This is a genomic window from Micromonospora sp. NPDC005324 (assembly GCF_040607155.1).
GTDB classification, from domain to species: domain Bacteria; phylum Actinomycetota; class Actinomycetes; order Mycobacteriales; family Micromonosporaceae; genus Micromonospora; species Micromonospora trifolii.
Genome location: NZ_JBEXGE010000010.1, coordinates 1 through 56924, shown reverse-complemented (window position 1 = coordinate 56924; position 56924 = coordinate 1). Strand labels below are relative to the sequence as shown.

At 71.4% G+C, this 56924-nt stretch carries 53 protein-coding genes (1 of these 53 running past the window's edge); 26 read left to right on the top strand and 27 right to left on the bottom strand.

Features of this window, described 5'->3' with window-relative positions:
* Positions 1-165: the 3' portion of a phospholipase D-like domain-containing protein gene (locus tag ABZS40_RS13070; RefSeq protein ID WP_354943633.1), read on the top strand. Its footprint begins 1425 nt before the window's first position; 165 of the gene's 1590 nt are visible here — the last part of the coding sequence; its start codon lies off the left edge, out of view; the stop codon is at positions 163-165.
* On the opposite strand, the gene ABZS40_RS13065 is transcribed toward ABZS40_RS13070, so the two are convergent.
* Positions 114-863 carry a hypothetical protein gene (locus ABZS40_RS13065; RefSeq protein WP_354943498.1) on the bottom strand — a complete coding sequence of 250 codons (750 nt, stop codon included), beginning with the start codon at positions 861-863 and terminating at the stop codon, positions 114-116. The two genes, ABZS40_RS13070 and ABZS40_RS13065, sit on opposite strands and share 52 nt — an antisense overlap.
* 376 nt (positions 864-1239) lie before the next feature.
* Between ABZS40_RS13065 and ABZS40_RS13060 the strand changes: the two genes are divergently transcribed.
* The gene (locus ABZS40_RS13060; protein ID WP_238669901.1) at positions 1240-2064 is read left to right on the top strand and encodes a SigB/SigF/SigG family RNA polymerase sigma factor; all 825 of its coding nucleotides are present in this window, start codon (positions 1240-1242) and stop codon (positions 2062-2064) included.
* A 106-nt stretch (positions 2065-2170) separates the two neighbouring features.
* Here ABZS40_RS13060 and ABZS40_RS13055 read toward each other — a convergent pair whose 3' ends face one another.
* From ABZS40_RS13055 to ABZS40_RS13045, 3 genes are read right to left on the bottom strand one after another with little or no spacing between them, the layout of a single operon-like run.
* Positions 2171-2761 (bottom strand): GNAT family N-acetyltransferase, encoded by a 591-nt coding sequence (locus ABZS40_RS13055; RefSeq protein ID WP_354943497.1) that lies wholly within the window; start codon positions 2759-2761, stop codon positions 2171-2173.
* Positions 2758-4269, bottom strand: coding sequence for an APC family permease (locus ABZS40_RS13050; RefSeq protein WP_354943496.1), 1512 nt, complete (start codon positions 4267-4269; stop codon positions 2758-2760). The genes ABZS40_RS13055 and ABZS40_RS13050 overlap by 4 nt, the downstream gene beginning before the upstream one ends.
* Positions 4270-4316: 47 nt before the next feature.
* Positions 4317-4943 carry a GPP34 family phosphoprotein gene (locus tag ABZS40_RS13045; RefSeq protein ID WP_354943495.1) on the bottom strand — a complete coding sequence of 209 codons (627 nt, stop codon included), beginning with the start codon at positions 4941-4943 and terminating at the stop codon, positions 4317-4319.
* Between the two features lie 183 nt (positions 4944-5126).
* Between ABZS40_RS13045 and ABZS40_RS13040 the strand changes: the two genes are divergently transcribed.
* From ABZS40_RS13040 to hrpB, 3 genes are read left to right on the top strand one after another with little or no spacing between them, the layout of a single operon-like run.
* Positions 5127-5951, top strand: coding sequence for a helix-turn-helix transcriptional regulator (locus ABZS40_RS13040; RefSeq protein WP_308193130.1), 825 nt, complete (start codon positions 5127-5129; stop codon positions 5949-5951).
* A gap of 41 nt (positions 5952-5992) precedes the next feature.
* Complete coding sequence (locus tag ABZS40_RS13035) at positions 5993-6193, top strand: DUF397 domain-containing protein (RefSeq protein WP_354943494.1); 201 nt, start codon at positions 5993-5995, stop codon at positions 6191-6193.
* Between the two features lie 28 nt (positions 6194-6221).
* A complete protein-coding gene (gene hrpB / locus ABZS40_RS13030; protein ID WP_354943493.1) occupies positions 6222-8762 on the top strand; it encodes an ATP-dependent helicase HrpB in 2541 nt (846 codons plus the stop codon).
* A gap of 8 nt (positions 8763-8770) precedes the next feature.
* Here hrpB and ABZS40_RS13025 read toward each other — a convergent pair whose 3' ends face one another.
* Entirely contained in the window at positions 8771-9496 is a 726-nt protein-coding gene (locus tag ABZS40_RS13025; RefSeq protein WP_354943492.1) for a protein phosphatase 2C domain-containing protein, read from the bottom strand.
* Between the two features lie 275 nt (positions 9497-9771).
* On the opposite strand from ABZS40_RS13025, the gene ABZS40_RS13020 reads away from it, so the two are divergent.
* Positions 9772-12381 carry a glycoside hydrolase family 9 protein gene (locus tag ABZS40_RS13020; protein ID WP_354943491.1) on the top strand — a complete coding sequence of 870 codons (2610 nt, stop codon included), beginning with the start codon at positions 9772-9774 and terminating at the stop codon, positions 12379-12381.
* 65 nt (positions 12382-12446) lie between these two features.
* On the opposite strand, the gene ABZS40_RS13015 is transcribed toward ABZS40_RS13020, so the two are convergent.
* The gene (locus ABZS40_RS13015; RefSeq protein ID WP_354943490.1) at positions 12447-13103 is read right to left on the bottom strand and encodes an HAD family hydrolase; all 657 of its coding nucleotides are present in this window, start codon (positions 13101-13103) and stop codon (positions 12447-12449) included.
* A gap of 252 nt (positions 13104-13355) precedes the next feature.
* The gene (locus ABZS40_RS13010; RefSeq protein ID WP_354943489.1) at positions 13356-13622 is read right to left on the bottom strand and encodes a hypothetical protein; all 267 of its coding nucleotides are present in this window, start codon (positions 13620-13622) and stop codon (positions 13356-13358) included.
* A 9-nt stretch (positions 13623-13631) separates the two neighbouring features.
* Between ABZS40_RS13010 and ABZS40_RS13005 the strand changes: the two genes are divergently transcribed.
* The 4 genes from ABZS40_RS13005 (at position 13632) to ABZS40_RS12990 (ending at position 17489) form a co-directional block, all read left to right on the top strand.
* The gene (locus ABZS40_RS13005; protein WP_354943488.1) at positions 13632-14546 is read left to right on the top strand and encodes a hypothetical protein; all 915 of its coding nucleotides are present in this window, start codon (positions 13632-13634) and stop codon (positions 14544-14546) included.
* Positions 14547-14719: 173 nt separating this feature from the next.
* Complete coding sequence (locus ABZS40_RS13000; RefSeq protein ID WP_354943487.1) at positions 14720-15970, top strand: DUF222 domain-containing protein; 1251 nt, start codon at positions 14720-14722, stop codon at positions 15968-15970.
* Positions 15967-16161, top strand: coding sequence for a hypothetical protein (locus ABZS40_RS12995; RefSeq protein WP_354943486.1), 195 nt, complete (start codon positions 15967-15969; stop codon positions 16159-16161). The genes ABZS40_RS13000 and ABZS40_RS12995 overlap by 4 nt, the downstream gene beginning before the upstream one ends.
* A 56-nt stretch (positions 16162-16217) precedes the next feature.
* Positions 16218-17489: an MFS transporter gene (locus tag ABZS40_RS12990; RefSeq protein WP_354943485.1), complete on the top strand. Its 1272-nt coding sequence runs from the start codon at positions 16218-16220 to the stop codon at positions 17487-17489.
* Between the two features lie 3 nt (positions 17490-17492).
* Here ABZS40_RS12990 and ABZS40_RS12985 read toward each other — a convergent pair whose 3' ends face one another.
* From ABZS40_RS12985 to ABZS40_RS12965, 5 genes are read right to left on the bottom strand one after another with little or no spacing between them, the layout of a single operon-like run.
* Positions 17493-17750, bottom strand: coding sequence for a UBP-type zinc finger domain-containing protein (locus ABZS40_RS12985; RefSeq protein WP_354943484.1), 258 nt, complete (start codon positions 17748-17750; stop codon positions 17493-17495).
* Positions 17747-19318 carry a Na+/H+ antiporter gene (locus ABZS40_RS12980; RefSeq protein WP_354943483.1) on the bottom strand — a complete coding sequence of 524 codons (1572 nt, stop codon included), beginning with the start codon at positions 19316-19318 and terminating at the stop codon, positions 17747-17749. The genes ABZS40_RS12985 and ABZS40_RS12980 overlap by 4 nt, the downstream gene beginning before the upstream one ends.
* A 37-nt stretch (positions 19319-19355) precedes the next feature.
* Positions 19356-20321 carry a TIGR03885 family FMN-dependent LLM class oxidoreductase gene (locus ABZS40_RS12975; RefSeq protein WP_354943482.1) on the bottom strand — a complete coding sequence of 322 codons (966 nt, stop codon included), beginning with the start codon at positions 20319-20321 and terminating at the stop codon, positions 19356-19358.
* Positions 20322-20373: 52 nt separating this feature from the next.
* Complete coding sequence (locus ABZS40_RS12970; protein WP_354943481.1) at positions 20374-21789, bottom strand: NADP-dependent succinic semialdehyde dehydrogenase; 1416 nt, start codon at positions 21787-21789, stop codon at positions 20374-20376.
* A 12-nt stretch (positions 21790-21801) separates the two neighbouring features.
* The gene (locus tag ABZS40_RS12965; protein WP_354943480.1) at positions 21802-22065 is read right to left on the bottom strand and encodes a DUF6343 family protein; all 264 of its coding nucleotides are present in this window, start codon (positions 22063-22065) and stop codon (positions 21802-21804) included.
* Between the two features lie 122 nt (positions 22066-22187).
* Here ABZS40_RS12965 and ABZS40_RS12960 point away from each other — a divergent pair, with 122 nt between their 5' ends.
* Both ABZS40_RS12960 and ABZS40_RS12955 read left to right on the top strand, forming a co-directional pair.
* Entirely contained in the window at positions 22188-22781 is a 594-nt protein-coding gene (locus tag ABZS40_RS12960) for an antibiotic biosynthesis monooxygenase (protein WP_354943479.1), read from the top strand.
* Between the two features lie 120 nt (positions 22782-22901).
* Complete coding sequence (locus ABZS40_RS12955; RefSeq protein WP_354943478.1) at positions 22902-23753, top strand: GDSL-type esterase/lipase family protein; 852 nt, start codon at positions 22902-22904, stop codon at positions 23751-23753.
* Positions 23754-23771: 18 nt separating this feature from the next.
* Here ABZS40_RS12955 and ABZS40_RS12950 read toward each other — a convergent pair whose 3' ends face one another.
* The 3 genes from ABZS40_RS12950 to ABZS40_RS12940 form a co-directional block, all read right to left on the bottom strand.
* Positions 23772-24527: an EcsC family protein gene (locus ABZS40_RS12950; protein ID WP_354943477.1), complete on the bottom strand. Its 756-nt coding sequence runs from the start codon at positions 24525-24527 to the stop codon at positions 23772-23774.
* Between the two features lie 49 nt (positions 24528-24576).
* Positions 24577-24723, bottom strand: coding sequence for a hypothetical protein (locus tag ABZS40_RS12945; protein WP_167457721.1), 147 nt, complete (start codon positions 24721-24723; stop codon positions 24577-24579).
* 106 nt (positions 24724-24829) lie between these two features.
* Positions 24830-25690 (bottom strand): peptidase M23, encoded by an 861-nt coding sequence (locus ABZS40_RS12940; protein WP_354943476.1) that lies wholly within the window; start codon positions 25688-25690, stop codon positions 24830-24832.
* A gap of 420 nt (positions 25691-26110) precedes the next feature.
* Between ABZS40_RS12940 and ABZS40_RS12935 the strand changes: the two genes are divergently transcribed.
* From ABZS40_RS12935 to ABZS40_RS12925, 3 genes are read left to right on the top strand one after another with little or no spacing between them, the layout of a single operon-like run.
* The gene (locus tag ABZS40_RS12935; RefSeq protein ID WP_354943475.1) at positions 26111-27031 is read left to right on the top strand and encodes a PAC2 family protein; all 921 of its coding nucleotides are present in this window, start codon (positions 26111-26113) and stop codon (positions 27029-27031) included.
* A gap of 37 nt (positions 27032-27068) precedes the next feature.
* Positions 27069-27866: an exodeoxyribonuclease III gene (locus ABZS40_RS12930; RefSeq protein ID WP_354943474.1), complete on the top strand. Its 798-nt coding sequence runs from the start codon at positions 27069-27071 to the stop codon at positions 27864-27866.
* 17 nt (positions 27867-27883) lie between these two features.
* Complete coding sequence (locus tag ABZS40_RS12925) at positions 27884-28201, top strand: antibiotic biosynthesis monooxygenase (protein ID WP_354943473.1); 318 nt, start codon at positions 27884-27886, stop codon at positions 28199-28201.
* A 46-nt stretch (positions 28202-28247) separates the two neighbouring features.
* Here the strand turns inward: ABZS40_RS12925 and ABZS40_RS12920 are convergent, their stop codons facing one another.
* Entirely contained in the window at positions 28248-29216 is a 969-nt protein-coding gene (locus ABZS40_RS12920) for a zinc-binding dehydrogenase (RefSeq protein ID WP_354943472.1), read from the bottom strand.
* Between the two features lie 317 nt (positions 29217-29533).
* Here ABZS40_RS12920 and ABZS40_RS12915 point away from each other — a divergent pair, with 317 nt between their 5' ends.
* Positions 29534-30409: an alpha/beta hydrolase gene (locus ABZS40_RS12915; RefSeq protein ID WP_354943471.1), complete on the top strand. Its 876-nt coding sequence runs from the start codon at positions 29534-29536 to the stop codon at positions 30407-30409.
* 145 nt (positions 30410-30554) lie between these two features.
* Here the strand turns inward: ABZS40_RS12915 and ABZS40_RS12910 are convergent, their stop codons facing one another.
* Positions 30555-31220, bottom strand: coding sequence for a class F sortase (locus ABZS40_RS12910; protein WP_238658867.1), 666 nt, complete (start codon positions 31218-31220; stop codon positions 30555-30557).
* 217 nt (positions 31221-31437) lie between these two features.
* Positions 31438-32205 (bottom strand): hypothetical protein, encoded by a 768-nt coding sequence (locus ABZS40_RS12905; RefSeq protein ID WP_354943632.1) that lies wholly within the window; start codon positions 32203-32205, stop codon positions 31438-31440.
* A gap of 208 nt (positions 32206-32413) precedes the next feature.
* On the opposite strand from ABZS40_RS12905, the gene trmB reads away from it, so the two are divergent.
* The 4 genes from trmB (at position 32414) to ABZS40_RS12885 (ending at position 37739) form a co-directional block, all read left to right on the top strand.
* Positions 32414-33043: a tRNA (guanosine(46)-N7)-methyltransferase TrmB gene (gene trmB, locus ABZS40_RS12900; RefSeq protein WP_354943631.1), complete on the top strand. Its 630-nt coding sequence runs from the start codon at positions 32414-32416 to the stop codon at positions 33041-33043.
* A 112-nt stretch (positions 33044-33155) separates the two neighbouring features.
* Positions 33156-35669, top strand: coding sequence for a DUF3516 domain-containing protein (locus tag ABZS40_RS12895; protein WP_354943470.1), 2514 nt, complete (start codon positions 33156-33158; stop codon positions 35667-35669).
* 448 nt (positions 35670-36117) lie between these two features.
* A complete protein-coding gene (locus ABZS40_RS12890; protein ID WP_354943469.1) occupies positions 36118-37314 on the top strand; it encodes an amidase domain-containing protein in 1197 nt (398 codons plus the stop codon).
* Positions 37315-37448: 134 nt separating this feature from the next.
* Entirely contained in the window at positions 37449-37739 is a 291-nt protein-coding gene (locus ABZS40_RS12885; RefSeq protein WP_354943468.1) for a hypothetical protein, read from the top strand.
* Positions 37740-37982: 243 nt separating this feature from the next.
* Here ABZS40_RS12885 and ABZS40_RS12880 read toward each other — a convergent pair whose 3' ends face one another.
* Together ABZS40_RS12880 and ABZS40_RS12875 are read right to left on the bottom strand one after the other, a co-directional pair.
* Positions 37983-39071 carry an acyltransferase gene (locus tag ABZS40_RS12880; RefSeq protein ID WP_354943467.1) on the bottom strand — a complete coding sequence of 363 codons (1089 nt, stop codon included), beginning with the start codon at positions 39069-39071 and terminating at the stop codon, positions 37983-37985.
* Positions 39072-39248: 177 nt separating this feature from the next.
* On the bottom strand, positions 39249-39743 hold the full coding sequence (locus ABZS40_RS12875; RefSeq protein WP_354943466.1) for a hypothetical protein: 495 nt from the start codon (positions 39741-39743) through the stop codon (positions 39249-39251).
* Between the two features lie 371 nt (positions 39744-40114).
* Here ABZS40_RS12875 and ABZS40_RS12870 point away from each other — a divergent pair, with 371 nt between their 5' ends.
* The gene (locus ABZS40_RS12870) at positions 40115-40759 is read left to right on the top strand and encodes a hypothetical protein (RefSeq protein ID WP_354943465.1); all 645 of its coding nucleotides are present in this window, start codon (positions 40115-40117) and stop codon (positions 40757-40759) included.
* 410 nt (positions 40760-41169) lie between these two features.
* Here ABZS40_RS12870 and ABZS40_RS12865 read toward each other — a convergent pair whose 3' ends face one another.
* Genes ABZS40_RS12865 through ABZS40_RS12845 form a run of 5 tightly spaced genes read right to left on the bottom strand, consistent with a single transcriptional unit; the run spans position 41170 to position 47219 of the window.
* Entirely contained in the window at positions 41170-42117 is a 948-nt protein-coding gene (locus ABZS40_RS12865) for an iron-siderophore ABC transporter substrate-binding protein (protein ID WP_354943464.1), read from the bottom strand.
* Positions 42117-43073: an ABC transporter ATP-binding protein gene (locus ABZS40_RS12860; protein WP_354943463.1), complete on the bottom strand. Its 957-nt coding sequence runs from the start codon at positions 43071-43073 to the stop codon at positions 42117-42119. Before ABZS40_RS12860 ends, ABZS40_RS12865 begins: the two co-directional genes overlap by 1 nt.
* A 19-nt stretch (positions 43074-43092) precedes the next feature.
* A complete protein-coding gene (locus tag ABZS40_RS12855) occupies positions 43093-44166 on the bottom strand; it encodes an iron ABC transporter permease (protein ID WP_354943462.1) in 1074 nt (357 codons plus the stop codon).
* Positions 44163-45203, bottom strand: a complete 1041-nt coding sequence (locus ABZS40_RS12850) for an iron ABC transporter permease (RefSeq protein WP_354943461.1) — start codon at positions 45201-45203, stop codon at positions 44163-44165. The genes ABZS40_RS12855 and ABZS40_RS12850 overlap by 4 nt, the downstream gene beginning before the upstream one ends.
* A 60-nt stretch (positions 45204-45263) precedes the next feature.
* Positions 45264-47219: a multicopper oxidase domain-containing protein gene (locus ABZS40_RS12845; RefSeq protein WP_354943460.1), complete on the bottom strand. Its 1956-nt coding sequence runs from the start codon at positions 47217-47219 to the stop codon at positions 45264-45266.
* A 118-nt stretch (positions 47220-47337) separates the two neighbouring features.
* On the opposite strand from ABZS40_RS12845, the gene ABZS40_RS12840 reads away from it, so the two are divergent.
* Positions 47338-47697 carry a YciI family protein gene (locus tag ABZS40_RS12840; protein WP_354943459.1) on the top strand — a complete coding sequence of 120 codons (360 nt, stop codon included), beginning with the start codon at positions 47338-47340 and terminating at the stop codon, positions 47695-47697.
* Positions 47698-47709: 12 nt separating this feature from the next.
* On the opposite strand, the gene ABZS40_RS12835 is transcribed toward ABZS40_RS12840, so the two are convergent.
* Positions 47710-48096, bottom strand: coding sequence for a cytidine deaminase (locus tag ABZS40_RS12835; RefSeq protein WP_354943458.1), 387 nt, complete (start codon positions 48094-48096; stop codon positions 47710-47712).
* Positions 48097-48245: 149 nt separating this feature from the next.
* Here ABZS40_RS12835 and hrpA point away from each other — a divergent pair, with 149 nt between their 5' ends.
* On the top strand, positions 48246-52304 hold the full coding sequence (hrpA, locus tag ABZS40_RS12830; RefSeq protein WP_354943457.1) for an ATP-dependent RNA helicase HrpA: 4059 nt from the start codon (positions 48246-48248) through the stop codon (positions 52302-52304).
* Between the two features lie 50 nt (positions 52305-52354).
* Here hrpA and ABZS40_RS12825 read toward each other — a convergent pair whose 3' ends face one another.
* A complete protein-coding gene (locus ABZS40_RS12825; protein WP_354943456.1) occupies positions 52355-53287 on the bottom strand; it encodes a LysR family transcriptional regulator in 933 nt (310 codons plus the stop codon).
* 83 nt (positions 53288-53370) lie between these two features.
* On the opposite strand from ABZS40_RS12825, the gene ABZS40_RS12820 reads away from it, so the two are divergent.
* Genes ABZS40_RS12820 through ABZS40_RS12810 form a run of 3 tightly spaced genes read left to right on the top strand, consistent with a single transcriptional unit; the run spans position 53371 to position 56754 of the window.
* Positions 53371-54054 (top strand): succinate dehydrogenase cytochrome b subunit, encoded by a 684-nt coding sequence (locus tag ABZS40_RS12820; RefSeq protein ID WP_354943630.1) that lies wholly within the window; start codon positions 53371-53373, stop codon positions 54052-54054.
* 1 nt (position 54055) lies between these two features.
* The gene (locus tag ABZS40_RS12815) at positions 54056-55993 is read left to right on the top strand and encodes a fumarate reductase/succinate dehydrogenase flavoprotein subunit (protein ID WP_354943455.1); all 1938 of its coding nucleotides are present in this window, start codon (positions 54056-54058) and stop codon (positions 55991-55993) included.
* Complete coding sequence (locus ABZS40_RS12810) at positions 55990-56754, top strand: succinate dehydrogenase/fumarate reductase iron-sulfur subunit (protein ID WP_354943454.1); 765 nt, start codon at positions 55990-55992, stop codon at positions 56752-56754. Before ABZS40_RS12815 ends, ABZS40_RS12810 begins: the two co-directional genes overlap by 4 nt.
* Positions 56755-56924: the final 170 nt, after the last annotated feature.

The following is a 56924-nucleotide window of genomic DNA, read 5'->3' as shown; positions in this document are numbered from 1 at the left end:
TGGTACGACGACGGCCAGGTGGGAGAACGGCCGCCCGGGCGGCTGCGCCCGCACCGCCCCGAGCGGTTGCCGTGGTACACCCGGGCCTGGGCGCTGCCGGTGTACCGGCTGGTCTACGACCCGGACGGGAGGCCGCTGCGCGCGAGGCTGGCCGGCACCTGGTGAAGCGGTCGGGCCGGCTCCGGCGCGGCGACCGCGTGCACGTTCAGCCCGCCGGGGTAGGCGAACGACGAGCGCGGTGAGTAGTAGCCGAAGCCGATGGTCAGCGGGTTGGCCGGGCGCAGCGCGTACATCGGGTGGCCAGGCTGAAGGAACTCCACCGACTCGATCTCGAACGGAGCGACCGGCTCGGCGACGAACGGGTACGCCGAGCTGAGCAACTGGCCGTCGCGCCGGGTGAAGTAGCGGTGGTGCCCACTGCTGATCACGTGCCCGGTCTCCCCCACCCGACACCGAGCCCGGACCAGCGGCGTGCCGTCGATCTCCGTCTCCGAGACCAGGTCCTCGCCGTTCACGTCGATCCGGGTGCGCCCGGCGAGCACCGGGGCGCCGCGAGCGACGGCGTACTCACGGACCCGCCGGCTGGAGGCCACGTAGTGGGTCCACCAGCCACCGGCGTTGAGGCCGCCGGGCGCGTCGACGCCCAGGAGCGAGACGCCGAGGTAGGTCAGCGAGTACGCGCCGAAGCCGGAGGTCTGGGTCTCGTCGTCGACGATGTACTGGTTGAGGAAGACCTGCCGGTCGGGACGGGGGCAGAGCCCCGGTGGGACCAGCGCGGCGACCGCGTCGGGATCTGCCGGCAGCCAGCTGAAGTAGAGGGTGCGACTGTTCACGACAAGCTGGGGAGCGGCTGGATCGAGCACGGTGCCTCCGAACCGGGTGTGTACACGCGACGCTACGGCCGGTCCCACCAGCGGGACAAGGACGGATAGTCGACACTCCTGGCGACTTGTCGGATTTCCTGTTGACCAGTCGACGCGACCCGTGGGCCGATCGGCCGAACCGGTCGCCCGACCGGGCAGCGTTCCACAGCCGGATCAGTGGGTAAGGACTCTCACAGTCATCCCAACTTCTGCGCAATATGCCCGTTTTGTCACTGGACACACCTTAAGTGCATCAACCTTTCGGCTAGATTTCTGGGAGACGATCAGGTTAAGGTGACTCCCGAACGGCCAATTGGAAGCTAAACCAAAGCGTCACACCTTTTCGTCAGCGGACGAGGTGCAGGGAGGACCACCCATGACCGCGCCAACGATCACCGAGCAGCCGAGCGCCCCCGTCAAGGCCACCACCAAGCTCGACCCACGCGCTCTCACCGACAGCGCCGCCGACCTGCTCAACGCGATGGCGGCGCTGCCCGCCAACCACCCGTCGCGCGCCGCGCTGCGGGACCGGGCGATCGAGGCGTGGCTGCCGCTCGCCAACCACCTGGCCCACCGCTACAGCGGGCGTGGCGAGCCGAACGACGACCTGGCGCAGACCGCCGCGATCGGCCTGATCAAGGCCATCGACAAGTTCGACCCCGAGCGCGGTGTCGACTTCGCCGGTTACGCGATCCCCACCATCATCGGTGAGCTCAAGCGGCACTTCCGGGACCGCACCTGGGACATCCGGGTGCCCCGCCGGCTCCAGGAGCTGCGGCTGGCCATCTCCGACGCCAACAGCTCGCTGCTGCAGACCCTCGGCCGCTCGCCGACGGTCGCCGACATCGCCGCGCACCTCAAGCTCACCGAGGAAGAGGTGCTGGAGGGCCTGGAAGGCGCCCGCGCGTACAACGCGGTGTCGCTGTCCACCCCGACCGGCGACGGCGAGCGCGCCACCGAGCTGGGCGACATGCTCGGCGGCGAGGACAGCGAGTTCGAGCTGGCTGAGCTGCGGGTCGCCCTCGGCCCGGCGCTGGCCACCCTCGACGAGCGCGAGCAGAAGATCCTCACGCTCCGGTTCTACGGCAACCTGACCCAGTCGCAGATCGCCGACCAGATCGGTGTCTCGCAGATGCACGTCTCGCGGCTGCTGACCCGGGCGCTGACCAAGCTGCGCGGCCAGCTCGACGGCACGTACTGATCAGTTAACGAGCGGAGGGCCGGGTCCATGGACCCGGCCCTCCGTGCTGTCACGTGAGCGTTACAGTGCAATCACAGTACGTGCTGGTCGCGTCGACCTGACCAGCTCAGTGCCCGACCGGCTCCCGCCACATCGGCCAGAACGGCGTGCCGTCGGGCACCCGGAACGGCTCGCCGGCCAGGTAGCCGTGCTTCGCGTACAGGTCCCGGCTGCGCGGGCTGCTCGCCTCCAGGTACGCCGGCATCCCGTTGACGTCCAGCCAGGCGTGGTGGTGCCGCATCAACGCGCTCCCCAAGCCCTGCCCCTGCCGGTCGGGCCGGGTCGCCAGGAACGCGAGGTGGTGGTGGTCCGGGTGCGGGTGGTTCGCCGCGAACAGCTCGTCGAGGTGCTGGAACCGGTCGGTCCACTCGCCGCAGGCGGCGGCCAGTCGGGCGTCGTAGTCCGCCGGCGGCGGCGCCGGCTCGCCGACCGACGGAAACCAGACCGCTACCGAGGCCCGGTCCGCTGTGGCGTGGACGATGCCGTGCCGCATCGCGTGCCCGACCAGGATCTCGAAGTCGCCGGCCAGTACCGCCTCCCGCTTGCTCGGGTCGGGGACCAGCCAGTACGTCACCTCCAGGACGGTGAACGCCTCGGCGATCCGACCCGCCACGAGGGTGGTCTCCTCCGGCCCGAGTTGCTCGATGACCACGCTCATCGGGTCACCTTCACGGCGGCCGGCGCTTCCGGCTCGACGGCGGCCGCGGCGCTCGCCGCTCCCCGGCCGATCCGGGCGTACGTGTCCGGGCGGTTGCTCCGCAGCAGCAGGGCCCAGGCGATGCCCAGCAGGGCTGCCACCGGGTACGCGGCGGGTAGCGCCCAGCGCAGCGTGGAGTCCGGCGCGACGCCGAGCAGGTTGGCGAAGTTCGACACGGCCAACCAGATGATCACAAAGAGCGCGATGGTGGCCAGGCCGGGCGCGATGGCCCGTCGCCAGAGGTTCTCGCCGCCAGCCGAGCGGGCGAAGTAGGCGATCACCGCCACCGAGGTGGTGGCGATCAGCAGCAGGACGCCGAAGCCGCCGGTGGTGCCGACCCAGAAGAACAGCTGGACCACCGGATCCCAGTCGTTGATCGCGTACAGCAGGATGACCAGCAGTCCGAGGACGCTCTGCGCCACCGAGGCGGCCCGCGGCGCCCCGGTACGGGCCGAGGTCTGCCCGAACACCGCCGGCAGCACCCGCTCCCGACCGAGCGCGAACGTGTAGCGGGCAGTGGTGTTGTGGAACGAGATCATCGCGGCGAGCACCGAGGTCAGGAAGAGCACCTGCCCGATGGTGACCGCCGTGTCGCCGAGCTGCGCGGCGGCCAGGTTGAAGATCAGCCCGACGCTCTGCTCGCCGGCCTCGGCGACGATCTGGTCCTGCCCGACGGCGACCGTCATGGTCCAGGACGACAGCGCGTACAGCCCGGCGATGATCGCCACCGAGAGGTAGGTGGCCAGCGGGACCGTCCGCTTCGGGTCCTTGCTCTCCTCACTGAAGACCACCGCCGACTCGAAGCCGACGAAGCCGAGGACGGCGAGCACCAGCACCGCGCCGACGCCCGGCACGAAGAGGTTGTCCGGCGAGAACGGGGCGAAGCTGACCTCACCGTTGGCCGGGTTGCCGAGCTGCCCCAGGTCGAAGACGAGGACCACCACGATCTCGGCGACCAGCAGCGCGGCCAGGACCATGCCGTTGAGGTCGACCCGGAGCAGGCCGAGCAGGCCGACCAACGCCCACGCCACCAGGGCCACGACGGCCCAGTGCGGGTGCCCGCCGAAGATCCGGTCGAGCACCGGCTCGGCCGCCACACCGATGGTGCCGTACAGCCCGACCTGCAACGCGTTGTACGCGATCAGCGCGATCCAGGCGGCGCCCACGCCGGCCGGTCGGCCGAGCCCTCGGGAGATGTAGGCGTAGAAGGCGCCGGCGTTCTCCACCCGGCGGGACATCGCCACGTAACCCACCGAGAAGAGCGCGAGCACCGCGGCGATCAGCAGGAAGGCCAGCGGGATTCCGGTCACCCCGATGACGCCGTAGCCGGTGGTGACGACGCCGGCCACCACTGTCAGCGGCGCGGCGGCGGAGAGGACGAAGAAGATGACCGACGGGATGCCGAGGCGGCCTCGGGCCAGGGCTTCGGAGACGTTGCTGGGTCGGTCGACTGTCGATGTCGGGGGCATGCGACTACTCCGATTGTCGAGGGGAGGGTTGGGGGTTACCGGGGGGGTCAGGGGATGCCACGCAGCACGGCGGCGCCGACGGCGGCCTCGGTGTGCCCGACGAGTTCCTTGAGGGGGGCCGGCAGCGCGGGGATGAGGACGTTCAACCGGTGGTGCGCGCGAGGGCCGGCGCTCCACAGCACCTCGCGGGTCAGCCCGGCGGCCACGACCAGGCCGAGCAGCAGGGCGTCCGGCACGCCCGGCGGGTCCGGCCGGTCCAGCAGGGCCCGCAGCCGGGTGGCCGGCCAGGCCACCGCGTTGAGGTCGATCGGCAGGTAGCTGACCGAGGTACGCAGCAGCCGGCGACTCTCCTGGCGGCGCAGCACCCCGGCGCGGGCCAGTCGTTCTCCCACCGAGGCCGTCGCGCTCTGCGCCAGGAAACTCAGCCAGGTGCGCAGCTCCCGGTGCTGGGCCTCGCCGACCAACTGGTCCAGCACCGTGTGCGCCAGAGCGTCGGCCGGCGGACGTCGGTCGATGACGGTGACCTGCCCCGCCATGACGGTGATGTGTCCATAGAGGATGAGCTCACCGAGGAGCCCGCCGGCCAGCCCGAGCCCGGTCGCCGCCGGGTGGAGTTTGGCCTTGCCACGACTGTCGTTGTGTGCGATCAGGAAGAACTCGTCGGCGATGAGCAACGGTCCTCCCGCACAGGTATGTCCACAGTGATCGCGACCGGGAAAGGATGCACCGACAGCTACTGCAACGCAACTCCCAGATTTGAAAGTTGCACTCCGTGCATCTGCGACCTGCGGATCTTGTCGTGGCAGACTCGGACGGTGATCGCCACTCCCACCATCCGACCCGCCGCCAGCCCGACCGTGCGGCGCCGCCGCATCGCGCGGGAACTCCGCCAACTCCGGGAACGCGCGGGCATGACCCTCGATGTGGCCGCCCGTCAGCTCGACATGTCGAAGAGCAACCTCTCCCGGATCGAGACGGCGCAGATCGGCATCAAACCTCGCGACGTGCGGGCCGCCCTCGCCCTGTACGAGGTGACCGGTTCGGATGCCGAAGCGCTGATCGAGATCGCCCGAGGGGCACAGCAGCGCGGCTGGTGGCAGAACTACAGCGACGTGCTCCCCGAGTGGTTCGAGTTCTACGTCGGGCTGGAGGCGGAGGCGGCGGCGCTGCGCACGTACGAGGCCGAGTCGGTGCCCGGGCTGTTGCAGACCGAGGCGTACGCCCGGGAGATCTTCCGGCGCACCGCCGGCGAGGACGGTCTGGAGCGCAAGATCGCCGCCCGACTCCGCCGGCAGGAGGTGCTGCGCCGCGAGGACCCGGTCGACCTGTCGGTGATCCTCAACGAGGCGGTGCTCCTGCGCCCGGTCGGCGGCGCCGCGGTGATGGCCGAACAACTGGTCCACATGAGCCGGATCGCGCAGCTACCCAACGTGACAATTCAGGTACTACCCTTCACGGCCGGCGGGCATCCCGCGATGAGCACCCCGTACGTGATCCTCAACTTCGCCGATGCCGCCGACGCGTCAGTGGTTTACCTGGATAACCTCACGATGGGGCTGGCTCTGGAGGAAGCCGATCATGTGCTCGGGTATAGCCTTCTGCACGAGGAGCTGTGCCGGATGGCGCTCGATCCGACGGCGTCGTTGACCCGTCTTGAGCATGCTTCTCGTAACTTTGCGTGACCGCTTCTGCGGCACGCCGACGCAGACGAGAGGTACCGCGGATGACGGCGTACGACCTGACCCGAGCGGACTGGCGCACCAGCACGCGCAGCAGCGGCAACGGCAACTGCGTGGAGGTCGCGACAGTCGACGGTCAGGCCGCCGTCCGGGACAGCAAGGACCGCTCCGGCCCGGTGCTCGCCTTCGGTGCGACGGCCTGGCGGGCCTTCGTGCTCGGCGTCGGCGAGGTCCGTCGCTCCTGACGCACCCGTCCCGGTGCGAGACTGGGCCGTGCTCTCCGACGTAACACTTGACCTGCCGGTCCGTCCGGTGCTGCCGGCGCTGGTCGCGGCACTCGACGCGGCCGGCGCCGGTGTGCTGGTGGCCCCGCCGGGCACCGGCAAGACCACCCTCGCGCCGCTGGCCGTGGCCGACCGGGTGACCGGTCGGGTGGTGATCGCCCAACCCCGCCGGGTGGCGGCCCGTGCCGCTGCCCGGCGCATGGCCGAGCTGCTCGGCGAGCGGGTCGGTGAGCGGGTCGGCTACGCGGTGCGCGGCGAGCGGCGGGTCGGCCCGGCCACCCGGATCGAGGTGGTCACCACCGGTCTGCTGGTCCGCCGGCTGCACCACGACCCGGAGCTGCCCGGCACGGGTGCCGTGCTGCTCGACGAGTGCCACGAACGCCAACTCGACGCCGACCTCGCGCTGGCCTTCACAGTGGAGGCGCGCGCCACCCTCCGGCCGGACCTGTGGCTGCTGGCCATGTCGGCGACCCCGGACACCGACCGGTTCGCCGCGCTGCTGGGCGGGCCCACCCCGGCCCCGGTGGTACGGGCCGACTCGGCGTTGCATCCGGTGCAGCGGATCTGGGTGCCCCCGGCGCGCCCGATCGCCCCGCCCGGGGCCGGGCCGGTGGATCGGGCCCTGCTCGACCACGTGGCCGCCACCGTCCGGCGGGCGCTGCGCGAGCACGACGGCGACGTGCTCGTCTTCCTGCCCGGGGCCGGCGAGATCGCGGCGGTCACCGGCCGGCTGGCCGACCTGCGCGACGCGGTCGCGCTGCTGCCGCTGCACGGCCGTCAACGCGGCGCCGAGCAGGACGCCGCGCTGCGTCGCGCGGACCGGCGGCGGGTGGTGCTCGCCACCGCGCTGGCCGAGACCAGCCTGACCGTCCCGGGTGTGCGGATCGTGGTGGACGCCGGGCTGTCCCGGGTGCCCCGGATCGACCTGGCCCGTGGGCTGGGCGCGCTGGTCACCGTGCCGGTCTCCCGCGCCGCCGCCACCCAGCGGGCTGGCCGGGCCGGCCGGGAGGCCCCCGGGTACGTCTACCGCTGCTGGTCGGCGGCGACCCACGAGCGGCTGCCCGCCCGCGCCGAGCCGGAGATCGCCACCGCCGACCTGACCGGCTTCGCGTTGGAGCTGGCCGCCTGGGGCCGACCGGACGGCGTCGGGCTCGCGTTGCCCGACGCGCCGCCGGTCGCCGCGATGACGGTGGCCCGGGACACCCTGGAGACCCTGGGCGCGGTCGACACCGACGGTCGGATCACGGCGCGGGGACGCTCGATCGCCACCGCCGGGGCGCACCCACGGTTGGCCCGGGCGCTGCTCGACGGCGCCGCCCGGGTCGGCGCCGACCGGGCCGCCGAGGTGGTCGCCCTCCTCGCCGAGGACAGTGCGGCCGGCCCCGGCGACGATCTGGTCGCCGGCTGGCGTCGGCTGCGCGCCGGCGTGGACGCGGGCGCGACAGCCCGGTGGCGCACCGAGGTACGCCGGCTGCGGGCCGCGCTGCCGGCCGGCGCCCCGCCGAAGGGCCGCGCCGACGCCACCGGCCGCACCGGCTCGGGTGGGCTGAGCGACGATCTCGCCGCCGGCCTGCTCGTCGGTCTGGCGTACCCGGAACGGTTGGCCCGGGTGCGGCGACCGGGCGGCTCGGCGTACCTGATGACCGGCGGGACCGCCGCGGAGCTGGCGGCCGGCTCGGGGCTGACCGGGTCCGACTGGCTGGCGGTGGCGGTCGCGGACCGCACCCCCGGCGCGCCGTCGGCCCGGATCCGCCGGGCCTCCCCGGTGGACGAGGCGACGGCCCGGGAGGCGGCCGGTCCGTTGCTGCGCACCGGCCGCGAGGTCGGCTGGTCCGACGGGGACGTGGTGGCCCGGGAGGTGACCCGGCTGGGCGCTATCGAGCTGGTCCAGCGGCGACTGGACCGGCCGGACCGGGCGGAGGTGGCCGCCGCGTTGCTGACCGGCCTGCGCCAGGACGGGCTGGGCCTGTTGCAGTGGAGTCCGGCGGCGCGGGCGCTGCGCGAGCGGCTCGCGTTCCTGCGGCACCACCTGGGCGAGCCGTGGCCGGAGGTCGGCGACGACTCGTTGCTCGACGCCGCGCCGAGTTGGCTGGGCCCGGAGCTGGCCGCCGCGCGACGCCGGGCCGACCTGGCGCGAGTGGACGTGTCGTCGGCGCTGCGTCGGTTGCTGCCGTGGGCGCAGGCCGCCCGCCTCGACGAGCTGGCCCCGGAGCGGATCGAAGTGCCGAGTGGTTCTCGGATCCGGCTGGACTACGGCGACCCGGGCGCGCCGGTGCTCGCCGTGAAGCTCCAGGAGACGTTCGGTTGGCCGGCGGCCCCCCGCATCGCCGACGGTCGGGTGCCGGTGCTGCTGCACCTGCTCTCCCCCGCCGGCCGCCCGGTGGCGGTCACCGCCGACCTGGCGTCCTTCTGGCGTACCGGCTATCCGCAGGTCCGCTCCGAGCTGCGCGGGCGCTATCCCCGGCACCCGTGGCCGGAGGATCCGGGAACGGCGACACCCACCCGGCACGCCACGCCGCGCCGGCGCTGAGCGTCGGTCTACTCCTCGACGACGTCGGCCACCACGACTGTGACGTTGTCCGGCGCGCCGGCGTGCAGGGCCAGGTCGATCAGCTTGGCGGCGCAGGCGTCCCGGTCCGGATAGCCGCTGAGCACCTCGGTGAGGGTGTCCGGGCGGACCACGTTGGAGAGGCCGTCGCTGCACAGCAGCCACCGGTCGCCGGCCCGGGGCACCATTGTCGCGTACGACGGGGAGACCTCTTCGCCCTGCAACGCCTGGGTGACCACGGCCCGGCGCGGGTGGCTGCTGGCCTGGTCCGCTGTGATCACGCCCTGATCCACCAGCATCTGGACGAACGTGTCGTCCCGGGTGACCTGCTTGAGCACGCCCTCGCGGTACAGGTAGGCCCGGGAGTCGCCGACGTGTGCGAGTGCCAGGCAACTGCCGGTACGGGCGAAGAGCAGGGCGGTCAGTGTGGTGCCCATGCCCTGGCGCTCGGGGTCCTGGGCGACCGCCTGTCGGATCCGGGAGGTGGCCAGAGCGATGCCACCTTCGAGCGCGGCCACCAGGGCGTCCTCGGGTGTCTCCACGTCCAGCGGGGCGACCGCGTCGATGGTGAGGGCGCTGGCCAGGTCGCCGGCGGCCATTCCGCCCATGCCGTCGGCGACGGCGACGAGCCAGGTGCCGGCGTGCAGGGCGTCCTGGTTTCCGCTGCGGATCAGCCCACGGTCGCTCGTTCCCACGGAACGCAGCTTCAGGGTCATGGGAGGCAGCCTGCCAGGCGAAGGGCGCAGTTGTCTCTAGGAGATCAGGACGACGGCGCGTGGCGCGGCCAATCTCACGTCCGGGTGGCGACGCGTCGGGGGATGCCAGTCGGGCTGACCGCCCTCGTCGGATGCGGAAACCCATCCAACCAGATCAATTGACATGGCGTACCGGCACTGGAAACATCGAGCCGATACCTGGGAGCGCTCCCAGCTTTTCTCAGCACCACAGTGCCACCGCCACCGTCCCACTTTCCGTCCCGGAAGGACTCCCCGTGACGCCATCCCGACGCCGCCTGCTGTTGGCTGCGGCGACCACTCTGGCCCTCACCGGCGCTGGCGCCGGCGCGGCCCACGCCGACCCACCGCCGGACGCCCCCGAGCAGATCGACAACGGCGACTTCAGCGCCGGTGTGAGCCCCTGGTTCTCCTTCGGCACCGGCGCGCTGGCGGTCACCGACGGCCAGCTCTGCACCACCGTCGCGGGCGGGCTGGCCAACCCGTGGGACGCCGGCATCGGCCAGGACGGGGTACCACTGATCGCCGGCGCCGAATACACCCTCGGCTTCGCGGTCTCCGCCACCCCCGGCGCCGCGGTCAAGGCCGTGTTGCAGCTCGGCAGCGCCCCGTACACCACGTACGCGGCAGTGGACGCCACAGCGACCGGCACCCTCCAGCGGGTCGAGCAGACCTTCACCGTCCCGGACGACAACCCCAGCGCCCAACTGATCTTCCAGGTCGGCGGTTCCGCCCAGGCGCAGACCATCTGCCTGGACGACGTGTCGCTGCGCGGCGGCGAGCCGCCCGAGCCGTACGAGCCGGACACCGGGCCACGGGTGCGCGTCAACCAGGTCGGCTACCTTCCCGGCGGCCCGAAGAACGCCACTGTCGTCACCGAGGCCACCGGAGCGCTGCCCTGGCAGCTACGCAGCGCCGCCGGTGCCGTCGTGGCCAGTGGCACCACCACCGCTCGCGGTGTCGACGCCGCCTCCGGGCAGAACGTGCAGACCGTCGACTTCTCCAGCTACCGCACCCCCGGCACCGGGCTCACGCTCACCGTGGACGGCGAGACCAGCCACCCGTTCGACATCTCCGGCGCCCTCTACGACCAGCTGCGCTCCGACTCGTTGCAGTTCTTCTACGCCCAACGCAGCGGCATCGCCATCGACGGTGACCTGATCGGCGACGAATACGCCCGACCCGCCGGCCACCTAGGCGTCGCACCCAACCAGGGCGACACCAGCGTGCCCTGCCAGCCGGGTGTCTGCGACTACTCCCTGGACGTGCGCGGTGGTTGGTACGACGCCGGCGACCACGGCAAGTACGTGGTCAACGGCGGCATCGCCACCTACCAGCTGCTGAACACCTTCGAGCGGACCAGGACGGCGGCCACCGCCAACGGCGGCGCCGAACTCGCCGACGGCACGCTGCGGGTGCCCGAGCGCGACAACGGGGTGCCGGACATCCTCGACGAGGCCCGCTGGGAGCTGGAATTCCTGCTGCGCATGCAGGTGCCCGCCGGCAAGCCGCTCGCCGGCATGGTCCACCACAAGATCCACGACCAGAACTGGACCGGGCTGCCCCTCGCCCCGCACGACGACCCGCAGCCGCGCGAGCTGCACCCGCCGTCGACCGCGGCCACCCTCAACCTGGCCGCCACCGCCGCCCAGTGCGCCCGGCTCTTCGCCCCCTACGACGCGGCGTTCGCGACCCGCTGCGGCACTGCCGCGAAGACCGCCTACGCCGCGGCCAAGGCCCACCCGGCGGTGTACGCCAGCCCGACCGACGGCACCGGCGGCGGCGCGTACGACGACAGCACCGTCACCGATGAGTTCTACTGGGCGGCGGCCGAGCTGTACCTGACCACCGGGGCGCAGAACTACCTGGCCGACGTGACCGCCTCACCGCACCACACCGGAAACGTGTTCGACGCACGGGGCTTCGGCTGGCAGAGCGTGGCCGCGCTGGGCCGCCTCGACCTGGCCACCGTGCCGAACGGGCTACCCGCCGCCGATCTGGCCCGGGTCCGCGCCTCGGTCACCGCCGCCGCCGACACGTACCTGGCCGAGCTGCGCCAGCAGGCGTACGGGCTGCCGATGCCCGGTGACGCCAACAGCTACTTCTGGGGCGGCAACAGCAACGTCATCAACAACGCCGTGGTGCTGGCCACCGCGTTCGACCTGACCCGCAACCCCGTCTACCGCGACGGCGCCGTACAGGCCATGGACTACATCCTCGGTCGCAACGCCCTGAACATCTCCTACGTCACCGGGTGGGGAGAGCACGCCGCGCAGAACCAGCACAGCCGGATCTTCGGCCACCAGCTCGACCCGAACCTGCCCCGACCGCCCGCCGGCTCCCTCGCCGGTGGCCCGAACGCCGCCCTCCAGGACCCGTTCGTGGCGCAACTGCTCGCCGGCTGCAAGCCGATGTTCTGCTACGTCGACGACATCAACTCGTACTCGACCAACGAGGTGGCGATCAACTGGAACTCGGCGCTGGCGTGGATCTCCTCGTTCCTGGCCGACCAGGGTGACGCCGGCGCCGTGCCGGCCACCACCTGCACGGCGCGCTACACCAACTACGGCGCCTGGCAGGGCGGCACCGGGTTCACCGGGCAGCTGACCATCCAGAACACGGGCACCGCGGCCATCAACGGCTGGAGCGTGCGCTTCGCGTTCACCGGTGACCAGCGGATACGCGAGGCGTGGCTGGCGAAGGTCGCCCAGTCCGGCGCGACGGTGACCGCGCGCAACGAGTCGTACAACGCCAAGATCGCACCCGGCGGCACTGTGACGTTCGGCTTCAACGCGACGACAGGCGGCGGCGCGAACCCGAACCCCGGCCTGGTCACTGTCAACGGGGCGGCCTGCTCACTGACCTGACCGACGTCCCGGTGGCCGCCCGGGGAGGGCGGCCACCGGGACCGCACGATCGCGCGGCCGGCGGGTCAACCGCCGGCCGCGTTGTGCTTCGCTACCAGGCTCGGGAGTTCGTCCAGCGAGTCGATTCGGAAGAGGCACCGCCCGGCCACTGTGGAGGGATTGAGGATGTGCCCCCACGGACCGCGTCGGATCAGGCACGTCTTCATGCCCGCCTCCAGGGCCGGGCGCACATCGTTGTCGGGCCGGTCGCCGACGTAGAGGATCGACGACGCGACACCACCGCCCACTGCGACGACCCGCTCGAAGAACGCCGGTGACGGCTTTGCCGCGCCCCACCCGTGCGACGTGCCAATCACGTCCACCGGGAGGTCGAGATCGCGCAGGGTCGCCTCCGCATGAGCTGGCTGGTTACCGGCCAGGCCCACGAACAGGCCCTGGTCCTTCAAGGACTCCAGGCACCCCCGCGCGTCCGGGTAGAGATCCTCCTCGGCGAACGACTCCGGCTGGCCGGCGGCCGCCCGACGCTCCAGCTCGATGGTGAGATCGAAGTCGGGCCGGAACACCCGGAACGTCTCCTGATAGTCCAGACCCCGGGCGATCACCGCGCCGAAGACGGCCGAGAACGTGTGCCGGGGCACGCCGAGCCAGTCGGCCCACGCCGCGAACTCGTGGGACTCGTCGAGGATGGTCCCACCGACATCGAAGATGACCGTGCCAATCATGCCCGTCCCCCGTCGACGCTCGCACCGTCGGTGAAGCATAGAGGGAGTCACGACCGTTGTCCGGCCTCGATGATCATCAATGGTGGCAGCCGGAAGGCCGAGATTCCCCGTCGCCCATCTGGCTTGTGCGCAGGCGGCGTGTGCCACCCGCAGGACTGCTCGCAGTGCCACGCCCACTGTGGCGGCGGCGGTGCGCTCCCGGCGGACGTCGCTGGCCCGCCGGGAGGCCGTTCGCGGCGAGCGGACGGATGCCTACGACAGACGCTGTCGAGCTGATGACGTGAACGAATCACCAGGCCCGCCGCAAAACCGATGGATCGGTTGCGCCACGTCAGCCATTGTGACGTCATGAATGGCGACGATCTGGCCGGCGGGGATCGGTCGCGCCGAGTAAGCCACGGTTCCGCTGTGGATGGCGACGATCTGGCCGGCGGGGATCGGTCGCGCCGAGTAAGCCACGGTGCCGCCGTGGATGGCGACCAGCAGGCCGACAGGGATCGATCTGGCCGAGTAGGCCACGGTGCCGCGGTGGATGGCGACGAACCAACTGGCGCGGAGCGTCGGGTGTGGGCGGCGATGCCGGCCGGGGCGCGGACCGCGCTGGCCGGGCTGTCCGGCACGGACCTGCGCACACTGCTGTTGGGCGTGGCCCGCGACCGGGCGGCAGCCGTGCGTCCGCCCGAGGTGGTCCGCCGCTGGCACGAGGACCGCTTCGTCCGCCCGGCCCGCACCGACCCACGTGCGCTCGCGCGGGTGGAGGCCCGGATGTGGCAACTGCTGCCCGCCGACGTCGCCGGAGTGGAGCTGGCGCCGGTAGTGCCGCTTGGCACCTGCTCGGCCGTCGCACCGGTCAGCCAGAACAGGATCGTCACCACCATGCGCGCTGGCGAGGTGCTGAGCGACCCCACGAACGCTCTCGCCGTCGAGGCGGCCGTACGTCGTCGACGGCAGAGCGAGGTGCACCTGGCCGCCGCCCACCGGGTGCTGCGGGCGCAGGATTTCGGCGGTGGCGCGTCGGCGCACTTCCGCCTCTTCGCGCTGGTGTCCACTGCCCGGGACACTGGCTCGGGCGACACGCAGGCCCGGCTGCTGATCCGACACCTCAGCTACTGGCGGGCCGTGCTCGCCGAGTTGGCACCGGCGGCCGCGCCTCGGCTGCACGTCACCACCTTCGACGACCCGGTGGTCCGGGAGCGGCTGGCCGACACTGTCCGACCAGGGCTCGCCAATGACGTGGTGCCCCTGGTGGACGAACCGGAGCGATCCCGAGGTCGCGGCTACTACACGGGCTGTGCCCTGCGGATCACCGTCCTGGGCGGCAGCCTGGAGATCGGCGACGGCGGCCTCACCGACTGGACCGCCCGGCTGAGTGGTGACGCAAAGGAACGATGCCTCGTCTCCTGCCTCGCCACCGAACGCCTCGTCGACGCCACCAGCCGCTGAGCCAGGTGGCGCAGGATGACCTACGCCGCGCGGGCCAAGAGCCGGTGCCCGGGCTACGCCCAAGGCCCTCTCGGTCAGGTTCGAGTCGCCACGCAACGACGCTGCTCGAAGCAGCCGAACCTGGCCTACCGGCCGATCGGCAAAGTGTCGTACACCTGTTCTAGGTTTGGTCCATGGTGGAGGAGCTGACGCAGGCGGAGGCGGCAGTCGCTGACTGCCTCGACGCGTCGGCGTGGGCTCTTCCGGAGCACGACCTCGTCGCGGCACTCGACGCTGCGCACCGGCTCGAGCAACGCCTGGCCGCGGTCAAGCTGGCCCTCGTCCGGGAGCTGGACGGTCGAGGCACCGCGACCGCGCAGGGGGCGTCCTCGACGGCCGTGTGGTTGCGCGACCGGCTGCGCCTCGGCGTCGGTGCCGCCCGCCGTCTGGTCGAGCTGGCCGCGACGCTCGACACCGCTCCGACCGGTGTACGGGACGCGCTGGCCAGCGGAGCGGTCGACGTGGAGCAGGTCCGGGTCATCGCCGAAACGGTCAGCACAGTGCACACGGCCGCCGGCAGCGAGGCGGCCCACAAGGCAGTCGGCGTCCTGGTCGAGTGGGCCGGGCAGTTCGAGCCGACCCTGCTGCGCAAGCTGGGCAGCCGGATCCTCGATCACGTCGCCCCGGAGCTCGCCGACGCCGCCGCCAAGGCGGCGATGGAGGCCGAGGCCAACCGAGCCCAACGAGACCGTCACGTGACGCTGTCCGAGCTGCGGGACGGCCGGCTGCGGTTGTCCGGCAGCCTGAATGCCGAGGCGGCCGGCCTGCTGCGCGCTGCTATCGACCCGCTGACCGCACCGTCCGGTCCGGACGATCCACGTTCTCCCGGGCAACGCCGGCACGACGCGCTCGCCGACCTCTGCCGGCTCGCTCTGCGCACCGGCGAGTTGCCCGAGCACGGCGGCGATCCCGCCCAGCTCGTCGTCACCACCAGCTTCGATACGTTGGCCAGGCAGCTCGACGCCGGCACTCTCGACACCGACCTGCGACTCACCCCGGAGACGGTTCGTCGGCTCGCCTGCGACGCGGCGATCCTGCCCGCCGTCCTCGGCGGCAGCAGCCAGACGCTCGACGTGGGCAGGCAACGCCGACTCGTCACCGGCCCTCTGCGGCGCGCTCTGGTCCTGCGCGACCGAGGCTGCGCCTTCCCCGGCTGCGACAGTCCGCCCCGCTGGTGCGACGCCCACCACATCCACCACTGGGCCGACGGCGGCAGCACCAGCCTGACCAACGCCGTCCTGCTCTGCGCCCACCATCACCGACACGTCTACAGTGGCGAATGGACCGTCCGGCTCGGCGGCGACGGTCACCCGGAATTCGTTCCACCGGCCTGGCTCGACCCCGACCGGCTCCCGCGCCGCAACCAGTACCACCGGCGGACGTGACCTACCACCGATCCGCAAAAAACCGAGCCCGCAAAAAAGCGCGCCCGCAAAAAACCGGGCCTGCAAAGAAGCGCAGCCCGCAAAGAAGCGCGGCCGCGAACAAGTCGCCGCCAATGAACGAGCGCAGCCGCGAACAAGCCGCGCCCCGCGAACTGTTCGAATCCGAGGAACGATCCGCAGGCGGGCTGTGACGGATGCCGCATCCGGAGGGACGTCGACGCGCATCCGGTGGCCCTACGGTCGAGGTGTGGGCACCACGGCGCAGGTTGGCGGCCGCTGGCGGGCGCTGTCGCCGCTGCCGGCGCCCGGTCGGCTGCGCACTTTGTCGCTGGCCACCCTCGCCAACACGGTCGGTACCGGGCTGTGGGTGACTGGTGCGGCGCTCTTCCTCACCCGCGCCGTGGGGCTGACCCCGACCGAGGTGGGGCTCGGGCTCACTCTCGCCGGCCTGGTCGGGCTCACTGCCAGCGTGCCGCTCGGCGGGCTCGCCGACCGACGTGACCCTCGGAGCCTCCGTGCCGTTCTGCAACTGGCGCAGGCCGCCGTCGCCGCCGCGTACCTGCTGGTCGGTTCTTTTCCGGTCTTTCTGCTGGTGGCCACACTGGACGCTCTGCTGATCTCCGGCAACCTTGCCGTCCGCGCAGCGCTTGTCGCCGCGGTGGGCGGTCCGCGGGGCCGGGTGCACGCCTTCGCCACCCTGCGCGCGGTGGCCAACCTGGGCGTGGCGCTCGGTGCGGGGCTGGCCGCGTTCGCGCTGGTGGCGGACACCGGGTGGGCGTACCGGCTGCTGGTGCTCGGCAACGTCGCCACCTATCTGGTCTCGGCGGCGCTGGTCATGCGACTTCCGGCGTACCCGCCGGCCCGGCGACCCCTGGGTCAGCGAGCCGGTCGGGCGCTGCGCGACGGGCCGTTCCTCGCGGTCGCCGGAGCCTCGGCGGTGCTCTCCGTGCACCACGTGGCGTTGACGCTGGTGCTGCCGCTGTGGGTGGTGGCGCACACCGATGCGCCTCCGGTGACGGTCTCCGCCCTCCTGCTGGTCAACACGCTGCTCACGGTGCTGCTCGCCGTACGGCTCAGCGGGAGCGCCCAGCACGCGGTGCCGGCGGCGGCGGCGATGCGCCGGGCGGGGTTGGTGCTCGCGGCCGGGATGTTGCTCTGGGCCGCGACCGCCGTCGTGCCCACCGCGGTGGCGGTCGGCCTGCTGCTGGGGGCGACGGTGATCTACACGGTGGGCGACCTGTGGCACGCTGGGGCCGGGGCGGCATTGGCCTACGACCTCGCCGCCCCGGACGCCCTCGGCGCCTACCAGGGGGTCGACGGACTGCTCGCCGGGCTGGTCCGCGCGGCCGGCCCGGCCCTGCTGACCTGGTTGATCATCGACGGCGGCCCGGCCGGCTGGCTGGCGCTGGCGGGGTTGCTCGCGCTCACCGGCCTCGCCGTGCCGCCGCTCACCCGACGCGCAGTGGCCGACCGGGCAGACCGGGCCGCGCGCGCCGACCAGTCACCGCACCGGGGCTGACGGTCAGCCGATCTCCTCATCGACGAAGCACCAGCGCCAGGCCTCGCCCGGTTGCGCCGAGCGGATCACCGGGTGGTTGGTCGACGCGAAGTGCTTGCCCGCGTGCTGGTTCGGCGACGAGTCACAGCAGCCGACCTGCCCGCAGCTCAGGCAGGTGCGCAGGTGCACCCAGTAGGTGTCGCCGATCGCGACGCAGTCCGCGCACTCGTCGGGGGTGCGCGGCTCGGCGGCGCCGGCCTCGGTCAGGTGCTGACAGCTCACTTCTCAACCTCTCGCAGCAACGACTCTTCCAGGTCCAGGTCACGGTAGGCCCGCACCAACACTTCCTCGGGAATCCGACCGGAGTCCCGGGCCGCCCGGAACACATCCCGCTCGGCGTCGATCATCTCCTGCCGCAGCCGACCGTACGCCTGCGAGGGGGTCTCCCGCTCGTCGCCGCCGAGTCGTTCCCACGTCATGTTGGTGCGGTCCTCCACCGCTCGGCGGAGCCGGTCCACCACCGCATCCGGTGCGCTGTCGGCCAACTCGTCGAGGCGGTCCTGGGCGGCCTTGCCGGCCTGCTGCTGCACGGCGGCCGCCGAGAGCGCGTCCTGCACCGGGTCGTCCTGCGGCAGCTTCAACCGGCGGGCGACCAGCGGCAGGGTGGCGCCCTGACCGACCAGGGTGAAGACGATCACGGCGAAGGCCAGCCAGATCAACAACGCCCTGGGGTACGGCTCGTCGTCGGCCAGGGTCAGCGGCAGGGCCAGCGCGGCGGCCAGGGTCACCACACCCCGCATGCCGGCCCAGCCGATGATGATCGGGAACTTCGGTGACGGACGGGCGTCACGGCGGCGGACCCGGGGGACCAGCCGGGCCAGGTAGGTGGCCGGGAAGAGCCAGACGAAGCGGGTCAGGAAGACGGCGGCGAGCACCGCGAACGTGATCAGGATGAGCGAGCCGATCGGCTCGTCGAGGTCGCGCAGCACCTCCCGCAGTTGCAGCCCGACCAGCAGGAAGACCAGGCCCTCCAGCAGGAAACGGACCAGCCGCCAGAACGCGCCGATCTGCAACCGGGACGCCGCCGACAGCAGTTGGGGCAGCTTGTGCCCGAGCACCAGACCGGTGACGACCACCGCGACCACACCGGAGGCGTGCAGGTGCTCGGCGGTGAACACCACAGCGAACGGGATGATCAACGACAGCGCGTTGTCCAGCAGCGGGTCGGTGATCCGCCGATGCAGGAAGCCGAACACCAGAGCCCCGAGCGCCCCGATCAGGATGCCCCCGCCGGTGGACCGCAGCACCTCGATGGCGATCTTGTCGGCGCCGACGGCCGAGCCGACGGTGGCCATCGTCGCGACCCGCAGCAGCACCAGCGCTGTCGCGTCGTTGACCAGGCTTTCGCCCTCCAGGATGGTGACGACCCGGCGGGGCAGCCCGACCCGGCGGGCGACGGCGGTGGCGGCCACGGCGTCCGGCGGGGCGACCACCGCGCCGAGGGCCAGGCAGATCGCGAACGGCAGCTGCGGCAACAGCAGGTGCAGTACCACCCCGACCACGAACGCGGTGAACAACACCAGGCCGACCGCGAGCAGCAGGATCGGCCTGATGTTGTTCTTGAACGCCGGCACCGAGGTCTCCAGCGCCGCCACGTAGAGCAGCGGCGGCAGGATGCCGACCAGCACCAACTCGGGGTCGAGTTCGATCTGCGGGAAGCCCGGCACGAACGAGAGGGCCAGGCCGAGGACGACCAGCACGATCGGCGCGAGCAGGCCGAGCCGGCGGGCCAACGCAGCACCCAGGGTGGCGATCGCCAGGAAGACGACGACCGGGAACAGGCTTTCCATGGGGTACGAGCCTAGGGGTACGCCTGTTCGGCCTCGATCAGCCGCCCGGGCGCAGCTTCGGCAGCACCTCCGCGCCGAAGGCGTCGATGAAGCCACGCTGCTCCTGCCCGACGTGGTGCAGGGCGATCTGGTCGAAGCCGAGCTGCGCGTACTCCTCCAGCCAGCCGACGTGCCGGCCCAGGTCCGCCGACACGTTCACCACCTCGGCGACCCGCTGCGCCGGCACGTCGGCGGAGACCACGTCGAAGTGTTCGACGGTCTCCAGGTCCCAGCAGACCGGCGGGGCGAAGACGTTGCTGCGCCACTGGTCGTACGCGAGCGCCTCGGCCTGGGCCTGCTCCGGCGCCCAGGAGACGTGCACCTGGAGGTGCAGCGGCCCGCGTCCGCCCGCGTCCCGGTACGCGTCGATCATCTCGCGCAGGTGCGCCACCGGGGCGTTCACGGTGATCAGCCCGTCCGCCCATTCGGCGCACCAGCGGGCGGTGGCCACGCTGACCGCGGCGCCGACCAGCGCGGGCGGCTGCTCGGGGCGGGTCCACAGCCGGGCCCGGTCCACCCGGACCAGACCGTCGTGGCTGACCTCCTCGCCGGCCAGCAGGGCCCGGATCACGTCAACGCACTCGCGCAGCCGGGCGCTGCGCACGTCCTTGCGCGGCCACGGGTCGCCGGTGATGTGCTCGTTGCTGGCCTCGCCGGTGCCCAGGGCCGCCCAGAACCGGCCCGGGTACATCGCGCCGAGGGTGCCGATCGCCTGCGCGATGATCGCCGGGTGGTACCGCTGACCGGGCGCGTTGACCACGCCGAACGGCATGCCGGTGGCCTGCAACGCCGAGCCCAGCCAGGACCAGGCGAAGCCGGACTCGCCCTGCCGGGCGCTCCACGGGGAGAAGTGGTCGGAGCACATGGCGGCGTCGAAGCCGGCCCGCTCGGCGTGGATCACCGCCTCCAACAGGGCGCGTGGACCGATCTGCTCATGCGAGGCGTGGAACCCGAACGACGTCATGGGCACACTTCCTACCCACGACGGCACCGGCTGACGCGTGCCGCGCCCCGAACTACTCGGCGTGCGCGCCGGCACCGGCCGAGGCGGCGCCCTCGCCCACCCAGACCGTCTTGGTGTTGCAGAACTCCCGCATGCCCAGCGCGGACAACTCCCGCCCGTACCCGGAGTTCTTCACACCGCCGAACGGCAACTCCGGGTAGGAGGTGGTCATCCCGTTGATGAAGACGTTGCCGGCGTCCAGGTCGGTGGCGAAGCGCTCCTGCTCGGCCGGGTCCCGGGTCCAGGCGTTCGAGCCGAGCCCGAAGCTGGTGCCGTTGGCGACCTCGATGGCCTCCTCGTACGACGAGACCCGGAACAGACCGGCGACCGGGCCGAAGACCTCCTCGGACCACATCCGCATCTTCGGGGTGAGGTCGGTGACCACTGTCGGCGGGTAGAACCAGCCGTCGCCGGCCGGTGGCTCACCGCCGCAGAGAACTGTCGCGCCGTTGTCCACCGCGTCGCGGACCTGGGCGTGCACCTCGTCGCGGCCACGCTCGCTGGCCAGTGGCCCGACGTCGGTGTTCGGGTCCATCGGGTCGCCGACGCGCAGCGCGGCCATGTTGGCGGCGAACTTCTCGGCGAAGGCGTCGAACACGTCGGTGTGCACGATGAACCGCTTCGCGGCGATGCAGGACTGGCCGTTGTTCTGGCAGCGGGCGGTGGTGGCCACCTCGGCGGCCCGGTCCACGTCGGCCGAGGGCATCACCACGAACGGGTCGCTGCCGCCGAGTTCGAGGACGGTCTTCTTCAGCTCCCGCCCGGCGATCTGCGCGATGGACCGGCCGGCGGGCTCGCTGCCGGTAAGCGTCGCGGCGCGTACCCGGGGGTCGCTGAGGATGTGGTCGACGGCTTCCGAGTCGACCAGCACTGTGGTGAAGGCGCCCTCGGGGAAGCCGGCTCTCCGGAACACGTCCTCCAGCAGCAGCGCGGTCTGCGGCACGTTCGAGGCGTGCTTGAGCAGGCCGGTGTTGCCGGCCATCAACGCCGGGGCGGCGAAGCGCATCACCTGCCAGAGCGGGAAGTTCCACGGCATCACCGCGAGCACCACGCCGATCGGCTGGTAGCGGACGAACGCCCGGGTGGCCTTCACGGCGTCGGCGTCGGCGGGCTCGTCGGCGAGGAACGCGGGGGCCTTGTCGGCGTAGAAGCGGGCGGCGGTGGCGCACTTGGTCACCTCGGCCTGCGCCGCGACGTACGTCTTGCCCATCTCCGTGGTCATGATCCGGGCGATCTCGTCGCGCTCGGCGTCCAGCAGGTCGGCCGCGGCGTTCATCCACTGGGCGCGCTGGTCGACGGTCGTCGACAGCAACTGGTGGAACGCGAGGTCGGTGCGCTCGATGGCGTCGTCGAGTTGCTCGGTGGACATCGCCTCATAGGTCTTGAGCACCTGTCCGGTGGCGGGGTTGGTGGTGGCGATGTGGGGCATCTCGTCCTCCTGTTACTCGAACAACGAGTGTCGTACGCCCGGCTCCTCGCGGCGGCGGGCCGCGCGGCGGCGCTGGATCACGACCAGGTCGACCACGGCGACCACAGCGAGGATCGCGCAGACTACGCCGAGCCAGGCGATGCCGGCCCAGAACGCCAGCACCGCGAAGAGCACCATGATCACCAGCCCGAAGCTGGCGAGGGTGAGCCGAAGGTTCAACGCGCTGTTCGCGTGGCCGACCGTGCCACGGGCGCGCCGGGGCTGCGATCTCGTCATGCCCACCGACCTACCCCCGATCGGCCGGATTAACCGGTGCCGTCCGCCTGCACACCAGCACCCGCCGGTGTGCTCCGGCACATCCGTTCGCGCCGCGGCCCCGTCGACCGCAGGATGGGCGCATGTCAATGACCCTCGCCGTGCCGGTGACCGTCTCCATCGCCCGCCGCGTCGAGCCCGGCCGGGCCAGCGAGATGGTGGCCTGGATGCGGGCCGGCACCGCGCTGGCCGAGGCGTTCCCAGGCTTCCTCGGCGCCGGCTGGGTGCAGAGCGGCCCCGGTTCGCCGGAGTGGCACATGCTCTACCGCTTCGCCGACGCCGAGACGCTGGGCCGGTGGGAGGAGTCGCCGCAGCGGCACTGGTGGCTCAGCTCGGCGCAGGGCATCGTCGAGCACACCCGGGTCGAGCGGCGTACCGGAATCGAGGGCTGGTTCGACAGGCCGCTGGAGCACTCGGTGGACCCGGTGGAGCTGGCCTCGCCCGCGTCGCCGCCCCGCTGGAAGCAGGCGGTGACCATCTGGCTGGCGTTCTTCCCACTGAGCCTGAGCGCCACCCTGCTGACGAGCCGCTTCCTCGACGCGGTGCCGCTGGCGGCCCGGGTGCTGCTGATGACGCTCTGCCTGACCCCGCTGATGACCTATCTGGTGCTGCCCGGGATCACCCGGGCGTTGCACTGGTGGCTGCACGGTCAGCGGGCTCCGTGGCGGAACGCATAGCACCCCGACGGCTTCCGCGTCGGCACTCTGCCGCATACCCGACAGCAACTTCCCGGCAAACCACCTCCTGCGCATAGAGTTACCGCGCTGTCGCTCTGTGCTGCGGGAACGGGAGACGTCATGCCTCGACGCTGGGTCGCCGCCCTGGCCTGTCTCGCGGCGCTGGTCGCGCTGGCCTGCGAGGGCGGCAACTCCGCGACACCCCGCCCCACCACGAGCGCCCCGCCGTCGAGCGGGCCCGGCGGCATCGCCGCCCTCGGCGACTCGATCAGCACCGGCTTCGCCTCCTGCCTGGTGCTCACCTCGTGCGAGCGCAACTCCTGGTCGACCGGGGACGGGCTGCGGGTGCAGAGCCACTACCGGCGGCTGCTCGAACAGAACCCGGCGGTCCGCGACCGGACGTACAACCACGCCCGTCCCGGTGCCCGCGCGGACGCCCTCGTTGGTCAGGCCCAGGCGGCGGTACGCGACCGCGCCGACTACGTCACGGTGCTGATCGGCGCCAACGACGTCTGCCGGGGCGGGGTGGACGCGATGACGCCGGTGGCGCAGTTCCGGGCCGACGTCGACCGGGGGCTGCGGGTCCTGCGGACCGGGCGGCCGAAGGCCCGGGTGCTGGTGGTGAGCATTCCCGACCTGTACCGGCTCTGGGAGGTCGGGCACGACGACGCCCGGGCGACCCGCGCGTGGCGGCGGGGCATCTGCCCGGCCCTGCTGGCCGAGGCGACCTCGACCGCACCCGCCGACCGGGCGCGCCGGGCCGCCGTCCGGGACCGGATCGACGCGTACAACACCGAGTTGAAGGCGGCCTGCCGGGCGTACGGATCACGGTGCCGGCACGATGGCGGCGCGTTGCACAAGGTCCGGTTCACCCTGGACCTGCTCAACCCGCTGGACTGGTTCCACCCCAACGCCACCGGTCAGGGCCGCATCGCCGAGGTGACCTGGCGCTCCTCCGGCCTGGCCGGCTGACGACCGCCGGACGGGCCGTCAGGGTTGGCGCGGCTCCGGGACGGCGTTGCCGCGGGCGCCGTAGAGGGCCCGCGATCGCTGGGCGAGTTCCTTTGTAGCCGACGAGTTGGCCCAGGTGCCGAGCACGATGGCCGCGCCCGGGACGATCTTGGCGACCATCCGCTTCGCGGCCCGGACGCCGGCCATCTGGGCCAGCCGGATGCCGAGTTGCAGCATGACCCGACCGAGCGGACGCTGGCCGCCCAGACCGAAGAGCGCGTCGGCGCGTTCCCGGCCGGCGGCCACGCCGAGCGCCAGCCGGGCGCTCTCGGCCACCTTGTGCACCCGCTGGAGCACCAGGAGGTCGGTGGCCCGATCACTGTGCAGGGGGTCGACGTCGTGCGCGGCGGCGATGTGCAGCACCATCCGCGCCTGGGTCCAGGCCAGCACGCCCACGTCGATCACGGCACCGGGCAGCCCGGCCGCGCCGGAGACCGCGCCGGACAGTCGGGCCAGGTTGACGAACTTACGGGCCGCCTGGTCGGCCAGGACGTCGGCCGAAACCCCGGGCTGCTCGGCCCGGGCTCGGGCGGCCCACTGCACGGCTTCCGGCCCGAGGCGGCGCACCGCCTCCAGGGCCAGGTGCTCGGGCGCGTACTGCGGGTCGTCCCGCATCCGGTCCCAGAGCCGGGCCGGCGGACCCTCGGGGGCGTCCACCGGCCCGGCCGGCAGGTCGGCGGACGGCGGCGGAGTAGGGGCGGCGGGCTGGCCGCCAGCGGGCGGGGTGTCGGTCACCAGGTCTCCCCAGGGGTGGAAACGGTGGACAGGGCGGCCGATGGAGCGGTCAGCGGCGGCGGTTGGACAGCCGAGCCGCCAACCCCTTCAGCTTCTGCTGGTTGCCCGGCTTGGCCATCTCTCGACGACCTCGCTCGACCAACTGCTGCCCCTTCGGCGATCTCAAGAACGTGGTGATCCGCTGCATCAGTGACATGGCGTCCTCCTGTCGATGATCCCGTAGTCATGTGTACCCCGAACCCGCAACACATGTACCCGGGATGCGACAGCCTCAACCCTGACCGTCCATAGTGGGCGGTAGGTTACCGCCCCGCCGGCACGATGGCGTCAACGACCCGGGTGGCCCGCCACTCGTGCTGCTGGTAGTGCTCGGGGTACGCGGAGACCTGCACCGCCTGAGCCGCGTCGGTGAGCCGCATCCGCTGCCAGCCGGGCACCTGCTCCAGCGCGCTGAGGAACTGCCGGGTGGCGAACTCGGGGTCCATCAGCCGCCCCACCGGGCCCCAGCCGCTGCTGGAACGCTGTTGGAACAACCCGACCGAGTCGTGGTCCCAGCCGACGCCCTGGTGCGGATGGTCCTGCGACTCGGGCAGCACGCCGCTGGCCACGTTGTAGAGGTTGCTCTCCTGCATGGCGGTGGCCACCGCGATCACCAGACCTCGGCGCGGCACCCCCATCTTGCGGCCGGCGCGGACGATCGCCTCGGCGTTCTCCATCTGGTCCTCGTCCAGCCCGGCGACGGGCGCCGGGTCGGTCGGGCGAGCCGGGGCGACAGTGCGGGCCGGCGCGCTGGTGTCCGGGTCGGCGGGGCTCGCCGCCGCGGACCGGGCGGCGGCGGAGGTGCTCGGGGCAGCCGTGCGGTCCAGGGAACGGGAGGCGCTCCGCTGCTCGGCGCGCTGCGCCAGCTCGGAACTGGAGAGCGATCCACTCCGGGTCGCCGCGTCGGCGTCCTCGTTGCGAACCTGGACGACGGCGGTCAGACCGAGGCAGCACACCACGCCGGTGGCCAGCGCCACCTGTGCCCGGCGTCGACCGGTCAGGTCCCGGGCGTACGCCCGGAGCCGGCTCGCGGTGGTTGTCCGTTCGGTTGAGGTGCCATCCTCCGTATCGGCAGTGGGCCTGCTCGGGGCGTACGGGTCGTCGAGGGTGCCGTCGTCACGCATCAACCGAGGCTAGGCAGGTGCAAACCCTGATCACGCACGGTGATCACGTGGCGCTCGACACAGATCCGACCCGTACTGGTGGACGACCTGGGCGGGTCGACCCGCCCGGGGAACGGACCTCGCGTACCGGATGAAGCTGGCGGCGCACGCGGACCGGCACGGGCCGGGACAGCGGCGGACATCCGGCCGCCGAGCCTGACGTGATCGACAAACTCGGCCTTTGGGCCGAACCAGCCCTCGGCTGATCGGCCAAGAGGCTCGGCCTGGTGGCGTAAACAGCCGATAAGTCCGGTCACGCCCACCACCGGGCCAACGGATCGCCCGGCGCAGGAATGCACGAGGATGGCGGGTACGTTGCCCGAACGGGTGCCCTCCGTCGCGACGGCGCCCCGCAGGCACATTTCAGGGAGGTCCGCACCGGTGCTCGACCCACACGAGCTCTACCAGCTCACCGACGATCTGCCCGACCTCGGGCAGCCGGTCCTCATCCAGGCCCTCACCGGGTTCGTGGACGCCGGAAACGCCAGCCGACTGGCGCGTGAGCAGCTACTCACCTCGCTGGAGGGTCGGCCGATCGCCACCTTCGACGTCGACCAGCTCTTCGACTACCGGTCGCGACGACCGGTGATGACCTTCGTCGAGGACCATTGGGAGAGCGTCGACGCGCCCACGTTGGAGCTGCACCTGTTGCAGGACGACGACGAGACCCCGTTCCTGCTGCTCACCGGCCCCGAACCGGACCTGCAGTGGGAGCGTTTCGTGGCCGCCGTGGCAGGGCTGGCCGCCCGGCTGGACGTCCGGCTCACAGTGGGGCTCAACTCGATCCCGATGGCGGTCCCGCACACCCGGCCGACCGGCGTGACAGCGCACGCCACCCGCCCCGAGCTGATCGCCGGTTACGAGCCCTGGCTGCAACGCGTCCAGGTGCCCGGCAGCGTCGGTCACCTGCTGGAGTTCCGCCTCGGCGAGCAGGGCCGCGACGCGCTTGGCTTCGCCGCCCACGTGCCGCACTACGTGGCGCAGACCGAATACCCGGCGGCCGCCGAGGTGCTGCTCACCTCGGTGTCGCGCAGCACCGGGCTGCTGCTGCCCGGCGACGGGCTGCGCTCGGCCGCCGAGGTGGTCCGGGTGGAGATCGACCGGCAGGTCGCGCAGACCGAGGACGCCGCGGCCCTGGTCCAGGCGCTGGAGGAGCAGTACGACGCGTTCGCCCGAGGTCGTGGCGAGAAGAGCCTGCTCGCCCCGGATGCCGGCCCGCTGCCCACGGCCGACGAACTCGGCGCCGAACTGGAACGGTTCCTGGCCGAACAGACCCGTCCCGGCGACACCCCGGGCAGCTGACCGGGCGTCGCGGCGTCGGATACGGCAGGCTGGGGGCATGCGCCTGGCGACCTGGAACGTCAACTCGGTGAAGGCCCGCCTACCCCGGCTGCTGGAGTGGCTGGCCGACACCGGGCCGGACGTCGTCTGCCTCCAGGAGACGAAATGTCCGGACGGCGCCTTCCCGGTGGCCGAGGTCGGCGAGCTGGGCTACACCGTGGCCAGCCACAGCGACGGCCGGTGGAACGGGGTGGCCATCCTGTCCCGGGTCGGGCTGGGCGACATCCGGGTCGGGTTCGCCGACGAACCCGGCTTCCCCGAGCCCGAGGCCCGGGCCATCTCCGCCACCTGCGACGGGGTGCGGGTCTGGTCGGTGTACGTGCCCAACGGCCGGACACCGGACGACCCGCACTACGCGTACAAGTTGGCCTGGTTCGCGGCGCTGCGCGACGCGCTGGACGCCGAGCTGGGCGGCGGGTTGCCGCTGGCGGTCTGCGGCGACTTCAACGTCGCCCCGACCGACGCCGACGTCTGGGACCCGGCGGTCTTCACCCACTCCACGCACGTCACCCCGGCCGAGCGGGCAGCCCTCGCGGCGCTCCGCGACCTGGGCCTCAGCGACGTCGTGCCGACCCCGATGAAGGGCCCGCACCCCTTCACCTACTGGGACTACCGGGCCGGCATGTTCCACCAGAACAAGGGCATGAGAATCGACCTGGTGTACGCGTCCGCGCCGTTCGCCCGAGCGGTCCGCGCCGCGTACGTGGACCGGGAGGCCCGCAAGGGCAAGGGCCCCTCCGACCACGCGCCGATCGTGGTCGACGCGGACCTGGTCCCGGCGGTCGAGGCGTTCTGAGTGGCTAGGGTGGGCAGATGGCAGTCGTGAAGATCAACGCAATCGACGTCCCGCCCGGTGGCGGCGCGGAGCTGGAGAAGCGGTTCGCAGCCCGGGCCGGCACCGTGGAGAAGTCCCCCGGTTTCCTCGGCTTCGAACTCCTCCGTCCGGTGGCCGGTGAGACCCGCTACTTCGTCTACACGAAGTGGGAGAGCGAAGAAGCGTTCCAGGCCTGGGCCGCCGGTCCCTCGCGCGCCGCCCACGCCCCCGCGCCCGGCCACGAGCCCCGTCCCCCGGTCTCCACCGGAGCCAGCCTGCTGGAGTTCGAGGTGGCGCTCCACGTCCCCCAGCCCTAGCCGGGCGCCGATCGCCGAGTGTCACCGCAGCGGTCCGCAACCCGCCTCACGGAATGAGGAGGGCCTTGCCCGGGATCGAGCGCGCCTCCATCGCGCGGTGAGCCTCAGCCGCGGAGGACAGTGGGTACTCGCGTGCGATCACCGGGCGTATCCGTCCCTCCACCGCCTCGGTCATGGCCCTGCCCGCGAGCCGCACCATCTCCGGCGCCTCGAACTGAACGTCCGCAACACCGTACAGATCGATGCCGCGCGCCCGCGAACTCGGTAGATCCATGGTGGCGAACTCGCCACTCGCCGCCCCGTGGGCCGAGACCCGCCCGCCGTCGGCCACCAGATGAAAGGCGTCGCTGCCGAGCTTTCCCCCGACACCGTCCAGCAGCACATCGACAGACAGACCGCCAAGGGCTTCGCGTACCGCGTCGGTCCATCCGTCACCTGCGTAATCGACGACAGCGTCGGCGCCGAGCCGTCGTACCAGTGTGAGCTTGTCCGCGCCACGGGCCGCCCCCACGACCTGCGCGCCGAGACGGTGTGCGAGCTGAACAAGCAGCGGTCCCATGCCGCCCGCGGCCCCCAGGATCAGGACCCGGTCGCCCGGCTTGACGCCGACACCGTCGATGATGCCCATGGCGGTCACGCCGTCGTGTGCGAGACCAGCCGCCTCCCGCAGGCTCAGTCCGTCGGGGACCGGCACCAGCCGGTCGACGCTGACTCGAACCAGTTCAGCGTATGAACCCCGCGTCCCGGCACCCGCAACGACCTGGCGGCCAAGCCAGGACGCAGAGACGCCTGGACCGGTGGAAACCACAGTTCCCGCCGCTGCGCCGCCCGGAACGTACGGCGGGGTAACACCGAACATCTCACCCCAGCCGCCGCGGATCTGAGTCTCAAGGTAGATCGTGTCCACGGCCTCGGCCCGAACGATGACCTCCCCCTCCCTGGCTTGCGGATCGGGCAGGTCCACCAGGATCAGAACCTCTGGACCCCCGTACTCAAGAACCTGGATCGCCCGCACGTATGTCTCCGATCAGCCGCGGTCCAATGCTTCGGATCCGCTTCCACACCTCGTGTCAGCGACGCTAGGACCTAAATGTTGGTTGAAGTCAAGCGGGAAGCCGGGAGATCGATGGCGGAGTTCACGGGTACGTCGGGAGCCGCGCCAGCACACCCACAGATGTACCCAAGCCAGCACCGCAGCCGAATCGCGCCGGACCGGCTGTCTCCGTTGATAGCGTCGAGGCAGACCGAGCGGTAGTCGGCCACCAGGCGTCCTGCCAGCCATTGCACGCCGTTCGCTCGGGGCGCATCCCAAGGTGCGGGAGGCTTTCGGCCATGTTCGACGGGTTCGAAGAGTTCGACATCGAGACGCCCGGCGCGACGATCCACGGGCGCCGAGGCGGAAGCGGGCCGCCCGTTCTGCTGCTGCACGGCATCCCCGAGACGCACCTCATGTGGCACCGGGTCGCGCCACGGCTCGCCGAGAACTACACGGTCGTCGCCACCGACCTGCGGGGCTGGGGCGACAGCGGCAAGCCGCCGAGCAGTTCGGATCACGAGCCGTACAGCATGCGCGCCATCGCCCGCGACCAGATCGCGGTGATGCGGAGTCTGGGCCACGAGCAGTTCCGACTCGTCGGCCACGATCGTGGGGCCCGCTGCGCGTACCGTCTCGCGCTGGACGAACCCGACGTCGTCACCCGACTGGCGGTCATGGACGTGGTGCCCATCGGCGACGTCTACAACCGCGCCGACAAGACGTTCAGCCTCTCCTACTGGGTCTGGTCCTTCCTGGCGGCACCCGCGCCGGTGCCCGAGCAGTTCATCGAGGCGGCGCCCGCGGTGCTCGTCGACTTCATGCTCGACACATGGCCCAAGGTGAAGGACGCCTTTCCCGCGGAGGTCCGGGCGGCGTACGTCAAGCAGTTCAGCGACCCCGCCACGGCGCACGCGATCTGCGAGGAGTTCCGCGCGGCCGCGACGCTGGACTACCAGCAGGACGAGGCGGATCGCGGCAACCGGAGGATCACCTGCCCGGTTCTGTTCCTCTGGAGTCAACACGGCCAGGTCGCGAAGCTCTACGACGACCCGCTCGCGATCTGGCGGGAATGGGCCGACGACGTGCGCGGCGAGCCGGTCCCGGTCGGGCACTTCATCCCGGAGGAGGCCCCCGACGAGACCACCCGCCAGCTCCTGGCCTTCCTGAGCTGACGCCGACGCTGGCCCGCCGCCCGCCGCCGACGTGATCCACTCGGGTCCGAGGAAACCGGGGAGTCCCGGTCGGCCCCATACCGCGACTTCAATGATCCCGAGTCGATCAAACCTCGACGGGCGGATGGGCCAGCCGGGGTCGGTCTCAGGACTTGCGGGAGGACTGGAGGGTGGCGAAGGCGATGACGTTGTCGGCGTAGCCGGTGCGGCCCCCGATGAACTGCCCTCCGCACGTGATCAACCGCAGCCCGGGTGGCCCGTCGTGGCCGTAGATCCGCTCGGCGGGCAACTGGTCCTTCGGGAAGTGCTCCACGGTGTCGACCCGGAACACCACCACCGACTCGTCCGCCCGGGCCACCTCGATCAGGTCGCCGGGGTGCAGCTTGCCCAGGTCGTAGAAGACCGACGGGCCGGTCTTCGTGTCCACATGCCCGACGATCACCGCCGGGCCAGGCTCACCGGGTGTGGGCCCCCGGTCGTACCAGCCGGTCTCGTTGTGCCGTTCCAACGGCGGTACGGCGATCGAGCCGTCCCGCGCCTGCCCAACGGGCGCCACCGGCGCGGCAACCTTGATCGCCGGCACCGAGAGGCGCACCGGACGACTGGCCGACAGCCCGACCGACTCACTGCGGGCAGGTCGGTCACCGCCGGTCGGAGCCAGGTCGAACGGGCCGACCGAACGGCCCAGCCCCGCCCCGGTGGCGAAGACCCCGGCCAGAACCAACACCACGGCCAACGGTACGGACCAGGGGCTGCGGCCGGACGGACGGCTACGCCGAGGGGCTACGGCGGTCGGCGGACGCGCGGCCACCGGCGGGCGCTCGGGATCCGGTGGGCGCTGGCGATTTGGCGGGCGCTCGGGATCCGGCGGGCGCTCGCGATTTGGCGGGCGCTCGCGATTTGGCGGGCGCTCGCGATTTGGCGGGCGCTCGGGATCGGGTGGGCGATGGGCATTTGGCGGGCGATGGGCATTTGGCGGGCGTGAACCGGCCGGCGGCGGCGTGGGGCGGAAGATCGTCATGGCGGGCTCAGCGACGCGCTGCGGCTCGGGGGCGGCGGAACGCCATCACGGCGAGGATCAGCCCGGTGATGATCAGTGCCGCGCCGCCGGGCAGAAGCAGCTTGCCGGTCATCCCACCGGTGCTCCCACCGAAGCCGGTCGCCGGACCACGGCTGGGCTGGACGGGGACCTTCTTGACCACCTGAAGCATCGTCGAGGCGGTCTCGCCGTCGCGGCACTCCAGCTTGACCCGGTAGTTGCCGGGGCGGGTGCGCTCGCGGACCATCGGCGCGGCCGTGAGCACCCCGCGCTGCGGCTGCACGCCGACCGCCCCGAAGGCGTCGGAGACCACTGTTGCGCCCACCGAGTTGTCCCGACAACTGGCTCGGATGCCGACCAGGTAGCCGGGCTGGACCGTGCTGGGGCTCACCTCGACGAAGATGTCCACCGCCGGCGTCGGTTGGGGCGCTCCACCGGGCGGCCCCTCCGGCTGCGGTGCGGGCGCGGCGACGACGGCCCGCTCGGGCACGGGCGTGACGGCAACAGCCTGCTCGGGCACGGGCGCGGCGACGACAGCCTGCTCGGGCACGGCAAGAACGCCACCAGGCCGCTCGGGCACGGGAAAGACGGCGACGGCAGGCTGGGATGCGGCAAGGGCAGCGGCGGCAGGCTGGGATGCGGCAAGGGCAGCGGCGGCAGGCTGGGGCGCCGCGAGGGCCGGCGTGGCGGCCAGCAGGGGGCCGGCGAGCACTGTCACCAGGGACAGGGTCACGACGCCGCGGGTCACTGTCACGATGCCCCCTCTCGACGCCGTGCGGCCCGGCCGGGCAGTGGAGCACCCGACCTGCCGTACCAGTTGGATCCTCTCATTTCCGGTCGCACATCACATCCGATCCGCCGCCAGCGTCGCGTACGCTCGGGTCGCTGTGACCGCCACCGACCATGACCCCGCCGTCCCGCCCGCGAGCCGGACGATCCGCACGTTCCACCCCCGCCGGGGTCGGATGAGCGACCGGCAGACCGACGCGCTGAGCCGGCTCTGGCCCGCGTACGGCCTGGATGTGCCGGACGGACCTGTGGTGCCCGTCGACCTGGCCGACCTGTTCGGCCGCCGGGCGCCCGTGGTGCTGGAGATCGGCTCGGGCATGGGCGACACCACCGCTGCGATGGCTGCCGCCGACCCGGATCGAGATTATCTGGCGGTCGAGGTGCACACGCCGGGAATCGCCAACCTGCTCCACCTGGTGGAGCGTGGTGGCCTGCGCAATGTGCGGGTGGCGCAGGGTGACGCGTTGTCCCTGGTCAGCGGCTTGCCCGATGGTGCGCTGGACGCCGTGCACGTCTTCTTCCCGGACCCGTGGCCGAAGTCCCGCCACCACAAGCGGCGGATCATCCAGCCGGCGCACGTGGCGCTGCTGCGGTCCCGGCTGCGCTCCGGCGGCATGCTGCACTGCGCGACCGACTGGGCCGAGTACGCCGAGGCGATGCGGGAGACCCTGGAGGCGGACCCGGAGCTGGTGGACGCGTACGGCGGCTTCGCGCCGCGTCCGGCGCACCGCCCGGTGACGAAGTTCGAGCGGCGGGCGATCACTGCCGGTCGGCCGGTCGCCGACCTGCTGTACCGCCGACGGTGACCGGCGAAACGCCCGAACCGGAACACGGCGGGGCGTTCGGGATGCCTGGACGGGGGTCCGGTGCGGTCCGGGTTGGCGTACCGGGGCATGATCCAGGCACCATGGACAGGCTATGACGCTCACCGCCGCGCTGCCGACAAGCGCCGACCCCGACACCCTCTTCGACGCATTCGCCGGCTGGGCGAAGGAGCGCGGCCTCGACCTCTACCCCCATCAGGAAGAGGCGGTCATCGAGATCGTCTCCGGCGCCAACCTGATCATGAACACGCCCACCGGCTCGGGTAAGAGCCTGGTGGCGATCGCCGCGCACTTCGCGGCTCTCGCCGACAGCCGGACGACCTTCTACACCGCGCCGATCAAGGCGTTGGTGTCGGAGAAGTTCTTCGCGCTCTGCGAGGTCTTCGGCGCCGAGAACGTCGGCATGCTCACCGGCGACGCCAGCGTCAACGCCGACGCCCCGATCATCTGCTGCACCGCGGAGATCCTGGCGAACCTGGCGCTGCGGGAGGGCACGAAGGCCGACGTCGGCCAGGTGATCATGGACGAGTTCCACTTCTACGCCGAACCCGACCGGGGCTGGGCGTGGCAGGTGCCGATCATCGAGCTGCCGCAGGCCCAGTTCATCCTGATGTCCGCCACGCTGGGGGACACCACCCGCTTCGTCGACGACCTGACCCGGCGCACCGGGCGGCCGACCGCCGTCGTACGCACGGCGGAGCGGCCGGTCCCGCTGATCTTCTCGTACGCGATGACGCCGCTGCACGAGACGCTCGAGGAGCTGCTGGAGACCAAGCAGGCCCCGGTGTACGTGGTGCACTTCACCCAGGCCGCCGCGCTGGAACGCGCCCAGGCGCTGACCAGCGTCAACGTCTGCACCCGCGCCGAGAAGGACATGATCGCCGAGGCGATCGGTGGTTTCCGGTTCACCGCCGGCTTCGGCAAGACGCTGTCCCGGCTGGTCCGGCACGGCATCGGCGTGCACCACGCCGGCATGCTGCCCAAGTACCGCCGCCTGGTGGAGACCCTCGCCCAGGCTGGTCTGCTGAAGGTCATCTGCGGCACCGACACCCTCGGCGTCGGCATCAACGTGCCGATCCGCACCGTGCTGTTCACCGGGCTGTCCAAGTACGACGGGATCCGTACCCGGCTGCTGAAGAACCGGGAGTTCCACCAGATCGCCGGGCGGGCCGGCCGGGCCGGCTACGACACCATCGGCCGGGTCGTGGTGCAGGCCCCGGAGCACGTCATCGACAACGAGAAGGCCCTCGCGAAGGCTGGCGACGACCCGAAGAAGCGACGCAAGGTGGTCCGTAAGAAGCCGCCGGAGGGCTCGATCGGCTGGGGCCAGCCCACCTTCGACCGACTCGTCGACGCCGAGCCGGAGACACTGACCTCCAGCTTCCAGGTCAGCCACTCGATGCTGCTCAACGTCATCGGCCGGCCCGGGGACGCGTTCACAGCGATGCGGCACCTGCTCACCGACAACCACGAGGAGCCCGTCGCGCAGCGCCGGCACATCCGACGGGCCATCGCCATCTACCGGGCGCTGCGCGCCGGCGGGGTCGTCGAGGAACTGCCCGAGCCGGACGAGACCGGCCGGCGCATCCGGCTCACCGTCGACCTCCAGCTCGACTTCGCCCTCAACCAGCCGCTCTCCCCCCTCGCGCTGGCCACCATCGAGCTGCTCGACGCCGAGTCCCCGTCGTACGCGCTCGACGTGCTGAGCGTGATCGAGTCGATCCTCGACGACCCCCGGCAGATCCTCTCCGCGCAGCAGTTCAAGGCGCGCGGCGAGGCGGTCGCCGCCATGAAGGCCGAGGGCATCGAGTACGAGGCGCGCATCGAACTGCTCGACGAGGTGACCCACCCGAAGCCCCTGGCCGAGCTGCTGGAGGCCGCGTACGAGATGTACCGGCAGGGGCACCCCTGGGTCGCCGACCACCAGCTCTCCCCCAAGGCCGTCGTCCGCGACATGTACGAGCGGGCCATGACCTTTACCGAGTACGTGCAGTTCTACGGGCTGACCCGCTCGGAGGGTCTCGTCCTGCGCTACCTGGCCGACGCGTACAAGACGCTGCGCCAGACCGTGCCGGAGGACGCCAAGACCGAGGAGCTGATCGACCTCATCGAGTGGCTGGGCGAGCTGGTCCGCCAGGTCGACTCCAGTCTCATCGACGAGTGGGAACGGCTGCGCAACCCGTCCGACGTGGCCGAGGTCGCCCAGGCGCACGCCGCCCTGACCGATCGGCCGCCGGCGGTGACCCGCAACGCGCGGGCGTTCCGGGTGCTGGTGCGTAACGCGCTGTTCCGCCGCGTCGAACTGGCCGCGCTACGCCGCTGGGACCTGCTCGCCGAGTTGGACGCCGAGGACGGCTGGGACTACGACGCCTGGGCCGACGCGCTCGCGCCGTACTTCGAGGAGTACGACTCGATCGGCGTCGGGCCGGACGCCCGAGGGCCGGCGCTGCTCATGATCGAGCAGGGGCGGGAACGGTGGACCGTCCGCCAGAGCTTCGACGACCCCAACGGCGACCGCGACTGGGGCATCAGCGCCGAGATCGACCTGGTGGCCTCGGACGAGGTCGGCGCGGCGGTCGTGCGGATCACCGACGTCGGCCAGCTCTAGGAAGGGCCTCGACCGAGTTGAGCAACGGCGTTCGTCGGGGCCACCGCGACGGTGTCCCCGACGAACCGCCTGCCTGATGCGCGACGATAGGCAACTCAGCCATGACCAGCACTTGGAATAGTGCGGGCGATCCGGAAGCTTTTGTCACCATCTAATAGATCAATTACCCGCGACGTCACGAGCGATCCCATTGTTGGCGAATTCAGCGGTAATGCCGGCACCTAATCCAGGCCCTTCGCGCCCTGCCGCAGAAACGCACCTTCGAACACCGGTCGGCCATGTTCGCATACCGTCCCGCTCGCGTGATGACCAATCCAAAGGTGTCGGATAGCAGATTTTCAGGCGGCCCGCATGTCAGAGTCTGGGACGCCATGACAATCGTGTTTACAGATTCACCATCTTCTATCACGATGGATCTCAATCCGAATCTCGACAGCGGGGAGATCCGATGAGAAGATCGAAAGCCATGCGCGCTTCGGCGTTATTGGTCAGCGCACTGACCCTTGTGACGGCCGAGGCGGCGCTCCACGTGCCAGCCGCCGCCGCGACCACCGGCTCGATCGGCATGCAGGTCGATGTCGCCACCGCCGACATCCTGGCTGGTGCCGCAGAGCAGTCGCTGGAGCATCGGGCGACCGCGATCGTGGGGACTTCCACGGCGACGATGTCGCCGGCCGCGCTCGCCGACGGCATGGTCGCCGTCGACGCCCGCCAGACCGCGCGGGAAGAGACCATGGCCACCGCGATCCGCGCGCACCGGAGCTGGCTACGTTCCGTGGGCGAGGGATTCACCAGTGCGGACACGTCACTGGCCGTGGAACGGATCGGCCGATCAGGTGATGTCGTCACCATCGACGCCAACGAGACGACGATGCTCTCCTATGCGAAGATCCGCGGCGACGAGCCGCCGACGACCGGGTACACCGCCCGCCACACCTTCGTCTTCCGTCAGGACGCAGCGGGCCGCTGGCAACTGACCGAGGACCGGCAACTCGAACCGACTGGCCTGCTGCCACTCCGGACGGCCGAAGCGTTCGTCCATGGGGACGCCCAGAAGGCAGGCTCGCCGCCAGCGGCCCCGACTGCGAGGGCCCCGATGGGGACCGAAACGCCAGCGGCGACAGCCAGGCCCGCCGTCATGGGTCCGACAAAGGGCTCCGGGATGGTTGCGCTGGCATACAATTACGGCGCGATGGCGACCTATCTGGAGCGTTACTGGTCCAGCTACAACACTGCCTACCGCTCGTTCAGCGACGTCGGCGGTGACTGCACCAACTTCGCGAGCCAGGCGCTGCGCGCGGGTGGATGGTCCGATGACCTTGGGTGGTACCGGGACTCGGCAAATTGGTGGTACAACTCGGCGAACGAGACATGGTCCTGGATCAACGTCAACTCCTGGGCAAGCTTCGCCTACAGCTACAGCGGACGCGTCACCAGCCTCAGCAACGTCTGGTACATGGGGATCGGCGATGTACTACAGGTCGACGGTTCCAGGGACGGCAGCAAGGATCACACCATGATGGTGTCCTATGTTAGCGGCGGGACGCCTTATCTGACGTACCACACGACCAACCGTTACCGGCGATCCATGAACCAGGTGTTGGCCGACTGGGGCAGCGCCAACTACTACGCAGGACGTACATGACACGAATGATTTCCCGAACGGCGGCGAGGATTGTTGCTCTGACTCTCCTTGCCGCCGTCTCCGGCGGATGCGGTGGTCCGGACGAGTCGTCGAATCCGGACCCAGCGACCCTCCGCGGCTATGCGCAGACGTACGTGTCGCTGCTGCAGGCGAAGGACGAGCCCGGGCTACGCCAGCACCTCGGTAACGATGCGCACCCAGGGGATGCGGCCGAGCGGATCACGGCGTACGGCGGCAGAGGCTGGACGCTGACCGAGGTGTCGTGGAGCACCCTGACCCCGAGGGCGTACGCGCTGTCAATGGTCGTCGCTGGCCCCTCGGGTCGCACGACCTGGCGACACAACGTGGAGTGGACCGGCGGCCGCTGGATCATGGCGCCGCTCGACGCACCGCCCGCTGGAGCCTCGACCGAGAGCCCGGGGTGACCTCTCCCCCGCCACCAGACCGGCTGAATGTGGTCACCCTCCGGTACACCGGCCCGACGTGTCTTTGTCCCCCTCCGGCCTGAAGTGGCACCTGGTGGCAAGTGCTGAGCTGCGGTCGTTCCAGGTGCGCCCGGACAAGATCGAGGTCGGTTGTCCGGATCTAGGTGGCACTTTCCGCGATGGGCATGGGTACCGTTGCTCGGACCTGATCCCGACTGGAGGTCGGCGCGGCGGTCGTGCGGATCACCGACGTCGGCCAACTCTGACGTGTTGGCCCCCGACGGACCGTCGGGGGCCAACGGGCCCGGGGCGGAAGAGCGCCGGGGTACGCCGGGCGGCCACGTCCTCGATCCAGCCGAACAGCAGCACCGCCCCGGCGGTCAGGAGGCACACTCCGGTCAGCCGCAGCGCGATCGAGGCCGTCGAGTTGTACGGCAGCACCGGCGCGAGCAGCAGGAACATCCCGAGGCTGGCCGGGATGTGCCAGAGATAGATGGTGACCGCTCGGGCGTTGACCACCCGGAGCAGGCCGCCCAGCGGCACCCGGCCGGCGAGCCGGGGCTGCGCCCTCAGCAGCACGGCGACGAGGGCCATCGACCACAGCGTGGTGCCGCCCGCGATGTGGTTGAGGTCGACGGCCCGGCCGGTCGCCATGGCGACCACCACCCAGGTGCCGCCCACCCCGGCGAGGCCGGCCACGAGGCAGCCGTACCAGCGCCACGGGACGCGGTGCAGCAGCCGATCGTGGTGGGCGAAGCCCATCAGCCAGCAGGAGAGGTAGGCGGCGACGAAGTAGCCGGCGTGCACACCGGCGAGGTGCATCCCGACCGGCAGCGCGGTGGCGACACCGATGCTGGGCCATGGCCAGCGGCGGAACAGCCGCAGCAGCACCGGCGAGAGCAGCACCAACCACAGATAGGTGACGACGTACCAGAGCCCGATGTGGAACACCCAGGCCCAGGACTGCCCACTTACCGGCGGCACCCGCAGGGGTAGCACCCACCAGAGCAGTTCAGCCCAGCCGGCCACGCCACTCGGCAGGGGCCGCCACCCGACGGAGAGCACCGCCAGTGCGATCGCGCCGAACGCCCAGTACGGCAGCAGCAGCCGGCGCAGCCGCCGGAGCGCCGCCGACGGACCGTGCCGGTCGAGTGAGGCCGCCATCAACGAACCGGCGATGCCGAACATCAGACCCATCGCCGGCACCAGCAGGCTCAGCCAGATCCAGCCGGTGACGTGGAAGAGCACGACGCGGACCAGGGCGATCGTCCGCAACAGATCCAGGTAGCGGTCACGGTCAGCCGCGGGGTCGGCGGACTGGACGGTCCGCACCGCCGTACCCCTGCCAGGGATGACGACCCTGGACGCCTCACCAATGACCACAAGGCACAATAACGCCCTAAGTGGGACAAAGTTTGCGGCATCGCGAACGCGAGCAAGGGAGCGTCCCGTCCCCGGGCGGCTGTTTCTCTGATCAGCCAGCTTCCCCAAGCGGCAGGCCGGCGGGTGTCAGACGGTGAACCAGATCCCTCGACGACGGGCCAGGACGAACAGCGTCGCGCCCACGCCCAGCAGCAGGCCCGCACCGGCGACCACGCCGCCGGTCGACTGACCGGTCACCGGTGGCCGTCGGATCGGTGGGCGGCTGCCCGCACCTGCCGTCGAGCGGAACGCCGCCGGAGAAGCCGGACGTCTCGTAGTAGCCGTCGTCCCACTGCACCCACCTGGGTGCAAATCGGCGTAGGTGGTGGTGCCGGGCAGGGTCTGGCTGCCGATCACCGGCTCGCCGAGGGAGTGCGGGACGACGCCCTCGGGGCTGGCAGCGATGGGGTCGATGCTGGTGTCGGGCGGAATCACCTCCACCGTGACGAACCGGTATCGCGTCGCGTTGGTGGTAGGTGTCTCGGCAAGGACGGTCCAGCGGATCTGGTAGGTGCCGTCGGCCGTGCACCGCACCTCGTGATTGATGCTGAAACCCGGATAGTCCGCGTGCGCCGGGGTCATGAAGACCAGAGTCCCGGCGAGGCTGACCACAACCGCTCCGAGGGCGGCAAGTGTTCGCCGTAGCCACGATCGGAAATTGATCATGGACGCTTTAGCAATGAGGTGAGCCGGACTGGATCGACCCGGCCGGCGCGACGCCCTGATGGCGAAGACGGGTGCCCTACGCCGCGTCACCCCGAGGCAGGAACGGCCGGTGAGCCCGGGCAGATGCTATCGGCGACGACCTACCGACGGCGGGCCGCGACACTCGGCCAATCGGGCAGATCGTCCGGTGGTCAAGAGGTGGTCGACCCCTCAACTTTGCTGGGCAATGTCAGACCTGTCGATTAGAATGTATGTACTAATCAAGATCCTGACCTGGGAGGACGCCCGTGATCGCGCCCGCCTCCACACCCCTCACCCCCTACGCGACACTGCTCGGTTTCACCCGCTACGTCGACCGCACCGGCCCCACCAAGGCGACCTTCGTCGGCGGGCTGCGCAAGCAGCGCGCCAGCCGGTCCGGCTTCAACCCGCACGGCCAGTTCGTCAAGGCACTCAAGGCCGACATCGCCTTCCACACCGGCGGCACCCACCTGGCCGGGGTGGCCGACATCGTCAAGCCACGATGGCGCCCGCTCTACCAGGCGCTCGTCCCCGGCGCCACGACCTGGCTGCACTCCCTCGGCGAGCCGGCCGCCGTCGATCTCGCCCAGACCCGTGACGCCCTGGCCATGCTGGGCGACCTGCCCGTCAAGATCAACCCCCATTTCGGGGTACGCCACGCCGATGGCCGCGCCGAAGCGGTCCGCCTGCATTTCGACGAGGCCCCACCGAGCGAGGAATCGGTGCTCGCCACCCTCCACCTGATGGCCCGACACATGGACGCGGTGCTCCCGCACGCCGAGCCGGTCCTGGTCGACGTCCGCCGCGGCCTGGCCCACCGCATGCCCACCGACGCCAAGCCCGACCAGATCGAGCGATGGCTTTCCGGCGAAGCCGCCGCCTTCCGCGCCATCTGGTCCACCGCCGCCTAATCCCACCCCCACCCTCCGCGCCCCCCGCACCGCACCCGCTCCACGCCCCACCCGCCTGAACGCGCTCCACCCGCCTGCCTGACAAGATCGCGCTCGATCCAGGATGTAGTGGCCTCCGCCTCTTGGGAGGCCACTACATCCATGGTCGAGCGCGATCTTGGGGAAAACGCGCGCATCGGCGCCGATGTGGCGACGGCCTGTTCGGCTGCGCGAAGCCGATCGCGACTTCGACGGGTTTCTCGCCGAGGTCCGAGCCGCCCTACGGGCACGCTCGCGCTCCCCCCGGTGACGGTGATCGCGCTCGAACATGGAGGTAGTGGCCTCCCTAGACGGGGAGGCCACTACGTCCTGGATCGAGCACGATCATGAGCCGGCGCGCGGGGTGCGCTGACGCATGGTGGCTAGGGGTGTCAGGCGGCGGGGAGGTACTTGGTCAGGTCGTCGAGGATCTTGTTGGCGGCGCCGACGCCGATGCCGGTCATCCAGACCTCGTCGGAGACGGGGTACGCCTTGCCGGCCTTGACCGCACCGAGGCCCTTCCACAGCGTCCCGCCGGCGACCTTGGTCTGCTCGGCGGCGGCCTTGTCGCCGTACGCGGTCACGAAGATGACGTCACCGTCGACCTCGTTGATCCGCTCGGGGCTGACCAGGTCGAAGCGCTTGTCCTCCTTGTTGGCGAGCAGCTGCCGCTCGGGGCGGCCCAGGCCGGTGTCGCCGATGACGATGCCGGAGAACGAGTCCGGGCCGTACACCCGGATGTTGCCGGGCAGGAACCGCACGATGGAGACCTTGCGCGCGGCGGCGTCGCCGAGCGTCGCGCCGAAGTCCTTGGCCCGCTTCTCGTACGTGGCGAGCACATCCTTGGCCTGCTGCTCGCGGCCGAGCGCCCTGCCGTCGACGAGCAGGTTGTCCTTCCAGGTGATGCCCACCTTGTCGGTGAACACGGTCGGTGCGATGGCGGCCAGCTCGTCGTAGAACTTCTCCTGGCGGAATTTGCTGCCGAGGATGAGGTCCGGCTTCAGCGCGTTGATCGCCTCCAGGTCGGGCTCGGTGAGCACCCCGACCTCCTTGATGCCGGCGAGCTTGTCCGCGCCGAAGTAGGTGGGCCAGCTCTTCGCCTCACCGGCGGTGGCCGCGCCGACGGGTGTGATGCCCAGCGACAGCGCCGTGTCGATCTTGTCGGTGTCGAGCACGACGACGCGCTTGGGCTCGGCCGGGACCTTGGTGGTGCCCATGGCGTGGGTGATCTCCCGGGTCTCCCCGGTGGTGGAGCCGGCGACCGGGTCGCTCTTACCGCAGGCGGTGAGGCCGGCACCGAGGGCGACGGCCGCGGCGAGAGCTGCGACGAGACGACGCATCAGAGTCCTTTCGAGGGGTGCGAGCCGGCGAGCGGGTTGGCCGCGTCGCCGGTGGAGGGTCGGGCGTCCGGTACGGACGCCGTCGACGAATCGGTGTCTTCCGCCCCAGCGGCCGCATCGACCGGGCCACCCGGCGCGGCGACCGGGCCACCCGACGCGGCACCGGGAGCCGGAGCGTTGCCGCCGGTGTACGCGGGCACCACCAGCGGTGCGCCGGTCACCGGGCAGGGCACCACCACGCAGGCCAGCCCGAAGACGTCGCGGACCAGGTCGGCGGTGAGGATCTCCCGGGGTGGTCCGGCGGCGACCACGGCGCCGGCGCGCATGGCGACCAGGTGGTCGGCGTACCGGGCGGCCTGGTTCAGGTCGTGCAGCACGGCGACCACTGTGCGGCCCCGCTCGGAGCGCAGCCGGTGCAGGAGGTCCAGCACCTCCACCTGGTGGGCCAGGTCGAGGAAGGTGGTCGGCTCGTCCAGCAGCAGGGCGTCGGTGTCCTGGGCGAGTGTCATGGCGATCCACACTCGTTGCCGTTGACCGCCGGAGAGGCTGTCCACCGGTCGGTCGGCCAGGTCGGTGACGTCGGCGAGGGCCATCGCCTGGTCCACCGCCGCGCCGTCCTCCGACGACCACTGCCGCCACCACCGCTGGTAGGGCTGCCGGCCGCGCCCGACCAGGTCCGCCACCGTGACGCCCTCGGGCACCAGCGGGCTCTGCGGCAGGACGCCGAGGCGGCGGGCCACCTCCCGGGTCGGCAGGTCGCGGATGGCGGTGCCGTCCAGCAGCACAGTGCCTCGGCGGGGAGTGAGTAGCCGGGCCATCGTGCGCAGCAGGGTGGACTTGCCGCACGCGTTGGGTCCGACGATCACTGTGAACGCGTCGGTGGGCAGGTCGAGGTCGAGCCCGTCGAGCACTGTCCGCTCGTCGTAGCCGGCGACCAGGTCGCGGGTGGAGAGCATCACACGACTCCTTGTGGCGTCACGACGACCGCCGCCGGCCGCGCAGCAGCAGGAAGATCAGGTACGGGCCGCCGATCGCTGCGGTCAGCACACCGGCGGGTAGTTGGGTGGGTGCGAACAGCCGCCGGCCGGCCAGGTCGGCCAGCACCAGCAGGAGGGCGCCGAGCAGCGCCGCGCAGACCAGCGGGGGTCGTTCGGCGCGTACCAGTCGTCGGGCCACCTGCGGGGCGACCAGCGCCACGAAGTCGACGGCGCCGACCTGCGCGGTGACCATGGCGGCGACGAGTACGCCGGTGCCGGCGAGGCCGATCCGGCGGGCCACCGGGCGCAGCCCGACGCCCCGGGCGGTGTCGTCGTCGAGGGCGGTGCTGTTCAGCGCCCAGCCGGCCCAGGCCAGCACCGGCAGCAGCACCAGCAGTGTGCCGGCGATCCAGACGGCCTCGGTCCAGCCCTTGCCGGCCAGGGTGCCGATCAGCCAGATCTGCGCGCGTAGCCCGTCGATCGGGTCGGCGGTGAGCATGACCACCTCGGTGAGCGCCCGGAAGCCGAACGCGACAGCCACCCCGGCGAGCACGAACCGCTGCGCGGCCAGCCCGTGCCGAGCGCCGAGGGCGAACAGCAGGACCGCCGCGAGCAGCCCGCCCACCAGCGCGGTGGGTGCCACCAGCACCGCGGCCATTCCGCTGGTCAGTGCCACTGTCGCGGCGAGGCCGGCGCCCTGGGTGATGCCGATGACGTCCGGGCTGGCGAGTGGGTTGCGGGCCACGCTCTGGATCAGCGTGCCGGCCACGCCGAAGGCGGCGCCGGCCACGGCCGCCAGCACGACCCGCGGCAGCCGAAGATCAAAGACCACGAGGTCGTACGGGGTGCCAGTGCCGGAGAGGGCGCGCAGCACGTCGGCCGGGGCGACGTACGGGGTGCCCAGCGAGAGGCTGAGCACGACGGCCAGCAGGAGCAGGACGGTCAGCGCGGCGGCCACCAGTACCGCGCGACGGCGGATCAGCAGGCTGACCGGGCCGATCCGCAGCAGCGACCGCCCTGGCAGCCGAGCCGCATCGGCGCCAGGCGCGCCTGGGTGCCGGGTCGTGGTCACGCGGTCACCACCCGGGCGCGGCGGACCAGCACGGCCAGCAGTGGCGCGCCGATCAGCGCGGTGACGATCCCGGCCGGGATCTCGCCGGGCGGGGCGACGAGCCGACCGACGATGTCGGCGGCGAGCAGCAGCGCCGGCCCGAGCAGGGCGGAGACGGCGAGGGTCCAGCGGTGGTCCGCGCCGACCAGGGCGCGCGCCAGGTGCGGAACGGCCAACCCGACGAACGCGACAGGTCCGGCGGCGGCCACCGCGGCGCCGGTCAACAGCACGGCGGCGAGGCCACCGCCGAGGCGGACCAGGCCGATCCGGTGGCCGAGGCCACGGGCCACGTCGTCGCCGAGGGCCAACGCGTCCAGACCTCGGGCCACCAGGACGGCCAGCACCAACCCGGCGAGGACGAACGGCAGCACCTGCGCGGCGACCGTCAGGTCCCGGCCGGCCAGCCCGCCGACCACCCAGAAGCGGTACTCCTCGAAGGTGCGGGCGTCGATGCTGAGCAGCGCGTACACCCCGGAGGCAAGGCTGGCGTCGAGCGCCGCGCCGACCAGCGCGAGGGTGACCGGGCTGGCGCCCTCGCGGGCGCGGGTGGCGATGGCGAAGACCAGCAGCCCGGCGATCAGGGCTCCGGCGATGCCGAACCAGACGTACCCGGCGAGCGTGCCGACGCCGAAGACGGAGATCGCGAGCACCACCCCGAACGACGCGCCCGCGCTGATGCCGAGGATGCGCGGCTCGGCGAGGGGGTTGCGGGTGAGCGCCTGGAACAGCACCCCGGCCACGGCGAGCGCGAGCCCGACAGCGAGGCCGAGGGCGGTCCGGGGCATCCGCAGCTCGCGGACGATGGTGCTGGCGTCGCCGCCGTCCGGCGCGACGAGCGCGTGCCAGACCTGGTCGACGCCGAGTTGTCGGCTGCCGAGCGCGAAGCTGGCCAGCACGGTGAGCAGCAGCACCAGCGCGGCCCCGACGGTGACGGTCACCCGACGCCCGGTGCGAGTGCTGGCCCGACTCCGGGTCGGCCGGCTGGCGAGGGCGGTCACGAATCTCCTGCACAATCGGGCTTAGGTTCGCCTAACCTTAGCCGACCTGCGGAAAGGCGCCTAACCGGCGTCGGTCGATGCCGTCCCGGGTTCCACCGCCCCGCCCGGCGAGCCACCGCCCCCGGCCGCCGCGCCACCGCGCGGTAGGACGTTCAGCGGCCGCATCATCTCGTTGTCCTCGTGCTCCAGCAGGTGGCAGTGCCAGGCGTACCGACCAGGTAGGTCGAAGTGCGCCTTGATCCGGGTCACCTCCCACGGGTACGCGAGCACCGTGTCCAGCCACCCGCGGTCTCCAGGGCCTGGCAGCGACCGGCCCGAGTGCCCCCGACCGAGCAGCTCGAACTGGACCTGGTGCAGGTGGACCGGATGCACGTGCCGGGTGAAGTTGCGCACCTCCCACACTTCGGTGTCGCCGAGGGTGGGCTGCTCGGTCACCGGGTCGCTCCAGCGAAACGGCAGACCCCGGCCGCGCTCGTCGAGGACGCCCAGCAGCATGATCATCGACCCGTCGGGCATCCGCTCGTTGAGCGACAACCGGCGTACCCGCTGGGCCGGGCCGAGCCGCGGGTGTGACGGCAGCCGTAGCTGCTCCGGTGGGACGCTCGGGTCCGCGCCGGCCACGTCGGTGACCACGAAGCGCAGCACCTGTCCAGTGGTGTGCGGGTCGGCGGGTTCGAAGTCCACCCCGGGCCGACCGCCGCCGTACATCCCGTCCGGCCCTTCGTTGACGAGGTGCAGCTCGGTGCCGACCGGAACGTCAGTGAAGTCGACGATCGCGTCGACCCGTTGGGCCGGGCCGAGGGTCACCCGCTCGTGCGGCACCGGCTCGGGCAGGAAACCGCCGTCGCTGCCGATCTGCCAGACCGGTAGCACCGGCCGGGCCGGTCGCGCCGTGGCGTTCGCGACCACGCTGAGCAGCAGGAACCGGCTGTTGCAGCCGTTGAGCAACCGGAACCGGTATCGCCGACGCTGGACCGTCAACGTGGGCCAGGTGCGGCCGTTGACCACGATTGTGGAGCCGGAGAACCCCGGCACCCAGGTCGGTGGCCCGTCGCCGCCGCCGGAGTACCTCGTTGGGTAGCGCAGCTCACCGTCGGCGGTGAAGCTGCGGTCCTGGATCATCAGCGGAACGTCGTGGTACGAGGCGTTCGGCGGTTCGTCGCGAGTCGGCGCCGGGCCGGGCAGCACTCCCTCCGGCAGCTCGTCCCCACCGAGCAGGTAGAACCCGGCGGGCCCGGCGTAGACGTTCTCCCGGGTCAGCCCGAGCGTGTGGTCGTGGTACCAGAGGGTGCAGGGCCGCTGGTCGTTCGCGTACTCGAAGGTGGCCGAGCCCGGCGCCCAGCGCAGGCCGAACCGCTCGGCGAAGCGGGCCCGGAACTCGCGGTACGCGCTGCCGGACACGGCGAAGTCGGGCGGCAGGTCGCGGGCCACCGGCAGGTACCACGCCTCGGAGTGTCCGTCGCTCTCCTGGGAGCTGTGCGCACCGTGCAGATGCACCACCTGGGGCACCGGCCCGCGATACCCCTGCGGGCTGCCGTCCCACTGCCCATGGCGGTCCCGCTGCTCGATGCCACCGGCCGGGTTGGCCCAGTGCAGAGTGGGGTCCACCGGCAGCAGGTGCGGCAGGTGATCGCCCCGGTCGTCGACGAGTTGATTGATCCAGGTCACCCGTACCGGGCGGCCCACCCGCGCCATGATGGTGGGCGCCGGGTAGCCGAAGCTGCCGGGGTGCGCGGTGGAGCCGTAACCCCACACTGTGGTGCGCGGCCACGATGGAGGCAGGATCTGCTGGCGGAATTGTCGCACCGCGATCTCGTACGTGTCGCGCTCGGGGTCGGTGGCAACCGTCGGCATGGCCGGGGGGATCCGCAGCGACGTGACGTACTTCGGGATCTCACGGGCGTCCAGCGGCGGTGCCGCGGCGAGCGCCCGGCCCGATGCCGCCCAGCCCACCGGGATCAGGGCCGCCGCGCCGCCGGTGGCACTGGCCGCGAGCAGCCGACGTCTGGTGACCATGCCGCACCTCCCAATCGCTGCGAACCTCGATACGAGAATGGGATTCGCGGACTGTCCCACGACGGTCGGATGGCGGATGACACCCAGAAGAGGGACATTCACGTCATAGGGTGTGAGCATGCGATTCGACCAGCACACGGTCGTCCTGCTGACCCGGCCGTCGGATCCGCCGGAGCTGCCGCAGGACGCGATCGACCGGTTGCGGGAGGCGCACCTGGCCCACCAGGCGGGCCTCGTGCAGCAGGGGCTGGTGCTCGCGGCCGGGCCGTTCCTGCATCCCGACGACGAGCAGCTGCGGGGCTTCGTGGTGCTGTCCATCGCCCCGGACGAGGCACGCGCGCTCTTCGCCAACGACCCCGCCGTGCGGGCCGGTCGCCTGGTGGCGCGAGTCACGTCGTGGCTGCTCCCGGAGGGCAACCTGCGGTTCGAGAGCGTGCCGGTGCCGCAGTCGATGCTGGAGGCGGCCTCCGGGGACTGACGCCGGGCCCGGTCAGCCGGCCGAGCCGCTGCCGGTCTCCGCCGGCAACTCACCGAGCGGGACCACCCGCAGGGCGTCCATCGGGCCGACGATCACCCGCAGTTCCGGGACGTGCTCCCGCAGCACCTGCCGGCACCTGTCACAGGGCGCGACGACCTCGCGCCCACGGTCGGCGACAGTGACGATCGTCTCCAGGGCTGTGACACCCTGGGTGGCGGCCGTGCCGATCACGACCAACTCGGCGCAGGCCCCTCCGGTGGCGTGCTGGACGTTCACGCCGGTGAAGACCCGCCCGTCCGCCGTCCGGGCCGCCGACGCGACAGTGTGGTGCTGGCTGCGGCAGCGCAGCTTGGAGACCGCCGTCGCGGCCTGCACCAACGCACGGTCGGTGTCGCGCATCTCCATCCGGCTCCCCCAGCGCTCGACGTCGGCCGCCAACTCTAGGGCCCACTCGTGGCCGTCGAGGGACTGGAGGTGGCCTTCGCAGAGCCGGCCGCTCGGTAACCCAGGGGCGGTGCGCCGCCGGGCTGCCTATCCTTGGGCACGACATGCAGAATCCAACCGCCTCCGTCGCGTCCGACCCCGTTCGCGAGCTGCACCGCCGCCTCACACCTCTGATGTTCCGCGACCAGCGCCGGCTCCAGCGGCGACTGGACGGTGCCCGCAAGCTGCGCGACCCGCAGCGTCGGGAGGCGGCGCTGACCGAGATCACCGCCGACCTGGTCCGGGCCGAGCAGCGGCTCGCCGCCCGCCAGGCGGCGGTGCCCGTGATCACGTACCCGGCGGGTCTGCCGGTCAGTGAACGCAAGGACGACATCGCCGCCGCGATCCGCGATCACCAGGTGGTGATCGTGGCGGGCGAGACCGGCTCCGGCAAGACCACCCAGATCCCCAAGATCTGTCTGGAGTTGGGGCGCGGGGTGCACGGCCTGATCGGGCACACCCAGCCCCGGCGGTTGGCCGCCCGGACGGTGGCCGACCGGATCGCCGACGAGCTGGGCACCGAGTTGGGCGACGTGGTCGGCTACAAGGTGCGCTTCACCGACCAGGTCAGCGAGCGCAGCCTGGTGAAGCTGATGACCGACGGCATCCTGCTGGCCGAGTTGCAGACCGACCGGATGCTGCGCCAGTACGACACTCTGATCATCGACGAGGCGCACGAGCGCAGCCTCAACATCGACTTCATCCTCGGGTACCTGCGGGAGCTGCTGCCCCGACGACCCGACCTCAAGGTGATCATCACCTCGGCGACCATCGAGACCGACCGGTTCGCCCGGCACTTCGCCGGGCCACCCACTGCCGACGAGCCCGACGGCGTGCCAGCGCCGGTGGTCGAGGTCTCGGGGCGTACCTACCCGGTGGAGGTGCGCTACCGGCCCCTTGTCGAGCTCGCCGAGGGCGAGGAGGACGGCGACGAGGAGAACGTCCGCGACCAGATCCAGGCGATCGGTGACGCCGTCGAGGAGCTGGCCGCCGAGGGGCCCGGGGACATCCTGGTCTTCCTCAGCGGCGAGCGGGAGATCCGGGACACCGCCGACGCGCTGGGCAAGCTGGTGCAGACGAAGCGAACGCTGCTCGGCACCGAGATCCTGCCGCTGTACGCGCGGCTCCCCTCGGCCGAGCAGCACCGGGTCTTCGCCGCGCACTCCTCGCGCCGGGTGGTGCTCGCCACCAATGTCGCGGAGACCTCGCTGACAGTGCCCGGCATCAAGTACGTGGTGGACCCGGGGACCGCCCGCATCTCCCGCTACTCCAGCCGGCTCAAGGTGCAGCGGCTGCCGATCGAGCCGGTCTCCCAGGCCTCGGCCAACCAGCGTAAGGGCCGGTGTGGCCGCACCTCGGACGGCATCTGCATCCGCCTCTACGACGAGCAGGACTTCGGATCCCGGCCCGAGTTCACCGACCCGGAGATCCTGCGCACCAACCTGGCGTCGGTCATCCTCCAGATGACGGCGATCGGGCTCGGCGACCTCGCCGCGTTCCCGTTCATCGACCCACCGGACAAGCGCAACATCACCGACGGCGTCAACCTGCTGCACGAGCTGGGCGCGTTGGACCCGACCGAGGCCGACCCGGCGAAGCGGCTCACCGCGCTCGGCCGGCGGCTGGCCCAGTTGCCTGTCGACCCGCGCCTGGCCCGGATGGTGGTCGAGGGCGAACGCAACGGCGCCGCCACCGAGGTGCTGGTGATCGCCGCCGCGCTCTCCATTCAGGACCCACGGGAGCGGCCGGCCGAGAAGCAGGCCCAGGCGGACCAGGCGCACGCCCGGTTCGCCGACAAGGAGTCGGACTTCGTCGCCTACCTCAATCTGTGGCGCTACCTGCGTGAGCAGCAGCGGGAACTCTCCTCCAGCGCGTTTCGCCGGATGTGCAAGGCGGAGTACCTGAACTACCTGCGGATCCGCGAGTGGCAGGACATCGTCAGCCAGCTGCGCCAGGTGCTGCGTACCCCGGCCGACGGCGACCGGCGTGGTGGGCGGCCGGCGCGCGACAGCTCGGACGACGCGGACGCCGGCCCGGGCCGTCGGGGTGGCGCGGACCTTCCGGAGGAGATCGACACCTCGAAGGTGCACCAGTCGCTGCTGCCCGGCCTGTTGTCGCACATCGGGCTGAAGGACGCTCAGAAACACGAGTACCTGGGGGCGCGGGGCGCGAAGTTCGCGCTCTTCCCCGGGTCGGCGTTGTTCAAGAAGCCGCCGCGTTGGGTGATGGCCGCCGAGCTGGTGGAGACCTCCCGGCTGTGGGGGCGCATCGCCGGCCGGGTCGAGCCGGAGTGGGTCGAACCGCTCGCGCAGCACCTGGTCAAGCGCAGCTACAGCGAGCCGCACTGGGAGAAGAAGCAGGCCGCGGTGATGGCCTACGAGAAGGTCACCCTGTACGGCGTCCCGCTGGTCAGCTCCCGCACAGTCAACTTCGGGCGGATCGACCCGACGCTGAGCCGGGAGCTGTTCATCCGGCACGCCCTCGTCGAGGGCGACTGGCAGACCCATCACCAGTTCTGGGCGGACAACAAGCGGTTGCTCGCCGAGATCGAGGAGCTGGAGAGCCGGGCCCGACGCCGGGACATCCTGGTCGACGACGAGACCATCTTCGGCTTCTACGACCAGCGCATCCCGGCCGACGTGTCCTCCGGCCGGCACTTCGACAGCTGGTGGAAGAACACCCGCCGTGAGCAACCCGACCTGCTCACCTTCACCCGCGACCTGCTGATCAACGACGGCCGACCGGGGGTGGACGAGGACGACTACCCGGACGAGTGGCAGGCCGACGGCGTGAGCCTGCCGCTGACCTACCGGTTCGAGCCGGGCACGCCGGACGACGGCGTCACAGTGGACATCCCGCTGCCGCTGCTCAACCAGGTGCCGGCGGAGACCTTCGACTGGCAGGTGCCGGGGCTGCGCGAGGAGACGGTGATCGCGCTGATCCGCTCGCTGCCCAAGGCGATCCGCCGCAACTTCGTCCCGGTGCCGGACTACGCCCGGGCCGCTCTGGCGGCGATCACTCCGGGCGAGGAGTCGCTGCTGGACGCGCTCACCCGGCAACTGCGCCGGATGACCGGGGTGACAGTGCCTCGCGACGCCTGGGAGCCGGGCAAGCTTCCGGCGCACCTGCGGGTGACCTTCCGGGTCCTCGGCGACGACGAGAAACCGGTCGCCGAGGGCAAGGACCTGCCGGCCCTGCAACGCCAACTCCGCCAGGAGGTACGTCAGGTGGTGGCGGCCGCCGCACCGGAGGTGGCCCGCACCGGGCTGCGCGAGTGGAGCATCGGCACGCTCCCTCGCACCATCGAGCAGGTCCGCGCCGGTTACGCGGTCACCGCGTACCCGGCACTGGTCGACGAGGGCGCCACGGTCGGTGTGAAGGTGTTCGACTCCCCCGCCGAGGCGGAGGCGGCGCACTGGGCCGGCACCCGCCGGCTGCTGCGGCTCACAGTGCCGTCCCCGGCGCGGTTCCTCCAGGGGCGGCTCGACAACGAGGCGAAGCTGGCGTTGAGCCGCAACCCGCACGGCGGCGTACAGGAGCTGATCGAGGACGCGGCGGGCGCCGCCATCGACCGGCTGATCGGTGTGGCCGGCGGGCCGGCGTGGGACGCCGACGGCTTCGCGGCCCTGCGCGAGAAGGTCCGCGCCGACCTGGTCGACACCGTCGTCGAGGTGATGGACCGGGTCCGCAAGGTCCTCGCCTCCGCGTACGCCGTCGAGCAGCGGCTCGGCGCGACCCGCAACCTCGCCGTGGTGGCGGCGCTGGCCGACATCCGCAGCCAGCTCGCCGGGCTGGTGCACGCCGGTTTCATCACCGAGACCGGGTACGCGCGCCTGCCCGACCTGCTGCGCTACCTCACCGCCATCGAGCGTCGACTGGAGCGGCTGGGCGGCAACCCGCAGCGGGACCGCCAGCAGCAGGACCGGATCGCCGTGGTGCAGAAGGAGTACGCCGACCTGCTCGCCAACCTGGCGCCGGCCCGCCGTCAGGAGACGGCCGTCCGGCAGATCCGCTGGATGATCGAGGAGTTGCGGGTGAACGTCTTCGCCCAGGCGCTGGGCACCCCGTACCCCGTCTCCGAGCAGCGGATCTATCGGGCGATGGACGACGTCGAGGGCCGCTGAGCCCGGCGGCCGGGCCGCTGCCGGGCTCAGCGGCGGCGGCCCAGGCCGGGTCAGGTCAGTGGCTCGACGCCGGGGGGCAGTTCGCCGAGGTCGATCGCCGCCTGGATGTAGTCGAGCAGGATGCGCCGGAGCTCCCGACCGGCGTGGGTGGGTACGACGTCACGCCGACGGGCCACCGCGATGGTCCGCCGCACCCCGGGCGGGGCGAGCGGGGTGATCCGTACGCCCGGCCGGCGGGCCAGCACGATGCCGGGCACGAGCGCGATGCCGAGCCCCGCCTCGACGAAGCTGAGCACCGCGTCCATCTCGCCGCCGTCCACAGCGAAGGTGGGTTCGAAGCCCGCCTCCCGACACGCCTGGATGGTCGCGTCGCGTAGGTCGTACCCCTCCCGGAACATCACCATCGGCTGGTCCCGCAGGTCGGTGATGCGCAGCTCACCGGTCGTCGACGCGGTCGTCACCTCCCCCACCGAGGCCACCACCAGGCTCTCCCGCAGGATCGGGTCGACCCGCAGCCCCGGGTCGGCCCCCTGCGCCGGCATGATGATCAGGGCCAGGTCGAGGTCGCCGCGCAGAAGGTCGCGGACCAGGTCCTGGGAGCCGCCCTCTTCGACGCGCAGGTCGATGGTGGGGTGCGCGTCGCGGAACCGGCGCAGCACCGGCGGGGCGAGCGAGGTGGCCAGGCTGGGGGTGGCCCCGAGCCGGACCCGGCCCCGGCGCAGCCCGACCAACTCCTGGACCTCCCGGGTCGCGGTCTCCACGTCGGCGAGGATGCGGGTGGCCAACGGCAGCAGCACCTCACCCGCCGCGGTGAGCGCGATGTTGCCCCTTAGCCGCTCGAACAACGGTGCTCCGAGGTCGGCCTCCAGAGCGTGAATTTGCTTACTGAGAGAGGGCTGAGTGATGCCCACGATGTCGGCGGCTTGGGTGAAATGTCGTACTTCGGCCACCGCGACGAAGTACCTGAGCTGATGGAGCTGCATCTAAATAGCTTACGGCTATCAACACTGCGAGTTTGATGCATTGGACGACTGGTCGAAGTGCTCCTAGCGTCGGTCCTGTGGTAATCACGAAGACTCGGTCGCCCATCCGCTCGAACGTCGGCCTCAAGGCCGTCATGGCGGTGACGGGCATCGTGCTGGCGCTGTTCCTCATCGCCCACATGCTCGGCAACCTGAAGGTGTTCACGGGGGAGACCTCGTTCGACCACTACGCGCACTGGCTGCGCGACATCGGCAAGCCACTGCTGCCCGGCGTCTGGTTCCTGTGGATCCTGCGCACCGTGCTGGTCGTGGCGGTCGTCGCCCACATCGTGGCCGCCACGGTGCTGGCCCGGCGCGCCCGTGCCGCCCGCCCGGTCAAGTACGCCCACCGCAAGAAGGTCAACGGCAGCTACGCGGCCCGCACGATGCGCTGGGGTGGAGTGATCATCCTGCTCTTCGTGATCTACCACCTGCTGGACCTGACCACCGGCACGCTGAACCCGGTCGGCGACGAGAGCAAGCCGTACGGCAACGTCGTCGCCGACTTCGCGCCCGAGCGCTGGTACGTCACGCTCTTCTACACCCTCGCCATCCTCGCGGTGGGCTTCCACCTGCGTCACGGCGCGTTCAGCGCGTTCCGCAGCCTCGGCCAGCAGACGCCGCGCGGCGAGCGCAGGGCGCGTACCGCGGCTCTGATCTTCGCCGTGGTGCTCTGCGCCGGGTACCTGGTGGTCCCGTTCGCCGTACTCACCGGATTGGTGTCCTGACATGGAACTCTTCACCGAGGGCGACCCGATCGCCGACACCTTGGCTCCCGCCGGCCCGGTCGAGAAGCGTTGGGAGACCCGGCGCTTCGAGGCCAAGCTGGTCAACCCCGCCAACCGCCGCAAGATGACGGTGATCGTGGTCGGCACCGGCCTGGCCGGCGGCTCCGCCGCCGCGACCCTGGCCGAGCAGGGCTACCACGTCAAGTCCTACTGCTACCAGGACAGCCCGCGCCGGGCGCACTCCATCGCGGCACAGGGCGGCATCAACGCGGCGAAGAACTACCGCAACGACGGCGACTCCGTGCACCGGCTCTTCTACGACACCGTCAAGGGCGGCGACTTCCGCTCCCGGGAGTCGAACGTGCACCGGCTCGCCGAGGTGTCGGTCAACATCATCGACCAGTGCGTCGCCCAGGGGGTGCCGTTCGCCCGCGAGTACGGCGGCCTGCTGGACACCCGCTCCTTCGGTGGCGCCCAGGTGCAGCGCACCTTCTACGCCCGGGGCCAGACGGGCCAGCAGCTGCTGCTCGGCGCGTACCAGGCCCTGGAACGGCAGATCGGCCTGGGCACCGTGGAGATGAACACCCGGCACGAGATGCTGGAGCTGGTCCTCGTCGACGGCAAGGCACGCGGCATCGTGGTCCGGGACATGGTCACCGGCGAGATCAGCACCGAGATGGCCGACGCCGTGGTGCTCGCCTCCGGCGGCTACGGCAACGTCTTCTACCTCTCCACCAACGCCAAGGGCTGCAACGTCACCGCCACCTGGCGCGCGCACCGCAAGGGCGCGTACTTCGCCAACCCGTGCTACACGCAGATCCACCCGACCTGCATCCCGGTCTCCGGCGACCACCAGTCGAAGCTGACCCTGATGAGCGAGTCGCTGCGCAACGACGGCCGGGTCTGGGTGCCGAAGACCAAGGGTGACGACCGCAGCCCGAAGGACATCGGAGAGGACGAGCGGGACTACTACCTGGAGCGGATCTACCCCTCCTTCGGCAACCTGGTCCCCCGCGACATCGCCTCCCGCGCCGCGAAGAACGTGTGCGACGAGGGTCGGGGCGTCGGGCCCACGAAGCTCGGCGTCTACCTCGACTTCGCCGACGCGATCGGCCGGCTGGGCCGCAAGGCCATCGAGGCCAAGTACGGCAACCTCTTCGAGATGTACGAGCGGATCACCGGCGAGGACCCGTACGAGGTGCCGATGCGCATCTACCCCGCCGTGCACTACACGATGGGCGGCCTGTGGGTCGACTACGACCTCCAGTCGAACATCCCCGGCCTGTTCGTGATCGGCGAGGCGAACTTCTCCGACCACGGCGCGAACCGGCTCGGCGCCTCGGCGCTGATGCAGGGCCTCGCCGACGGCTACTTCGTGCTGCCCACCACCATCGCCAACTACCTGGCCTCCGGTCCGCTGGAGAAGGTCGACGCCAGCCACCCGGCGGCCGTCGAGGCGCGCACCGACGTCGAGGACCGCGTCCAGCGGCTGCTCGCTGTCGACGGCGACCGGACCGTGGACTCGTTCCACCGGGAACTGGGCCAGATCATGTGGGAACACTGCGGCATGGAGCGCAGCGAGGCCGGGCTGCGCAAGGCGATCGACGAGATCCGTACCCTGCGCGAGCAGTTCTGGCAGCGGGTCAAGGTGTCCGGCACCGGCGAGGAACTCAACCAGTCGCTGGAGAAGGCCGGCCGGGTGGCCGACTTCTTCGAGCTGGCCGAGCTGATGTGCATCGACGCCCTGCACCGCGAGGAGTCCTGCGGCGGCCACTTCCGGGCCGAGCACCAGACCCCCGACGGTGAGGCGCAGCGCGACGACGACCGGTTCGCGTACGTGGCGGCCTGGGAGTTCACCACTGACGGCGAGCCCTCGGTGCTGCACAAGGAAGACCTGAAGTTCGAATACGTCCACCCCACGTCTCGGAGCTACAAGTGAACCTGACCCTGCGCATCTGGCGCCAGAGGGGCCCTGAGGACAAGGGTCGGATGGTGACCTATCCGGTCGACGACGTGTCCCCGGACATGTCGTTCCTGGAGATGCTCGACGTGCTCAACGAGCGGCTGATCCTCGCTGGCGAGGACCCGGTGGCGTTCGACCACGACTGCCGCGAGGGCATCTGCGGCATGTGCGGCCTGATGATCAACGGCGACGCGCACGGGCCGCAGCGCGGCACCACCGCGTGCCAGCTGCACATGCGGCAGTTCAAGGACGGCGAGACGATCGACATCGAGCCGTGGCGGGCCAGCGCCTTCCCGGTCGTCAAGGACCTGGTCGTCAACCGGAGCGCCTTCGACAAGATCATCGCGGCCGGCGGTTATGTCACCGCGCCGACCGGCAGCGCGCCCGAGGCCCACTCCACCCCGGTGGCCAAGGCCAACGCCGACGCCGCCTTCGAGTCCGCGGCCTGCATCGGCTGCGGCGCCTGCGTGGCAGCCTGCCCGAACGGCTCCGGCATGCTCTTCACCGCCGCCAAGCTCACCCAGCTCTCGCTGCTGCCCCAGGGCCAGCCCGAGCGCTACACCCGGGTGATCGGCATGGTCGACGCGCACGACGAGGCCGGCTTCGGCGGCTGCACCAACGCCGGCGAGTGCACCCCGGCCTGCCCGAAGGGCATCCCGCTGAACACCATCGGCCGGCTCAACCGCGACTACCTCGCGGCCACCGCCAAGGGAGCCAACAACACCCCCGGTTCCTGAGGTCCGCCGCACCGACCGCCGTATCCCGCTCTCCTCGGGGGTACGGCGGTCTTGCTTTCTCGCGACTTCGGGCTCCGGGCTCCGGGCTCCGGGCTCCGGGCTCCGGGCTCCGGGCTCCGGGCTCCGGGCTCCGGGCTCCGGGCTCCGGGCTCCGGGCTCCGGGCTCCGGG

Coding starts and splice junctions, on each gene's coding strand:
- ABZS40_RS13060 (WP_238669901.1), top strand. CDS start 1,240: ATGACCGCGCCAACGATCACCGAGCAGCCGAGCGCCCCCGTCAAGGCC.
- ABZS40_RS13055 (WP_354943497.1), bottom strand. CDS start 2,761: ATGAGCGTGGTCATCGAGCAACTCGGGCCGGAGGAGACCACCCTCGTG.
- ABZS40_RS13050 (WP_354943496.1), bottom strand. CDS start 4,269: ATGCCCCCGACATCGACAGTCGACCGACCCAGCAACGTCTCCGAAGCC.
- ABZS40_RS13035 (WP_354943494.1), top strand. CDS start 5,993: ATGACGGCGTACGACCTGACCCGAGCGGACTGGCGCACCAGCACGCGC.
- ABZS40_RS13025 (WP_354943492.1), bottom strand. CDS start 9,496: ATGACCCTGAAGCTGCGTTCCGTGGGAACGAGCGACCGTGGGCTGATC.
- ABZS40_RS13015 (WP_354943490.1), bottom strand. CDS start 13,103: ATGATTGGCACGGTCATCTTCGATGTCGGTGGGACCATCCTCGACGAG.
- ABZS40_RS13000 (WP_354943487.1), top strand. CDS start 14,720: ATGGTGGAGGAGCTGACGCAGGCGGAGGCGGCAGTCGCTGACTGCCTC.
- ABZS40_RS12980 (WP_354943483.1), bottom strand. CDS start 19,318: ATGGAAAGCCTGTTCCCGGTCGTCGTCTTCCTGGCGATCGCCACCCTG.
- ABZS40_RS12975 (WP_354943482.1), bottom strand. CDS start 20,321: ATGACGTCGTTCGGGTTCCACGCCTCGCATGAGCAGATCGGTCCACGC.
- ABZS40_RS12970 (WP_354943481.1), bottom strand. CDS start 21,789: ATGCCCCACATCGCCACCACCAACCCCGCCACCGGACAGGTGCTCAAG.
- ABZS40_RS12965 (WP_354943480.1), bottom strand. CDS start 22,065: ATGACGAGATCGCAGCCCCGGCGCGCCCGTGGCACGGTCGGCCACGCG.
- ABZS40_RS12960 (WP_354943479.1), top strand. CDS start 22,188: ATGTCAATGACCCTCGCCGTGCCGGTGACCGTCTCCATCGCCCGCCGC.
- ABZS40_RS12955 (WP_354943478.1), top strand. CDS start 22,902: ATGCCTCGACGCTGGGTCGCCGCCCTGGCCTGTCTCGCGGCGCTGGTC.
- ABZS40_RS12945 (WP_167457721.1), bottom strand. CDS start 24,723: ATGTCACTGATGCAGCGGATCACCACGTTCTTGAGATCGCCGAAGGGG.
- ABZS40_RS12940 (WP_354943476.1), bottom strand. CDS start 25,690: ATGCGTGACGACGGCACCCTCGACGACCCGTACGCCCCGAGCAGGCCC.
- ABZS40_RS12930 (WP_354943474.1), top strand. CDS start 27,069: ATGCGCCTGGCGACCTGGAACGTCAACTCGGTGAAGGCCCGCCTACCC.
- ABZS40_RS12925 (WP_354943473.1), top strand. CDS start 27,884: ATGGCAGTCGTGAAGATCAACGCAATCGACGTCCCGCCCGGTGGCGGC.
- ABZS40_RS12915 (WP_354943471.1), top strand. CDS start 29,534: ATGTTCGACGGGTTCGAAGAGTTCGACATCGAGACGCCCGGCGCGACG.
- trmB (WP_354943631.1), top strand. CDS start 32,414: ATGAGCGACCGGCAGACCGACGCGCTGAGCCGGCTCTGGCCCGCGTAC.
- ABZS40_RS12895 (WP_354943470.1), top strand. CDS start 33,156: ATGACGCTCACCGCCGCGCTGCCGACAAGCGCCGACCCCGACACCCTC.
- ABZS40_RS12890 (WP_354943469.1), top strand. CDS start 36,118: ATGAGAAGATCGAAAGCCATGCGCGCTTCGGCGTTATTGGTCAGCGCA.
- ABZS40_RS12875 (WP_354943466.1), bottom strand. CDS start 39,743: ATGACCCCGGCGCACGCGGACTATCCGGGTTTCAGCATCAATCACGAG.
- ABZS40_RS12865 (WP_354943464.1), bottom strand. CDS start 42,117: ATGCGTCGTCTCGTCGCAGCTCTCGCCGCGGCCGTCGCCCTCGGTGCC.
- ABZS40_RS12860 (WP_354943463.1), bottom strand. CDS start 43,073: ATGCTCTCCACCCGCGACCTGGTCGCCGGCTACGACGAGCGGACAGTG.
- ABZS40_RS12845 (WP_354943460.1), bottom strand. CDS start 47,219: ATGGTCACCAGACGTCGGCTGCTCGCGGCCAGTGCCACCGGCGGCGCG.
- ABZS40_RS12840 (WP_354943459.1), top strand. CDS start 47,338: ATGCGATTCGACCAGCACACGGTCGTCCTGCTGACCCGGCCGTCGGAT.
- ABZS40_RS12835 (WP_354943458.1), bottom strand. CDS start 48,096: ATGCGCGACACCGACCGTGCGTTGGTGCAGGCCGCGACGGCGGTCTCC.
- hrpA (WP_354943457.1), top strand. CDS start 48,246: ATGCAGAATCCAACCGCCTCCGTCGCGTCCGACCCCGTTCGCGAGCTG.
- ABZS40_RS12825 (WP_354943456.1), bottom strand. CDS start 53,287: ATGCAGCTCCATCAGCTCAGGTACTTCGTCGCGGTGGCCGAAGTACGA.
- ABZS40_RS12815 (WP_354943455.1), top strand. CDS start 54,056: ATGGAACTCTTCACCGAGGGCGACCCGATCGCCGACACCTTGGCTCCC.